The following is a 56,692-nucleotide window of genomic DNA, read 5'->3' as shown; positions in this document are numbered from 1 at the left end:
CAGGATAAATCTGGTTCATGATGAGAATAGGATTCGCACAAATCAAAAATAGTGAGCGGCTCCATATATAAGGATTCTCCTTGCATAAGGCTTGCCAAATAAAAAGCATTTCCCATCTGGGATTCAATCCTTTGATTTTCTTTCCAAATTTTTTCTAATTTCTTTTTGAGTTCTGGATCTTTTGTATTTTCCAAAAGAACTTCAACTTGCAACTGTAAGCTGGAAATGGGAGTTTTCATCTCATGTGTGACTGTAGAAAAAAAATCAGAGATGAGTTTGGAACGTTTATGGTCTCTATAAGATAAAACGGCTAAGGTCACTCCGCCTAGGGCCAACATAGAAAGAAAAAAGGATCCTTCCAGTTGTAACATTCGATTGACACGATTTAGTTCTACCTGACGAGCCGCACTGATAGAAATCTCTGCGATGGTTTTTGCTTGGCGAAACCCCAAAATCCACCACCACACTCCCAAAGAGAATGTAAGGGATAGCCAGGCCAGGGAAAAAAACATTCGAAATTGCGCTGATCCTCTCAATTTTGCCTCTCAATTCAAGTTAGGACCCAGCGGAAAGGCGACGAGCAAAAAAAGATGTTGTCACATTGGATGAACCCGAGAATTTATTTTTTAGGAGAACAACTTTGAACTTCGACGAAATCTCGAAACATCTTGGAAACGACGCGGAATCCTTACTGGGATTCAAATCGCCAAAAATCGCTAAAGAACTAATCCACGTACCTGGCTCTGACTGGGTTGATAGAATTTTTGCTCCCACTGACAGGTCTGTACCTGTTCTTCGTAGCATCCAAACCTTACTCGGAAGCGGCCGTCTTGGTGGAACTGGATATGTTTCTATTCTGCCGGTAGACCAAGGAATTGAACACTCTGCTGGTGCAAGTTTTGCAAAAAACCCTATTTATTTTGATGGGGAAAACATCATCAAATTGGCTATCGAAGGTGGTTGTAACGGTGTTGCGACAACTCTTGGTGTTCTTGGATCGGTTGCAAGAAAGTATGCTCACAAAATTCCTTTCATTTTGAAAATCAACCACAACGAACTCCTGACCTACCCAAACAAAAGTGAACAAATCCTTTTCGCTACTGTGAAACAAGCATACGACCAAGGTTGTGTTGCGATTGGTGCTACCATTTATTTTGGTTCTGCTGATTCTGGTCGTGAAATTGTAGAAATTTCTAAAGTGTTCCAGATGGCACATGAACTTGGAATGGCAACCATCCTTTGGTGTTATGTTAGAAACAATGCTTTTAAAAAAGATAAAGACTACCATGTTTCTGCTGACTTAACTGGACAAGCAAACCACTTAGGTGTGACTATCCAAGCGGATATCATCAAACAAAAGTTACCTGAGAATAATGGAGGATACAATGTGTTAAACCAAGAGTCTTCTTATGGTAAAACAGACAAACGTATCTATACTGATCTTACTTCTGACCACCCAATTGACCTCACTCGTTACCAAGTAGCAAATTGTTATATGGGAAGAGCGGGACTCATCAACTCTGGTGGAGCTTCTGGCGAAAACGACTTACAAGATGCGATCAAAACTGCCGTGATCAACAAACGTGCTGGCGGAATGGGTCTCATTTCTGGAAGAAAGGCTTTCCAAAAACCTATGAAGGAAGGGGTTGCATTACTCAACGCCATCCAAGACGTTTATCTATCGAAAGAAATCACAGTCGCCTAAAAGACTTGGGATCTTTTCAAAATGTAAAAAAAAGAAGGGCAGGGGTACTGGTATCGCTGCCCTCTATTGTTTCTGAACATTCTTTTGAATGCGGAGACATTTATAGTTTATATCCACTTTGCGATTGGGCAAGGGATGTTGGTTTTAGTATCATTCAATTATTACCTTTAAATGATACAGGTTTTGGATACTCACCTTACAGCGCCATTTCTGCTTTTGCGATTGATCCTCTTTATATTTCCTTATACAAATTAGGTTTAAATTTTAAATCTCGTAAACGCGAGATTCGTTTTTTAAAAAATCATCCCATCCGCATCCGTAATCGAAAATTAGAAATCATTCGTACGATTTATACAAAGCAATTAAAAGAAGCCATGTTTGATGCTACTTACTTTTTAGAAAAACATCCTTGGTGTTATTCTTATGCAGCATTTCGAATGTTATATGAAGAGTTTAATGGTAAGGATTGGTGGGAATGGCCTAAAGAATTTTTAGATCCAAACTATGCGAAAGAATATATATTTACCAAACGTAGGGAAGATGCTTTGTTTTGGGTCTATTTGCAAAAGATCGCCTATGATCAGTTATCTGAAGTAAAAGTGCATTATGAAGATGTGGGTGTATATCTAAAAGGTGATATGCCCATTCTTACTTCCCGAAATTCTTGTGATGTTTGGGAACACCCGGAATTTTTTATTATGAATTTGCAAGCCGGTGCACCTCCGGATGATTTTTCTAAAACAGGTCAAACTTGGGGTTTCCCTGTCCTCAATTGGGTGGCACTGGAAAAAACAAACTATTCTTGGTGGAAGGATCGTTTGTCGTATTTGGAACATTTTTTTCATCTCTATCGTATTGACCATGTGATCGGGATGTATCGAATCTGGGCTATTCCCAGTGGAGACTCTACCGCATTACATGGTTGGTTCCATCCTCAGTTTGGAATTGCAAAAGAAGAATTTACCAAAGAGGGTTTGGATCCAAAACAGTTTGAGGCTTTGGGGTTAATTCACGAATTCATTCCGAATCACTATATCTTTTATTGGGACTTTTGGAAAGAATCCTCCTACCAAAATTTAGAAGAAGAAACAAAAGCAAAATTATTTCCCTTGTCTGAACTTCATATAACCGAAGAAGAAAAACACTGGAGGGAATCCGGGGAAAAAATTTTAGAAATCTTTGATTCCTTTTCTTCTATGATTCCCTGTGCGGAAGATTTGGGTTCTGTTCCTGCATTTATTCGAGATTCTTTGTTTGAACGTCAGATGATAGGAATTGATGTTGTTCGTTGGACGAGATCCTTTACAACGGGTGAGTTTATTCCTGAAGAACTCTACAGAGAAAATGCCATTTCGGTTTTATCAACACATGATACAAGTTTGGTGATGGAGTGGTGGAAAAAAGAAGGCGATATGGAATCGAAACTTCAGTTTTTTTTCGACAGGTTGGGAAAACCACGACCCAAAACGGACGATGAAACTTTATTGGGACTTCTCGAATTTGTATTCCAAACCAGTAGTCTTTTTTCTATCCAGCTATTCCAGGATTTAGCACTCGGTATACCGGATGTTTTAGAAAATCCCGAAGTCCACCGCATCAATGTACCGGGCACTCCTGACCATTCCAATTGGACCTATAGGTTTCCGATTCTCATCGAGGATTTTGCTGCGGATTTTAAGCGAAACTTTTCCATCCGTAAACTCATCCTCGAATCCGAAAGAAATTCTTAATTTTTTTAGAATTTTGACAGATTCGTTCAAGTCGAAAAACAAGACATCTGGTAGTATAGTGCCTACACCTGGAGGTCTCCTTTGAGATTTGCAAAAGAAATGGCGTTTTATTCCGCCTACCATCAAGAAAAACGCAATGTCTTGATTCACGTGCTTGGTGTTCCTACGATCACCTTCACTTTGTTTGTTGTTCTAAGCCGTTTTAGCCTATTTGAATACAATGGTTTTAACGTATCAGCATCCCTTGTTTTTACTTTGGCTGTGCTTGGTTACTATTATACTTTGGATGTGTTGTTTGCCTTTGTGGCGACACTTGTTTTCGGAGGACTTTATGTAACCTCGGAATGGATCACAGCGCAGTTACCGGCATCTACTGCTTGGACTATCTTCGGTCTTGGACAAGTGATCGGTTGGGGCGCTCAGTTTTACGGGCATTTTATTTTTGAAAAAAGTAGACCTGCATTATTTGATAACTTGTTCCAAGCTTTGGTTTCTGCACCGTTATTTGTCGTAGCGGATGTTTTTTTCGAACTAGGTTTTCGATTGGAATTGAAAGCGGCAGTGGAAGCAGAGCTGAAACAACGTGGTGTTTGGAAAGACTTTTCCCATAAACATGCTTAAAGTTACTTAAGCAAAGGTTAGGATTACAAAATAGTCGTTTGGTTTTTTCCAGATGACTATTTTTGATCCGATTTTTATTGGAAGCGCAGAAATTAGAATTACTTTCTTTTTGATTGTGCTTTCTTCCTCAATTTTCTAATAAATTCATTTCGATTCTAATCTTCACAAAAACAAACCTGGTTTAAGGATTGAGTTCCTAAAAATAAAGAAGGTTTTACGCCGAACATTTTTTTAAAAGTTCTAGAGAGATGTGCTTGGTCACTAAACCCGGCAGCATGGGAGGCAGTCGTTAGATTTTCTCCGCCTTGTAATAGTTTTGCGGCGATATGAAGTCTTTGCCATAATAAATACTGTCTGAGAGGAATGCCCATATTGTCCTTAAAAAGATGCATAAAACGGTCCGTAGAGATTCCAGAAATTTCAGACAGATCTGTTAACGATACTGGATTTGGCATTTTTTCTTTGATTCTTTGAATGGCTACTTCGATACGTTCATCATACTTTTTAGTAGTGCTCCCAGAACCGAGCAGGGAAAGAATTTGGTTGTATAAGGCTCTGGCTGATTTACAATCTAGAGAATCACCAAACAATGGATCTGCGATTTTTAGTATTTGTTCCCTTGTTGTGGAATCAATTGTCTTTGGCGATAAATCCATTTCAATTCGTTTGTATTCTTCTGACTTAGGATCTAGTTGGATGATGACCATTTCCGATTGGGATGCGTCTAGTTTATGGTAATAATTTGGCGGAATGATGATTCCTTGTGATTCGATGATTTGATTTGATTTAGTATATAGATGGAAGGAATTACCAAGGGAAACCAAGATGGATACTGCATAATGGGAATGGGGTTCTGTTACGATACCCGCAGTTCCTAGGAGAATTCGTTCTCCAAAATAAAAAAGACTTCCCTTTCTTTTTAAATCCATATACTAGAAAAATTCTAAGAACCATTCTGAAAAAGGCAAGGATTATCGAATGAAAAAAATGTTTTTGGGATTCGTTTTCTTTCTCCTTTCAGAAAATTATTTTCTAAGGACAAAGTTCTCCCCGTTTTTCGGACCTGATTTTCGGATAAAAAGTCTACGTTCTACGGATACCCCAAGTAACACTTGATAGATGTCTGTTAGGATGGGTCTTGAGGAATAGTATCCGTGGCCGAGACCGCCCACTCCAAAGACGGGGTCATCCACTTCGTTTACATTGATCACGTCCACGTTGGAATACTTAAAACACATACCTGCACGCGGTGCTCCGTTTACTTTTTGGGAAGCGACGAGTGCATTGTCTCCTGGTGAACAATAAAGAGTGATTCGTTCTGAGGATTTGGTTAGATCACTTAAGATCAGTTCAAATTCATTTTTATCAAAGTCTGGGGCATTCAGAATTAGTTCTGAAATAAATTTTGTTTTTCCTTGTTTGGAAAGAGATGCTAAAGAAGGCAATACCACTTGGTGGCCCATGCTATGAACGATTAAGTGAATTTTTTTCCCAAGTCCAGTGATATCGGTTAAAAACTTAACAAACGGTTCCCTGTTGATTTTGGCCTCTGTGTAATTTAAATCGTAAGTGGATTTCACCATTACTTGCGATAAGATTCCTGCATCAGCACCTGCCGGCCAGGAATAAACAATCACTTCTCCTGGGAATTTCAAATCGTATTTAATTTGTCCCGCACGGATGACCGCTTCATCGAAATTGACATTGAATCCGTGAACAAATACTAAAACTTCCTCAGATGCAGAAACTTTGATTTTGTTTAAAAATTCTTTATCATCGGTATTGATACGGCCTTTGAATTGAAAAAATTGATTTTTGTCCTGGGCGTTGTCTAAGGATATATCGCCAATGATATGTTTGGAAGGGACATTTAGTAAACAAATTCCGTAATGAGGATTGATGTCAGTGATAAATCCAAAACTGGCGCTGTCACAATTATCTTTAACAGTCATTTCCCTGCGAGTGGTTACAAAATGAACATTTAGAATTTTAGTTTCATCAAATGGATCTACAATTCGTTTGTTGATTTGTTCGCCAATTTTTGGCGTACAGAAGAAAACAAAATTCGTGCTTGTAATTAGCAATATTAGGAAAATTGAATGTTTTTTGTTTAGTGATTTTTTTTTCATTTGATTTGCTGATTTTATTTATAAGAGAAACCTTTCATGATTTTTGTTGGGTTTACGTTTTTTCCATCTTTGATGACTTCAAAGTGGAGGTGGGGACCAAAACAATAGCCGGTGCAACCGGAACGAGAAATGACTTTACCAGCGCTTACATAATCACCCTCTTTTACATAAAGTTTCGAGTTGTGGGCATATAAAGTTTGGTAGTTATCATCATGGGTCAAGATGATCGCATTTCCGTAACCACCCATCCAACCAGAATAAGTCACTTTTCCTTTTCTTGCAGCATACACAGATTCATAATTCGCCCGTAAGTCGAGAGCCATATGGAATTTATATTGAGGATAAGAGCGCGTTCCCCATCCTGATGTGATTACCTTGGAGGCGACAGGAATTCTCCAAACAGGTCCTGTTTCTGGAATCACAGCTCCCGGAAGGAATACCTTTTGTCCGGATTTGAATAAATCATAATCCTCAAGTTGGTTTTCTGCATAAATATCATCTATTTTTACTTTGTAATAATCCGCAACTTTGGCGAGGGTATCACCTTTTTTTAGTTTATAAACTAAGCCTTGTTTGTTGGGAATATTTAAAATTTGACCAGGAAGTATGGATACTTCTGGGTTAATTCCAGAACTTCCCGCGATGGATTCGGCAGAAACTTTAAACCTTCGAGCAATGTCGGAGAGTGTTTCGTTCTTTTTGACTTTGTATTGAGTGACTTTTAGTTTTTTATTTTTGTTTTCTGCTAGTGCATCCAAATCTGCAGAGCGAAGGATGGCCATTTTTTTATCTTCTGTTTCTTGAAGGTATTTTGCATCGGCAAGTTTTGCTTCTTTGTCTTTTACGTCGTTTTCTTCTACTTCAGTAGACATACTGAGGAACTCTTTTTCCATTAAACTTTCTTCGTATGTTTGTTTGTCGACAAGCACTGATAAAAAGAAAGCTAAGATAAAAGAAGAAGTTAGGAGAGGGAGAATTCTATATCTTTTGCGATTGAGATCTATGGTTCCGTGTAGGACGCTAGATTGTGATTGAAGATTATAAAAATACTTACCTGGGGAAACTTGGATTACATTCACATTCCCCCAGCGTAACACATGCTTGCCGATCGTAGACTTTTCAGGAGATCGAAGTAGCATGTGTTAAATGAGACTAACTAATCCTTGGTATCTAAGGATTTAATACCACCAAAGGATTCTTCAACAATCTTACGAACGTCTTTTTTCTGGCCGCCTGTGATTGTAATATTACCTTTAGCAACTACACCTTTTTGAAGTTCTAAGTAAGGAGCAGTGATATCACCTAACATACGTCCTGTACCTTCCAGTTTTACTTCGTTTTCGGCTTTGATGTTTCCGATGAGGGTACCTGATACAATGACTTCTTTTGCGCTAATGTTAGTTTTTACTTTACCGGTCTCTCCGATAACAAGTGCATCTTCAGTTTTGATATCACCTTCGAATTTTCCATCGATTCTAAGTGAACCTGCGATATAAAACTTACCTTCAAATATCGACCCTGGTCCGATAACGCTATTGATGGAATCCTTACCTATTGCCATTCCTGCTCCTTTTCCCCTTCTGTGAGAATCAAAATTTTCGGTCTTCTTGACAAGCCTTTTTAGTAGTCAATTTCCTCATCTCCGCTAAAGACCGACTTTTTTCGTTTTGGTGGCTTGGCAGATGGGGTAAGTTTCTCAACTTTTTCGGTTTTTTTCTTTTCCGTGCGTGCTACTGGCGTGGAAGAAACACTAGGTTTCGTTTCCACTACGTTCCAGGAGGAGCCGTGGTCGTTACAAATTTCTTTTGGTGCGGTTTGCGGGATAAAATACTCTTCAAATAGGTCGTGGCATTGATTTCCAGGGAGTTTTCCTGACATACGGCAAACTGTTTTTTTCGTAACCTTGACATCCGCAAGCCAAGGAAAATCGATCACCGGTTCTCGATCGAGAGCTCTTGCCATAAACCTTCCCCAAACCGGAGCTGCTAGTTTCCCGCCAGTCATTCCTCGACCGAGAGAAATTGTCCCCACATCATACCCAAACCATACGGAGGTCACAAGTTCCGGGGTATAACCCACAAACCAGGCATCCCGAAAGTTATTTGTGGTTCCTGTTTTTCCGTAAGCTTTGCGGTTTAGACCATAAGACAAAACTCCGCGACCCGTTCCTTCTTCTACCACATCACGCATCATGGATGTGATGAGAAAAGCTGCTTCTTTAGAAATGATTTGTTTGCGATCCACATCTTCGTAGTCTTTACGAAAATCCTTAATGACCGTCCCTGCGTTGTCTTCTACATACAAAACAGAGATTGGATTTACCGTTTTCCCACCGGAAGCAAGAGCCGCATAAGCTCTTGTGAGTTCATAAGGTGTGAGTTCAAAGGAACCAAGGGAGACACTAAAGTTATAAGGGATATCTCGGCCATTGAGTTGCAATAGTCCTCGTAAACTTTCCATTAGGTGAGAGAGGCCTACTTGTTCTAATACACGAACTGCTACTGAGTTTTTGGATTGTTCTAATGCTTTTCTGAGTAAAATAAAACCAGAATATTCACTACTATAGTTTTCGGGTGCCCATTCATCTCCATCTTCCATAAGATATTGGAGAGGGGAATCGGCAAAAAGAGTTGCCGGTGTTACGTTTTTTTCTGGGTCAGGGTTTTGTCCTGAGTAGTCCATTGCTGCTGCATATAAAATGGGTTTAAAAGCAGAACCTGGTTGGCGAAAAGCTTGGAAAGGGCGTATTTGTTGGTTGTCTGAGCGAAATCCCGATCCGCCAACTAACGCGGTAATGTATCCAGTTTCTGGACGAATGGCAATGAGAGATCCTTCCACAGGAAGAAGATGATCTTTGGTGGTTTGTGAGGTGTAGTTTTTATCAATTAAATCACCTAGAAAATCATCTCCCGTTAATAAATTTAATGCGAAGAATTCGTCTCGGAGGTCCTCCTGATAAGCCGAAGAAAAGGTACGTTCTGTTCTTGAAATACGAAATTTAAATTCGGGCAAGTCATATAAATCAGCAATTAAAGAATACCCGCTCCCATATAAATCGTCAAAGGCATCAATGTTTCGAAAGGCCCTTTGGTTGGATTCTATGGTTTGTCTTTGGAGAGCTGGCAGAAGTGCTTTTTCTGCTTCTTCTTGGTGGCGAATGTTGATCGTTGAATAAATTTTAAGGCCACCATTATACAAACGCCCCGACCCAATCGAACGAATTAGGTTTTTTCTAATGTATTCGGTTACATAGGGAAAACGATTTAATCTATCGGAAAAAGCGGAATCGTTAGGAGAGCGGTTTAGATTGGTATAATATTCTTCTAGGCTTGCATATTCTTTTTCCGCATCGGCAACAGACATTCGCCCATTTTCAACTAACTTACGAAATACGATTCGCACTTTGTTCATACTGGAAACGGGATTCACAATCGGACTAAACTGCGTTGGCCTTGTGGTAAGACTTGCAAGAATTGCTGCTTCACCCCAAGTTACATCTTGTACTTCTTTACGAAAATAAAAACGGGACGCAGCTCCAACCCCAATCGTTCCATGTCCGAGAGGAATTTCATTTAAATAAACTTCTAGGATTTTATCTTTGGGATAAACTAGTTCCAGTAAAATGGCAAGCCAAGCTTCTCTAGCTTTTCTTGCGATGGATCTTTCAATGGATAAAAACTTGAGACGGGCTACCTGTTGGGTAATTGTGGAGGCACCTTCTTTCACACGCCCTGCCATAATGTTCACTACAAAAGCGCGAGCAATCCCTTTTAAGTCAATTCCATTGTGTGAATAAAAAGAGTTATCTTCTGTGGATAAAAAACATTGGATCACCTTGTGTCTGTTATCTGGCGATAAGGGGGATTGTTCTGCTTTTAACTGTTCTAATTTAACAGGAATCCTAGAAAATTTATAATATTCTGCAATAGGTTCGTATTCTCCTTTGTCATTCATTCCATACAAAGTAGACGGGATGTCATAAACAGCAGCTTCTTTCAGTTTAAAAAAATCTTTTACAGAACCTGTGAGTAAAAAAACATTCAATACTCCAAAAGCAAAGATAGCAATGCTTGTGTTTCTTAATTTTTTGTCTCCGGTCCAGATCTTTTCTGTGAGAGTTCTAAACCAAATGATAAAATACTTTTCAAAGAGCCCAACGGGTTCTTGTTTCATACGTTTCCCTTATCTTTTAAATCCACATCAAACGAGTGGAGAAAATTCCTTCATATGGTCGATTCCGTGGTAGCGGAGACCGGTATCCAAATTATAACCACCGAGAGATTCCAGAATTTTCGATCTGCTTTCCGGAGAAAAACTATATTCGTAGGCTCTCGTTAAAATTTCTTTGCATGCCTGGCTTGCTTGGTTCAATAGATCAATAAAGGAGTCATTGAACTTCCGTTTAGGATCGGCGGGATAAAACCATTCCCTCTTTTCCTCATTCATGATCTTGGGATTGATAGCATCAATTGTGGGAAGCATGAGTACGCTAGCATTGTATTTATGAAAGGTAAGTGTATCCACTACACTCACAAGCCCGCGCATAAAAGCACTTCTCGAATCCAAAGTGGAGGTAAATCGGTAAAAACCAAGATAAGATTCATTTAAGATGTCGCCGGGAATGATTTTTTTTTCGGAACCAAGGTAAGACGATGCAAATTCTGTAGGAAAGGTTTCTTTGAGAGACTGTAACCAAAAATTCCAAAGGACAGGGTCCATTTTGTTTTTAATTCCTACGGTTCTGTGGCGGATATCAATGTATTGTGGGAAGTCGTATTCTCTTGCACTCATTCCCCAACGATGGTTGAGAAGAAGGGTATCTAACCCAAACTCTACTTTCATGTGGTTTACCTGTGCTTGGTAAGAAATCTTCTTATCGTTGTTATAGTAATCCCCAGAGATATAAAAAATATAAGGATGGGTTTGGATGTCTACTACGCAGTGGCAAATATAACCCAAAGTAAACGCAAGAAAACGATCTCGGTAAAGACCCATCTCCGTGTCATAAACTTGGTCTAGAAAACTTAAGACCAGTTCAGCAACCCTGTGGTGGTGCGCAAGGTCACCAAAGAAAGCGGCTTTTTTGGTCAGTTTCGGCTGTAACACATGATAGAAGTAGAATATATCAGGAGCTACTGCTCCCAGGTTGGCATAAGAGGCAACATCGGGACGCGAGAGTAAGGCAGCCATTCTACGTTGGGTTGCGTTTCCATGTTCCAAATGTTTTTTCACTTGGGACAGTGCTTCAATATGTGTAATCTTTCCTGCCATTTTCTACTTTTTTGACTTTATGGAATGGAACCTATTGAAAAGGTTTATCTTAAATCCTATGACATCAATCGAAAAACTAAAGTTTTTGAAAGAAGACCAAGTTCGGTCTTTAGCAAAAGAATTCGGCACGCCACTCTTTGTCTATTCCGAGAAAGAAATTGAACAAAAATGTGACGAAGCTTTGGCATTTCCCAATGCTTTTGGCTTACAAGTCCGTTATGCCATGAAGGCAAATCCCAATTCCAATATCCTTCAAATTATGAAAAAGAAAGGTATCCTCATTGATGCTTCTTCGGAACATGAAGTCGTTCGAGCCCTCCACTTTGGATTCAAACCTGAATCCATAATGCTCACCTCCCAAGAGTTTCCGAAAGCTTTTGAAGAACTGATTGGAAAAGGAGTGAAGTTCAACGCTTGTTCCCTTCGCCAACTCGAAGCCTTCGGAAAGGCCTTTCCTGGAAAATCGGTATCCATTCGTTTCAATCCGGGCCTAGGTTCGGGTCATACCAAAAAAACGGATGTAGGAGGAGTTACATCATCCTTCGGAATTTGGCATGAAAAACTCTCAGAAGTCAAAGCCATTGTAGAAAAATACAAAATTGTTGTGGAAAAAGTCCACACTCATATTGGTTCGGGAAGTGATCCGGAAGTTTGGAAGGCTGTGGCCAAGTATACTTTGGAATATGCGGAAGCCTTCCCAACGGTGACCGTCGTGAGTCTTGGTGGTGGATACAAAGTGGGAAGGATGGAAGATGAAAAATCAACCGACTTGCAAAAGATTGGTGCTCCTGTTAAACCACAATTTGAAGAATTTGCAGTAAAACACGGAAGAAAACTCATTTTAGAAATTGAACCGGGCACTTACCTCGTAGCACTTTGCGGGTCACTTCTCACAACCGTCGACGATCTAGTGGATACAGGTCCGAAAGGGTTTCGTTTTCTGAAATTAGATGCGGGAATGGATTCGAACACCAGACCATCGTTATATGGTGCAAGACACCCTCTTGTCACTGTTAAAAAAGATGGGGGAGTTCCTAAATCGAACGAAGAATATGTGGTAGTTGGTCACTGTTGTGAGTCGGGAGATGTTTTTACGCAAAAAGAAGGCGGAGAACCCATCACAAGACTTATGGGAGAAGCTGAAGTGGGTGACTACGTTGTGATGGAAGCTGTAGGTGCATATTGTGCTGGAATGTCGACAAAGAACTACAATAGTTTTCCTGAAACGGCAGAGGTTTTACTGCGCACAAACGGAGAAACTAAGCTGATTCGAAAAAAAGAACCAGTAATGGAAATCTTTCGCAATGAAATCCTTGTTGTAGAATGATCGAATGAACAATTTGTACGTTGTCCTACTTGCCGGTGGGACAGGCACACGAATGGGGATGGATATCCCCAAACAGTTTTTAAAAATAAGGGGTGAGTCACTTCTTCGGCATTCGGTCAAACGATTTCGAAAGTTTGGACTTATCAAATCAATTACAGTAGTTTCTCATCCTGATTGGATTTTGGAAACGGAAAAAGAGTTGGATGATTTATTGGAAGGGAATGATCGGATTGTACCTGGCGGAGAGAGTCGTCATCTGTCTACGTTATGTGGAATTAGCTCCATTCCCTATGATACAAAAGATATTTTTTTCATCCATGACGTTGCAAGACCTAACTTCAAACAAAACGAACTTTATCAATTAGTGGAACAAACCAAAATTTTTGGTGCCGCAAGTCTTGTTGCTAAATCAACTGAAAGTTTGGTTCGGGTTCGAATCCATACAAATTACACAGACGAACCTTTAAAAAGAGACGAAGTGTATTCAGTAAAAACTCCTCAGTCCATTGCAGGGTTTATGATTCAGGAATTGTTAGCGGAAGGATTGGATTCTGATATAAAAAAACACCCCACTGATCTTTGTACATGGATGGACAAAAAAAGAGTTGGGATTGTGGAAACCGATTACCACAATGTCAAAGTCACAAGTCCAGGGGATGTTACACTTGCGGAATCTTTGTTTTGGGAAGATTTACCTTCCGTGGAATAGTTTAAAACGTTGTTTCCAAATCCAAATGCGAAATAAGTTTTTGTTTTCGATTGAATCGATCTGAATACCAAATCCGCTGGGTTTTCCATATTTACCTTGTGGGTTTGACCAGCGAACCACACCTCCCACGGAAATTTCACCAGACCGGGTTTGGATTTTTACATGACAAACTTCGTTTTGATTTAATACGGAATCAGTTTCGATATACAAACCTTCCATTGAAACATTAAGTAATGTACCTTGGCAAACTTTGTTGTCTTTTCCAAAGAAGTTCACTGGATTAGAAACTGGGTACCTAGGCGCAAATACTCTGACTAAAAAAGCTTCATAAATTTGTTTTTCTTCCTTTTGGTGGATGGGAAAGAAAAGTTGTACGCCTGCGATTTCGCCACCGTCGTTTTCTTTGTCGATTCGTACAATCTTTGCTTGGACAGAGATAGAAATGGGTTCTCTATTTTCTTTTTCTAATTTTAAGAGGAGATTGATCGGGTCACCTACACTAAGAAAGTGATGTTTTGGGATGGGGATTAGAATTCCATTCCGAGAGATATTGATGGTTTGTCCATCGCCTTCGCGTTCACCGTCTGAATTGGTCCAATGGAAGGGAACAGGATGTGTTTCTCTGTACTTGGTTCTCCAACCGCGTCGCATTCCGCTTAAATATGGTGCTGCGATCTCTCGACGTAAAAAATAAAATATTGTTCCTAACAATATGGTAGTAGTGACCATATTCCAAATAATGTCGGCTGTGTGAATGCGGATACCGGCAAGAAAGATTTTTTTTCCAAGTGTTACGGAAAAAACCATCCAGACATTGTAAGTTAGGATGAGAAAAGCAAAACAAAGGAAAAGATAATAACCAAATTTTTTTTTGGCAAAGAGTCCATAGGCGATGATCGCACTAAGACCAGAGAGTACATATTGTAACGGCTGGATTCGGGAAAGAATCATATTGAAATGGTCAAAATCCAAATCATATAAGGATGCCGTAATATAAACATTGAGAAAAGGAACCGCAAGAAAACCAAGGGTTACGAGTAAAACGGGAATGGGATAATTGAAGAACCGCAAAGTCACCCGCAAATGGAACTCAACTTTAGGGATTTAGTCAACTTATTTTTAAAAGGAAAGTCAAGAAGGAATCGGGATTCCTCCTAGGCTTTGTCTTCTTGGGGCGGAGAATCCTGTGTATTCTCCGCAATAGGGATGACTGAATCTACGGAAGTAAGCTCCCCTTGTAGGGATGGCATTCCATTGATGATTGTATGTAATTCTTGTTGTCTTTCTGTGATCATATCTTCGACAGATGTTAGGCGATTAATGATGCTATGTAGAATGACAGATAAAAATCCGGGACTTTCTTTTCCCATTGCGAAAAAAATATCTTTGGTGATGATTCCTACTTTTGTGTCTTCTGCGGTAGCTACAACGGTAGCAGCCCTTGGGGAAGGATACACAAGAGCCATCTCCCCGAAAAATTCACCCGGTTTGATATTGCGAACGTAATGGTCTTCTCCACTTGCTTTTCGTTTGAAAACTTTGAGTTCCCCTGCAAATACAAAAAACATTCTTCCGTTACAGTCCTCACCTTCAGAAAAAACTTTGGTGCCTTCAGAGAAATGATCAATCGTTACTTCGGTGATGTACTTTCGTAAATGGTCTACGTTCATTTCTCTTCTTCCTTTTTGATTTCTTCTAAAAGTTTATCCAATTCGGTAAGCCTGGCTTCCGCCCTATGGAGTTTTTCTACAGTACTTTTGGTGAGTTGAAACAAAAAATGTGTATTGATGCGGGCTAATTTTTCGAATTGGTCTTCTCTTAAAATTCCGACTCGTGCATTGGTAGATACTACACTTATGGTCATGGCCCTAGGCCTTCTTGTGAGAAGGGAGAGTTCTCCAAAAAATTCTCCAGGCCCAAGCCCTTTAATGATCTCTTGGCTTCCATCTGGCAGTCGTTTGGTGACAGCAAACATCCCACTCATCACACAATACATGCTTCCATCATGAGGATCTCCTTCGCGAAAGATCACATCCCCTCGCAAATACACTTGCGTAGAGATATTTTGCATAAATTCCAGAATGTTCATGGGACTTGTCCTACCAGTATCTGACATGAGAATAAAATTTCGAAACAAAGGCAAGTGAATCGTAAAATCGTACTAGACAGATTTACCTAGTACAAAAACCTGCTTATACAACCACAATGCGGGCGTGGCGAAATTGGCAGACGCACCAGATTTAGGTTCTGGCGCCGTGAGGCGTGGGGGTTCAAGTCCCTCCGCCCGCAGAAGGAATTACCAAAGCCAACAGAATCCCCCTCTTTTAGGCTCAGTAAATCCCTTAGTTCGGGAACGAACCTGGCATTCCCCAAAAAACTAATCTCATCAAGATACAACTGACTCCACTTAGGAGACACATAGCCATAACTTCTGAAGGATTGCTTGAGTATGTTGTTCCGTGATTCAGCTCCGTTGGAACTCACACCTTCCTTAGTCACCCACCTTTCACGACTTAGGTTGTATCTCGGATCATTACTCTTTCGAGAATGATTGACCATTTTGTGGTTAGGTCTATCCCATATAAATTTGTATCCCTCGTCTGTGTAAAGCGTCACGTTTTTTGGAAGCTTATCATCTAAGTCCTTCTCTAGATAATGTTGGTTGTTAAGTGGAATACTTTTGTAAAAGGTCATACCTCCATTGATGCCAACCGTGTGAACCAATGTTCCACATTGACCAGCTCCTAGACTATTACTCAAATAGATAGAAGCGGTTCCAGTCTTGAAGCGTCTAGACCTGTGTTTATTGGCTCTAATTGATGATGAATATAGAACAACTGAGTCAGCTACAGCAATTGGTTTTTTCTCTGAATCATCAGAATTTTTAAGTTCTTCATATAACTTTGTTTTAAGTGATTCATTTAACTGTGAGAACATAACCTGAATTCTCTTTTTCAAGAAGTAAGCTGTCTTGTATGGTAAGTTTAACTTTCTAGAAATTTCTTTTGAGGTCATAATCTTTGGATACTGATTCACCATGTCCCAAATTATAAAACTAATGTAAGCTAGGTTTGATTTGTAATTTTGGAATGGAGTTTTGGAAGTAATAGAAATCATCTTATGGCATGAAGAACATCTAGCGATTGAGTCTAGTTTTTTTAACTTGAGGAAAACTAAGTTTGGATTCTCACAATTACAAGACTTAGGGTAAAGAGTCTTGAGAATATGAAGGGTTTTTAGTTTGAAGAATAGATTAAGTTCAGGATTAGAGAGGAGGTTATTAGAGGAGGGTAGTGATAGGGTATTTGTCGGCTTGGGGGATATTCGGCCCGCCCGCAAAAAACACTTTCCTGAAATCAATCGAAACATTCAAATCACGACAAAGCCTAAGGGACTTGAACAGTTCCCTGAGACTGTTATGGTTGCGACCCATAGGGAGCAATCATAACATAGAGCATGCCCGGATGGCATGCGACGAAGGGAGCCGTGCCTCGAAGCGTAGCAAACACAAGGAAGTGTTTGCAGCGGAGAGGTCAAGTCCTGGAGCAGAATCTATATAGGATGTAACCATATTCGATGTGATTGAAGTTCCTTTTTTAGTGCTCATGATTCTTATCAACAATCCTCGTTAGTTGACTTGTCAAGAGTTGTCGCACTATCTAAATCTTAGACAAAGGGGCCAGAATGTCATCTTTATCTAAAAGCCAAATTCTTTCTCTACTAACAACAAACATAGATTCTCTAAAAAAGTTTGGAGTATTGTATATTGGTTTGTTCGGATCGTTCGCAAGAAACGAATTTAATTCAGAAAGTGACATTGACATTCTAGTGGAATTTATACCCGATCAAAAAAACTTTCGTAATTATATGGATTTAAAAATTTATCTAGAGGATACTTTTCATAGAAGGATCGACTTAGTGATTAAAGAATCGATCAAAATGAGAATCAAAGACCAAATTTTAAGCGAAACGATTTATGCCGCGTGACACAATTGTTATTCTTGACGATATTATTTCTTCAGTCGATGAAATTTATCTTTTTTAAGAAGATGTTCTTGGACTTCAACAATACAAAACGGATATTCTTCGCAAGCGGGCGGTCGAAAGGATTCTGGAAATTGGTGGTGATGATATTATTTGGAATTCAGTTCATGTTCCTTTGAAACCCTTTAAAGCAAGAATTTTGGAAATCAGGAATCAGTTGTAAAAGCCTAACCACCGAAAAAGTATGATTGCGATTATAAACCAAAAAGCAGATCCTGCGGAACGACAAAAAGCTGCCGATGATTTCCTAGCAAACAAACTGAAAGAAAACAAAGCAGAAATTGATGCCCTTGATTCTATGTGGCAGCATAAAAATCCAAGTTATTATGAACAAATAGCAAAGTCCGATGCTTACCAAGGCGCGATTGAACCGTCCCGAATCACAGCGACAAATATAGACAATTCTATCAATTCCCCTAGTACAGCTGAGGTTCTAAGAAGCAAATGGTGTGTTGCATTTGCAAATTGGGGGATGTTAAAAAGAATAATGGGAGATTCAATTCCAGATTTTGATAAATTCATCAAAGAAGTTTCGGATATTGATCTTATAAACAAGGAAGATATGACACTGAGTACAACTAACGTCATATATAAATATTCAGATGGAAAAATGGTGAGGTTACCAGAAAGTGGAACCTTGCCGCAAGGTGATAGGCAAGCTGGTTATAAAATCATTGGTGATTTTCTTAAAGAAAATCGACCCGAAGCCATTACTCTACGAGTAAAAGATGATGGGACTGGAAAAGGCCATACAATATCTTTACAGAGGGATCCAGATGGAAAGACCTACACAGTAATTGATCCTGCATCGAATGCGAATGGTACGAAATTCGATCCAAACAATGTGGGGGCTTCATTCATAGTTCGCGATTCGATCGATAACAAATATGCAGAAAATGCACCCTATACATTCGACTATATAAAGAAATAATGAAGAATATTAATAAAATAAAGACTGGATTATTTATAATTGTTGGTTTCGTTGTTTTTTCATGTAATATCACTACTGATTTCCCAAAAATTGATCCTAATGAAACTCTGAATGAATTGCGGATTCGAAAGTATGCTTATTCAAATTATATTAATGATCATAATGAAACTGTTCATGAGATTACCGTGAGGGAGACTACAATTTTTAGGAAAGGAGATATTGATTTAATAGGCAAATTAACAATAACATTAGAACTAAAATTTTTTAAAGCCAAGATTGAAGACTTTTTACTTCAAAATTTTGAATCATGTCATGGCTCTAAAATTTCAAGGATTAGAGTATCAAATTCAAAACTTAACAATCTGCAAATATGTCGCATAGCAAGGTATCTTAATTCAAAGAAAATTTCCGTTGAATTTTATAATTCGAAATTTGATGAACTCGATTTGGAATGCTTTGCGAAGCTTCCGAATCTCGATTCTTTTGCCTATGAAGGAATTGATCCAATATCTGAAGGCCAATTTTGTAACTTCACTGAAAAAGCTCAAAAGTTAACATATCTTCGATTAAGCGATACTTTGCTGAGTCCGAAAAGTTTAAAATGTATGCTTGGACTTCCTTCCTTAAAAGGTGTTATGCTTCTTCGTTGGAAAAATGTTTCTTAAGAAGAAATGGATAAATGGGTGAAGGAATATGAAAAAAAATATAATCGCAAATTGGAGGCACAAATCATTGATCCCGTGGGATATGAAAGGTAAATTCCTTTAGAGCCAGCGATAAGGTAAAAATTAATTCGACTATTCTTTGCAGTTTCGTTCCAATAAAGAGATGAAGCCATTCATCTCAATTACCCTAATACAAATTCTTTTTATTTTCTCTTGTTCAACGACGAAAACTGCAGAAAGTCCTCTTGTTTCGCCTGGGGAGGAAACAATCCAGATAGTTTCAGAACCAAAATGGTCGGCAGACCAGGGAACGGATGTATTTCTAGATGCTAAAAAAAGATGTAAACGTATAGGTATGCGACTTCCTAGCATCGAAGAGCTTAAATCAGCCTATAAATCGAAGGTTACAAAATCATGGAGTAAGAATGACGCATGCATACTACTGGTCTTCAACACCCGCTGGTCAAGACAAGTAGTATTATCTTTATATTTACGACGGTCGCAGTTATCCGAGTGGGCCCGTTAATGTTAAACCGAGGGATGTATATGGTATTCGGTGTATTAAATGATAAAGTAAATCGTTTCTAAACTTTTAGATTAAAGTATACGAAGAACAGTAAAATTAGAAATTAAAGCATGTTAACTGAGATATAGAATCTCAACTTACTTTTTCAGGAACCTAGAAATTCTTCTTCATAGAGAAAAAGAATTTCTGTCTATTCATAAAAGAGGAAGCTGGTATCACTCAAGCTTCCTAGAAACCTTCTGTTTATTGTTCTACACAAACAACACGATTAGATACGTTACATACATTTGTAGTTGCATCAACCAGTGTCGTTGTACTGGCTCCGACAACGCCAACCTGACCATTGACCCCAGCACCGATCGTCGACCAGTTGGTGTAATTGTCTCCATTGGCAAAGTTTCCACCAGTAATTGTGATCCCAGTCCAGAAAGTCGTTCCATTCGTACCTAGAGGAAAATTCATTTGCATCGTCACATTTGAATCCCGGAAGATTCAGTTGGCATTTGTCGTAGAACCTGTCGTATTGGAAGGTTCTGTGCTATTTGAATAAAAAGTATTAGCCTTGAGCACCCAGTCTGTGTAAGTCGGTGTACCGGTTGCGCTGCCAGTGATTTCTCTCGACCAGGGAACAGAAATCATAGCTTTATAGGTTTTTCCTTTTACCCGGTTAATATCACCATTGCAAATTGCATCTGATCCTTTGATCCCACCAATCCCAAGTGCGCCACCGTATTTTTCTGATAGATATATATGACATCTAGTGGTGCAAGGAGTTGCCGCAGTTGCCTGAAGCAGAAGAAGAGTTAAAATGGTATCGTCATTTCCATCATTTGACTTCTAGCAAGCACCTAACAAAGTGCTAAAAATACCAAGAAATACTAAGAGGGAGAATTAGTTTGCTAATTTTCATAAAAGTCAGAATGGGGAAATTTTCGGAACCTGGCAAACAAAATAACTGATTCATTGGCAGTATAACGGTAAACAGTGGGGAAGTTCTTTCATTTCATGAAATAATGAACCTCTTGGGGTACCGAAAAATTTTCTAGGTACAATTGGCACTCTCTTCTATATAAATATCTAACACGAACTTTCCAGAAAAATTTCCCAGAACCTAGGCTTTGAAGATCGATAATGCAGGCTGTATTATTGCAGTCGGAAGTTTTCACAATAGTTTCGAAATTTTGGCTTTTTGAAATTTCGATTATATAGTTTTGAAATTTACCCACTTCGATATCCTTGTTTTCTCTGTTTCCGAAATCTATTGTTGGTTTTTCTGGATTGGAACAATGGGAATTTGGGTCGGGGATTTCAGATATTCGTGCACTGCTTTCGTTATTCATTCCTATGAATTGAAATTGGAATGTATAATTATTGTCTGCTACAGTTATTTCTTTGAGGTCTAGTTGGATGATTGTATCAGTGGCCAAACTGAGAAGTCCAATTATAGAAATGAGGTCTGATCTTCCCGTTGGGTAGGATGTATTGATTAATGCAAGCGTAGGAAATAAAAGAATCGGTAACTTACGAAGGTTTGGAATTTTAAAAAATGGCTTTGTTTTTTTGAAAAAATAAACTGTAAAAAAAGAGAATGGTAACAAAAGTAAATCAGATCTGTCGGCTAAATTCATTTTTTCATTTGAGTTAATGAATTTGTAAAAGGAATCGTTAATTGATTGCGATAGGTTAATGAATAAAAACAATAAAATAGTGAAAAATAAAGAAACCGAAAATACTCTGTAAAGGTTCTCTTTTTTTCGAAATAAGGATATAATGCCCGTTAGAATTAGGGGTGTTAATAGAAGTCCAATGACATCTGAAATTTTCCCTGTAACCAATCCGGGAAACAAAATTTTTAAAACGGAATCATTTAGGATCCAAAGGATACCTAGAAAAACGAATAAAAGAATATTCGATTGTACTGTGATATTAAAAATTTCCATAGAGTGGTTTTTCGAATTCAAAAAAACGAGCCACTTTAAAGGTGCAATTTTGTGATCGGTTCACAGCGATATGCGCCACCATTTCAGATGTGGCTTGTGTTGTGTTGATCGGGTAAGAAGGACACGGAATCGCAAGGATACTGCGTAGACAGGCACTTTCTGCTCTTTTTTCATAATATATGGTTTCGTTATGGGCATCAGGGCTTGGATCCTCATCATTCCCTAATTCTGTAAAGAGTCCAGAGCGAAAAGGATCAAACAGGCAACTGATAGCTTTGATTGAAGTGTAGGTTTCTTTTTTGGATATGGTGAGACTTGTATTGGGATTGTTGATAGGGAGTCTGCATCCTAAAAATGTAATGTATAAAAGGAGGAATAGTTTTTTTGAATCTTGGAATCGCATCAAGATGGTTCTTTTTTTCTATCGAGTTGCCATTGGCACCAAACGTCTACATTTAATTTTATTCGGAGATTGCATTCTATTTTCAAGCACATAACGATGGTGCGTAGGACAAAGAGATAATAAGATCCGATCCTCTATTAAATCATTCCAAAATACTCTTTTGTTTTTTCAACCAAAGCCCAAAGATATATCTTTGCCTTTCTACTCAAATCTGCAAAGGAATTTCCAAAAGAAGTCCCTGCTGGGGGAATAAGTGTTTGGCTTGTCACTCCGCCGTTATTTAGATTTTGGTTTGTTGGAGCACCACCGCGCACACTGTGAAATGTGTAGACTCGATTTGTAGTCGTAGGTTCCGAGATGATGATATCTTGTAGGCCATCCGCATTGGTGTCTTGGAACTGTAGTCCTTGCGAGAAATTGGTACCGGTAGCAAAGCCAGAAAAAAGGCTATCGGCAGACCCACCAGCACTTAAATCCATATTGCGATATCCTGAAATTTGATCGTTTAACACTAAGTAAACGTCACCAATCCCGGAACTGGCACCGGTTGCTCCGATCAGTAAGTCAGGCAATCCATCTCCATTGGTATCGCCAGAAGCCAGGGTTCCTCCAAATTTACAACTATTGCCATAACAACTCGTTGTTAGTGGGCCTTTCAATGTGGCAACAGGAGTATTATATGGGTTGATGGGATCGCAGGTGGAATGATATACAAATATGATTCCTTGATCGGTATTAAAAGTTGGAGCACCAACTGCAAGATCAATACACTTATCAGAATTAAAATAATCCAAAACAATACTTGTTCCAAACTGACAAGCATTTACACCTGGACAACTGGCTATATCTAACGGAGCAGGGAGATTCTGCTGTGGAATATTAGATAAGTTTCCAAAATTGGAAAGAAATACATAGATTTGTCCTAACTTTGATGAATAAAATGGGGCTCCAACTACTAAATCTTGGTAGCCATTTCCATTGACATCGCCCACGACCGAATGGCTTCCAAAATTATCCGAGACTGAGGAAATATAAGTGAAGTTCGCTGTAGTTAAATTTTGTGAAGTGATTCTAGATTGGCCACTACTTAAAAAAAGATAAACCCTTCCTGGGTATAGTCCATAAGCTTGAGAACCCACTAAAATATCTGCATATCCATCTCCATTGTAGTCACCAGAGCTTATCTTGGATCCAAAATATGTATTATTGGTTTGACCATCTGTTAAGGTTGTGTTCGGTGTTTGTGAGAGAAGTTTGGTTGTTGGATCAATTTGGTACACATAAGCATATCCTTGAGATCCAGCGCCAGGGCTAGCCGATACAATCAAATCGGGATAACCATCTCCATTTGTATCATGATTGGTTCCCATTCGGACCTGGATGGTTTTTGGTCTTTCGAAAGGCAAATGAACTGAGATGGTATGAAGACTTCCATACGTCCAGAAAGTATTTGTGACCGCTCTTGCCGGAAGGGCATAACGCCAGGTGCCATCGATGACGGGCACTTGGGTATGTAGAATATCATCGGTCCAAACATTGACGTATGGATGACCAGAAGCAACCGTTCCGACAACAAAACCAGTTTCCACAATGGAGTGATTTGCCAGGTTCGAAATGGTTACGGTTGATTCGGGAAGGAGTGTTAAAAATAGGTAAGGCGACCATTTTTCTAAAATTTTTTTATCCGGACAAAGTGAATTTTGTAACTTCATCAAACATTCAATGGAAGGATGGGTGAGGGGATTGGCCCAACAATTAAATAGAAAAAGTGAGAGCCCTAAGGCTAAATGTTTTAAGTTCAAAAGTGGATTGGATGATCTAATTTCCATGATTTGTCACAACTAACATTGGATTGATGTTTTGGCTTAAGGAGTGGGAATGCAATAAATTACTGTTTTCTTTAATGAAAAATACTTGGAAAAGATTACATTGATTTTAAAAAAAAACTTTCTTTTACTTTTTTTTAAAAGTAGAGTTTACCTATGAGTTTTTTTGAAAATTTGAAAGCCGTAGCAGCTCAGGCAGTAGAGCTAGTCCAAAACAATCCCCAAGTCATATCTGGAATCCAAAAGATCATAGAAGAGAATGGCGGTGTCTCCGGAGTTGTCCAAAAGTTCAAAGACAAAGGATTTGCGGAGGCGGCTGCTTCCTGGGTTGGAACGGGAGAGAACGTAAATTTAGAAGCTTCCGATGTTTTAAAGGTTTTAGGGAGTGAGTCCGTACAAGAATTGGCCAAAAAAGTGGGATTAGACTCGGAAAAAACGGCAGGACTTATTGGAAGTTTATTGCCTGTTGTTATTGATAAACTTTCACCAGATGGTAAAGAACCTGGAGGTGACATCACTTCTCAGCTTTCTTCATTAGCTTCTCTTTTTATAAAATAAAGTTGTTTTTGAGTAAAACCACCTTTTTTTGTTAGGTGGTTTTCTTTCTTCTAAGAATCACATTTTTTCTTGCCAAATTTTCTCCCCAAAGCCAATCTTTCTTTCATGAAGAAACTGTTTCTAATTATTTTTACCTGTCTTGTTTTGTTTCAATGTAAAAAGTCACCGACAATTGAAGTGGGTAAAAATGCATTTATTTCTGCTACTGTCCTCAATGCGAGAAAAACACCTAATTTAGATGGGGAAAAAGTGGGAAAACTAAAACTAGGTGATGAAGTAAAAGTTTTAGAACGTTCAGAGAATGATATGGAGATTGATGGACTTACTGCTTACTGGTACAAAGTGCAATCTAAGGAAATCACTGGTTGGGTCTTCGGCGGATATCTTTCTAATACAAAGGTAGAATCTCGAGATGCCATGATTGCCGCAGTTCAGGGAAATTTTGTATTTTGTAAACTCCCCGAAAGAATGGAATGTACAGATACAATTGAGTTCGATGGGGAAAACTTTGTTTATAGAAAATTCAATTCTTATTCTGGTATCAATGAAAAGTTGGAAGGTGTGTTTGAAGTATATTCAGACCATTTGGTTTTTGATACAAAATTTAGGTTGGTTCGTCCATCGGTTTTTATCCAATTTCCACAAACGGAAGAAGAACGAACGGCCTACAATAATGCTTATTTTGAATACTCTGATTCGGATATGCATTTGGTTTCTTTAAGCACATATCCAGTGGTTGGAAAAGAAAATATTTACTTTGCCGTTTGTGGCGACAAATTATTATTAATGCAAGAAAAGAAGGAAAAAGAAGAAATTTGTAAAAGTGAATATGCATTTACTAAATCTTCTTATTCTGCTCCTTAAAGGATTCATTTCGTAACATCGTATTCGTTCGGTGTGTATGAGGGTTTTTCCAATTCAAAATTCTTTTTTTCGATTCAGTTGGCAGTTGTTTTAATAACTCCTGCCATTTCTCTTCTTCCAAAACAGAATAAAATCCTGGTAAAAATTGAATTTTGGTTTCGAGAGGAAGGTATCTTTTATACTCGGAGGCAGAAACTCCATACGCGATCCTAAAAATAGGCCTATTTTTATGTTTCTCTTCTGGTAAAAAATGAAAGGCGTCTCCAGCCTTGTTGTAACAAATAAAATAATCAAAACCTTGGTGAGCGATGATTAGCGATTCTTTTGGAATTTGCAATAAGGGAAGTAAAATCGAATAAAGTTTATAGTCTTGGTTATTAAAATTTTTCTCTCGGTTCATTGTAAACCACTGGTAAAAAAATAATAACAAACATAAGATTCCAATGATCAATATCGATTTGATTTTTGAAAGAGCAGGGAGTAGCAAAAGGATTGCAGGTATAAAAATCAAAAGGAATAAACGAAAGGGAAAACTAAAAGCCCTATAACTAAAGACTGGCAGTGATAGAAGGAAAAATAAGATAATCAGCTTATCATAAAATGCTTTTGATTCATTTTTTAGCTTTGGTCTTGTGATCCAATAAATTATTGGTGAGAAAAAGAAAATAATTTGTTCGAAAAGGAATTCAGGAAAGATCTGTGAGTATTTATAAAACGGAGAAAGGAACTGAAATTCTAAATCTTCCAATAAAACTGTTTTTAAGTCTTTCCAGTGTAAAATATTGGGAAATATAAAACCAAGTCCAATCAAACTAAGAGGTAAACCAAAAAGGATTAGGATACGATAGAGTTTGGAAAGGGGAATCTGTTTCCAAACGAAAGGTAACAAAAGGAAAAAAGAAATACCTGCAGTGATTTTATGACTGAGAAAAACCAAAACAAAACATAGAACCAATCGAAAATAATTGATGCGTCTGTCTTTGTTATCTTGATTTTCTAAAATCCAAAGTTCTGTTAAAAATAAGATAAAAAAAACGATCCCACCTAGGTTTTTAATAAAGTTAAAACTAAAATGAGGGATAAAGGAAGAAGAGACAAGGATCAATCCCAAAAGAATGGATAGGAAAAAATTCTCAGTTAATGATACGGCTAACCTGTAACCTGCTAAAAACAAAAATCCTACGAGTAATGATACAAAAACTTTGTTTGTTATGACGATGTTTGTTCCCAGTTTTGAAAATAAAACCAGTCCATATAAAATAGGAGAGGAATCTGGGCTAAAGAACCTTCCTTTCGTAAGGTAGGAATTGACTTGGGCTGCATAATAATATCCATCGGCTCCAAAGGCAAAAGGAGAACTCAATTGCACTAACAGTTGTAAAGATACAATCAAAAGAAAAATAAATAAAACAAAACTAGGTTTTTTATAATTTGTAATCATCGGAGGAATAAAGTATGGGTTTGCCATCTGTCTCAGAATCTACAAAAACTTGGACATTGGAAATTCCATTTTTTTGAGTTTGTTTAAAATATAATTTTTTACGTTTGATTGGTTTTTCCGATCGGACGTGGAAACTTAGTTCCGACTCTTTGAGTTCCCAAGAAAAATGCAGAGGAAAAGAAAAAGTGTTTTTGATACGTAAATCTTTTGTTGGATAAACAATGGATGCATCTGTTCCGAGAGGTGTAAACCTTGTTTCCTCATTGTATAAATCACGAGAGTGGGGGAAACGTTCTAAAATTTCTAAACCAAGTTCTAAGGATAAATAATAAATAATCCCTGACAATTGGCAAAGGCCACCTGCAATTTCAGAACTAACTTGTCCTCCTCGGATCACCCGACCTTCTTTGTATCCTTTTTTGGTTGTCGGTTCTCCAATTTCATACCAAAAAGAAAAGATTTTTCCTGGATACAAAACGCGGTGATTCATGCGTTCAATGGCAATCTGAAGGTTATGGAGTTTTCCTTCTTTGAACGGAGATGGAAATATGGGAAGTGTGAGTTTAGATCCTTCGGACCAGATTCTGCAATTACCGTTGGATGATTTTAATCCAAATCGAATAGGTCCTCCCTTCATGAGAATCCCAAACCATCTCTGGACCACTTTGATTTTACGTTTGATAAGTGAAATCAAAGTTAGGTGTTATTTGGGGAATCCAAAAAAACTTCTGTGAAACTTCTATCTGGATTCATAATATAGGAGCCTCTGTAGGAATGCGGAGGTTGGTTTCCCCAATCATTGGGAGAAAGGAGAGAAAAATAAGAACCATTTTCTTTTTCATATAAATGAATGGTTTGTCCTGGTTTTTTTTCGAATTGGCAGCGTGCTTTGTGAAGTTCAATGTCCTTTTCTGCACGTTTTAAGATGAGCTCTGCTTCTTCTTTTAGGCGACGGATTTGGCCTGCAATGATTTCCAGTTTTCCATGTAAGTGAAGTTGGACAGATTCCTCTGCCAGTTCAATTTCTTTTGCGCGATCCACAAGACTGATTTTGGGAGCAAGCCTACTGGTTCCATAGGTCAAACTATGATGGGGAGTTTCCTCTGTTTCCATTCTAAGGATTAGACAATTCCGAACTTATGAATTTGCAATTCATTTCTGAATCGAAGTTTGGGTTAAGGTAGAAAAAGGCTCTCCTAAAATCTTTAGGAAAGCCGAAGGCCAAGGTTTTTGACGATCTCTATTTTTATGATAACGGTTGGTAACTCACTACCATTGCCTTGGATTTAATTTCTTTTGGCATAGAAGTTTTAGAGATAATTTTGGAAAGAGATCCCTTATCTTTGGATTTCCCCATTTGCACTACAAAGTATCCATTTTTTACAACGATAAAAGACTTAGCTGGCAGCTTACCATTGTTATCTGTTTTTAGTTGAGATAAAAAAGTTTCCGCAGATTGTCTGCTGGTAAATGCAGCAAGTTGGATTGTAAATTGTTTTCCTTCTGTTTTATTGGCTGATATGACTTGCGAAGGTAGTTTTTGCGATTTGGAAGCCTTCGAAGTGGGAGCCAGGTTTTTGAATCGTTCTTCTTGTTTTGTGCTAACTACTTGTTTTTCTCTGCGTTTTGTCAAATCTACAATTTGTTGTTTTTTCTCTTCTTCCTCATCTTTAGCAGTAGATGTTTCTACAAAGTAAGGGTGGTTTCCTACATCGGCCATTGGAATTTCTTGAGAAGCAAATGTTTGTTCTTTTGTTTTGGTTCCTTGGACTAGAGAAGAAGCAACGTTTGTGCCAGCAGTCAAATCTGCTCCGCTTGTTTGCGTTGGTGAAGGGATCGTAGTATCTGTAACTTCAGACTTACCTTGCGTTTCTTCGCTCTTTTTTTGAAGAGACTGCGCTTCTTCTTGTTTCCCTCGCCCAACAGAAACCCCAAGGAAAAAAATAGAAAAGAAAAGTGCAAAAAGAAAGAGGGACAATACTCCAATTCTTTGTTTATCTAAGTTGATTACGTAAAATACTCTTTCTTTCATTTTTTTATCCTTTTTTTGATTTCTGAATCAATGATGACAATTTGTTCTTTTAAGTTCTCCCTTTGATTATCGTTCGTTACGACAAAATCGGAGAGAGACTTTTTTTTCTCTAAATCCATTTGAGAGAGGTTTCTTTTTTGGAAATCTTCATAGTCCATGCCACCACGGCTTTGGACTCTTTCCCAGGCCACTTCGGGACTCACTGCCACAGTTACTGTGAAATCACAAATGGTATGAGCGTCGGTTTCGAATAGTAGCGGAACTTCCCAAGCAACAATGCTTCCATCCTTTCTTGAATTTAAGAATTCTAGAAAGTTTTTTCGAACTAAAGGATGGAGGAGTTCATTGAGCGCTTTGAGTTTTGTTTTGTCGGAGAAGGCAAGTTCTGCAATTTTGGCGCGGATGGGAGCTCCGTTTGAATCTAGGATGGAGTTACCAAAGATTTCTACGAGTTCTCCAATGACGGGACTTGTTGGTTCTGTGAAAGAACGTGCGATGGCATCAGAACTAATGGTTTCTGCCCCTAACTCACCAAACATAGCAAGGACAGTGGACTTTCCTGATCCAATGGACCCGGTAATTCCTATTAATGTTTTGTTGTTATGTTTTGGCGTCACGGGTTTATAACACAAAAAACCCGTGAAAGTACAAGTATTTTTTTATCTTAATTTAGAAAAAAAATACTAAAGTTTTTGATATATTATTTTGGTCGATCTAGGTTCAGTATCCAGTCTTGTACCAGTTTGGCGGACAATTTTGGGTCTTCAATCATAGGAGCATGTCCCATATTTTCTAAAAGAATCGTTTCCAATTTAGATTTCATTTTTTGTTTCAAAACATCCATCACTGTGTAATGAATTACCCTGTCTTCTTTCCCCCAAATGACTAGAGTGGGAGCTTGGATCTGTGAAAGTAGTTTTTCTAAAAAATAACCTTCCTTTCTGATTTGTTTTAGAATGGAAGCATTCCATTCTCTGTTCGCAAAAGATTTGTTAGCAAAGTATGTTTTTAGAAAACCAGGAAGATAGGGTGGTTTGACAAAAGTAAAGGTAAGAAGTCTATCAAAGTCTTCGGGACTTGTGACAAGGAGGGGGCTTGGTTTTCCCGAGAACTCGATGGTTTGCATTTCACTCGGAGTAGGACTTTTAATACCAGCATTGTCGAAAAGAATCAGTGATTTTACTTTTTTCGGGTATTTGGCCGCAAAAATTCCAACAATCCCGCCACCCATTGAATTGCCGATGATATGAAATTCTTTCAAACCGAGTGTTTCTGTGAATTGGAAGAGCCTGTCCGCTTGTGCTTCTTGGGTGTAGTTGATTCCTTCCGGTTTGTCGGATTCTCCAAAACCGGGAAGGTCTGGCGTTATGATATGAAAACCTTTTGTAAGGTGGCGAGAAAACCTGGTCCAATGGTCCTTATCTCCACCAAATCCATGTACAGCGAGGATGGTTTCCGAAGTCCCCGGCCTTTCTGTATACTTCCATTGTAATCCTTCTACCAAAACGGATTTGGTTTCCAAATCGGATTTGTAACGTTCTAAACTAATTCCTGTTTTGTGGAGGGTTGCGGCACAATGAATTTGTAAGAATAAAAAAAGGATTAAGGTGGTATTTTGTTTCCAATGGGTTTTCATAGTGTCCTCACAAAAAATAGAAAGGTTCGTTGACAGAGGGATCAGAAAAAATACTTTGGTCGTAACCGAAGGCCCTGTAGCTCAGTCGGTAGAGCAGAGGACTGAAAATCCTCGTGTCGGCAGTTCGATTCTGTCCGGGGCCACGGTTGCCTAGTTTCCGACCTTTCTCTCTTCTCCCATCGTCCAAAGACCTAAAAATTCGTTTTCTTCTACTTTTTTACATAGTTCCGGCTTATAGAGTTTTTTTACCGGTGGTTTGGGATAAATATGGATCTCATCATTGTCTGGGATAAAGGTGAGCATTCTTAAAATTGTATCTTGGCCTTCAATTTCATACATCGTGTAAGACATCCCTTTTGAAGGAATGATCTGAGAAGTTTCCAAATACTTGCGTGTGTTTTCTGACATAGTATAGACCTTGTTTTCGATTCCTCTTCTGGCAACCAAAAACTTGAGAGTTAGTGCCTTCGTTTTTTTAAGAATAACTTGGAGAATAAAATGAGTTTTTCACGAATTTTTGGTGAAACGCCAACAGACACATTGATCCTAAAGTGTTTGTCCCAATGTTTAGAAAGCCCAAAAAGAGAACCTGGTGCAATGGCCATTCCCATTTTTTTGGTCTCACTTAATAGTTTGTCACCATCTAACGGTGATTTAATCCATAACACAAATCCTCCATCTGGTTTTTGAATTTCGAGGGTTTCGGCACTATGGAAGGATAAAAGTTTTGTATACTCATCTGTGAGTTTCTTATATTCCGAACGCAAAAATTTAAGATGTCTTTCATAAGTTTGTAGTTTTAAAAATTGTAAGACCGCCATCTGGGTGGGATTGTTTTCTGAGATTTTATATGCTCTTGTTTGTTTACTCAATTCTCGAATTCCCGTTTTGGATGCCACCCAACCCATCCGAATTCCAGGGGCAATGGTTTTGGAAAACGAGGAACAAAGATAAGACTTAGGACCTTGGGTTTCTTGAGGAAAATAACTCACCAAAGGTTTTGGCCTAGTTCCTGAAAAATATAAATCTCCATAAATATCATCTTCTACCAAATGAATTCCATACAAATAAGAAATTTTTGCTAAGTTTTGTTTTGCTAAATCACTAAGAAGAATTCCATTCGGATTATTAAAGTTAGCTGAAAATAAAAAAACTTTTGGTTTGTGTCGTTTAATCAGTTTTTCATATTCATCAGTGGAGATCCCTTCCTCTTTTCTATAGGGAATTTCTACGACTTTGAGCCTAAGTACTTCTAAAATTTGAAATAATCCAACATAAATCGGAGAAGGAACAATCACAGTATCGCCTGGTTCTGTTGTACTCAGTAAGGAAAAGGTAATGGCTTCCGTGCATCCGCTTGTGATTTGGATTTGTTCTGTGTTGACTCTATATCCTTGGAGGGAACTGCGTTTGCTGATCCATTCTCTAAGCCCTAAGTTTCCTTGTAAGTCGCCATAGGAAAAAATTTCTTTGTACCTAAGTGCTTTTTTAAAAGAAGTGGTAAGGGCTCCTAGTGGGAGATAAAAATCCGAAGGAATGGCTGCACCAAAAGAAATTAGTTTTGGATCCATCACCGTATTCATAATTTGTTGGATCCGGTCATCAGCTTCTACTGCTGGATAAAATTCATTTTGTGGTCCAGAGATGACTGAGCGAATGTTGGGATGCACAAAGTATCCTGACTGAGGGACAACAAAGATATATCCTTCTTCTTCTAAAATTCGATAGGCCTCTTTGGCAGTGGTGAGGCTACATGACTTTAAACTTTGGATTTCTCTAAGGGAAGGAATCCTTTCTCCTTCGGAATAATACCCTGATTTTATTTCAGTTTTAAGATGGGTGGCTAATTGTTTGTATTTTGTCATGAAACTGTATACTAATAGATTGAAATAACTGTATATGGACAGTAGTATCTATTTTTGATATTCTAATCTTATGAAAACGGAAATGCCAAGTATTTTTTCTGCCAAACGAACTTCTTTTGTTCGCACTTCGGTCATTCGTGAAATTCTAAAACTGACTGTTGAAAATTCGGATATTCTTTCTTTTGCGGGAGGACTTCCTAATCCTAACTTACTTCCAAAAGACATTCTTAATACTGTGATGGAATCAGTGGTAAAAGAAAATATTGCAACTGCATTTCAGTATGGTGACTCCGCAGGTTATCTTCCACTTCGAACAGAAATTTCAAATAAACTAACTGATGTTCCTTTGTCTTCTCCCAAATCCATAATGATCACGCACGGCTCCCAACAAGGACTTGATATTTTAGGAAAGATGTTTATGGATTCTTGTACCAATGTTTTATTGGAAGACCCAGTGTATTTAGGAGCTTTGCAGGCATTTTCTCCATACAATCCTAATTTTTTTAGTGTACCCATTGAACCAGATGGACCAAACCTTTATTGGTTTGAAGAAATTATATCACAAAACAAAATTCATGTTTTTTATGCAAATCCATCCTACCAAAATCCCTCCACATACACTTGGTCTTTGGAAAAAAGAAAACAAATCGCAAAGATCCTAGATGAAAAAGAAATCATTCTCATTGAAGATGAAGCGTATCGATATTTGGATTTTAAGGGGACTATTTATCCTTCCGTCAGTTCCTTTCGAAAACGGAGTGACCTTACGTTTGTTCTTGGGAGTTTTTCGAAAATTTTATCACCAGGGTTTCGTTTGGGTTGGACAGTAGTGCCAGAAGTGTACCAACCTCTTTTTACTGCGATCAAACAGGGAAACGATTTGAATTCCAATCAATTTTCGCAAGTTGTTGTTTCTAAACTTTTGAATGTATTGGATTGGAAAGGTCACCTTCATTCGATTCAAAAATTTTATTCTCAAAAAAAAGAAATCCTGGTTTCTCTTTTGAACGAATACCTTCCGGAAGCTCAGTTTTCTAACCCCGAAGGTGGAATGTTCCTTTGGGTGGATTACCCGAAAGTATCTTCCAAAGAATTTATGGATCGATGTTTGGCTTCTGGTGTGGCAATGGTCCCTGGGTCTGAGTTTTCTCCTGCGAGGCGTTCTTCCTGTTATTTTCGAATGAATTTTAGTTTTTTGGACAAAGATGATTTGGAGATCGGTGTAAAACGAATCACTAAAGTTTATCGAGACATAAATACGTGACGTATGTTTAGTATTTTTTTCTTGACACCACTAATCGTTTGTTTACTTATTGGGTATGAAGCCTGCTGTCACAAAAGCTTTGTATCCTAAATTTTCTGTTTTAAGTTTGGAAGAAAAACTGGAGGTTCTCAAAGAAGATCCTACGTTTCGTCTTCTCGTGGACCAAATCTATCAAAACTATAAGGAAAACAGGTCGACAGTCATTCTTTGATTTGCCTAGACTAAGGATTCCCACTTCTATGGAAACAAAGTAGGTAATCATGAATTTAGAACTAAATCCTCAAGAAACAAAACACCTTTTGAATGCTCTTGCCGTATTCGAATGGGTTAGTAATTCCCCCCATGAAGAAACAGACCCATCTGTGGACGAATTCATTCAATCCATTTTAAAAAAACTTTCTGTGGAAAAGGAAAGTCCCATCGTTTCTGAAAACGGACTTTATACCATCTCGGAAGAATACTTTCAGGAAGTATTTGAGTCTTATCTTGAACCATATAACGATGATATTTTTTGGACAGATCTTTCTACGGAACTTGCTCAAAGAGATTTGGAATTAAAAGTATCTGCAAAGGATTTGGAAGCACTGAGTCCCGAAGATTATGAAACGAAGGTCGCAAAAGAAGCAGAAAAATATGATACGGAATTTGAAAAGAATGGAGTAGACAATTTATTCTTAAAAAAATAATGAAAGTATGGGAAACGTTTTTATGAAGTTTTTTCCCATTCAATAAGAACCATCGTTTGGTCATCCTCTTGTTCTTCTTTCCCTTGGAAGAGGAAAAGTTGGATGACAAGTTCGGCAAGCACTCTTTCCGATTCTTTCCCAGAATAATCAACAAGTATCTTTTGGATTCGTTCCATTCCAAACTCTTCTCTTGTTTCATTTTTTTGTTCCAACATCCCATCGGTAAAAAGTAAAATCCTATCTCCCATAGCCATTTGGAATTGTTTTTGTGTATAGGGTTGGTCTTTTTTGAGACCGATGATATTTCCGGTTCGATCTAAAATGATTTGTTCTCCCAAAGATTGAAAAATTTGGTTGGGATGACCCGCTGACGAGTAATAGATGGTTTTTGTTTTGGTATCAATATCTAATAAAAATCCAGAAAAAACAATTTTAAGTCCAGAAAATTTGTTCTGAATCTTTTGGTTGAGATGGTTCATTAAATCATCTGTTTTGGTAATAAAACGTTTGATGGCTTCATATTCGGATTTAATGGCCATCGTATATAAAGCCGCTTGGATCCCGTGTCCTGTGGCATCGGCCACAAAAAAACGAACGGTCCCATTATCCAATTCAAAGATATCATAAAAATCTCCGCCCACTTCTCCTTGTGGTTGGAAATAAAGATGGATTTTCAAATGTTCAAATTTGATTCCATCTTCTGGAAGGATCTTTTGTTGGATTTTTTTGGCAAGGAGGAGGTCTTTTTTGATGCGATTCAAAGAAGAGTTTAATTGAAATGTTCTCTCTGAAACAATTTGTTCCAAATTTTCAGTCACAGCAAGAAGTGATTCATTGCTAATCTTCAAACTTTCCGCGAGTTCTTCCGCTCGGATAAAAGCATTGGCAATCCGGCTAGAGAGAATCAGCGATTGGATAAAAATAAAACAAAGTAGGGCATAAGGTGTCAGACCTATCCCTCGGTTGTTCACACTGTGGCGCAAAATATCAAAGGCAACGGAAAATGCTAAAATAAGAAGTCCTAAAAAAAATAATTTGGAATTAGGTCTTTTGTTAAACACTGCCTTTAAGTTGATATGAATGACATAACCAATGGTAAAAAATGCCAATACTTGGAATCCATACAATAAAATCGTAAATACGGATATCGGTAAAAATAGTGTAAAAGAAAAAGCGATACTGGCAATGAGTACAGAACGTACATATTTTGGATTGGATTCTTTGGGAAACAGGGAGTAGATAAAAAGTAAAAAGGTAGGAACTGCAAAATAAAAAGAAGCAAACTCAATCCGAAAGGCTGTGGGCCAATGAAGACTCGGAAAAAGTTCTAAGATATACCTTTCGCCCGTAAAGGCAAGTCTGATACCCAGCAAAAAACAAAAGACAGCAAAGTAAAAAATCGAAGTTTCTTTTCTTTTGTAAAAGTACAATCCAAAATGATAAAGACCAATAAGAACAAGTGCCCCGAGTAAAAAAAGTTCACGAGCATTGGCAAGCATCTTCTCCCGATCCAAAGCATTTTTATTTCCTATGCTTGGAATGGCCCAAAATCCACCAAAATTATTATCATAGTTGGCGATATGAAATACAAGTTCTATGACTTCATTGTCAGGAATTAGGGTATAATATTTGGATTTGATTCTTGGAGTATCATCGAATTGATTGATCCCCGGTTTCCCTTGTCCTCCAATCAAAATTCCATTGGCAAAAAATCGATAGGAGGAGGCAACATCAGGGATATAAATTCGTAATTCTTGTCCTACGGTTTGTTTGCTAATATGAATGAACGCCCGTAAGGTGACATGTCCAGTTCTTGGTAACTCTTCCCCACCGAATTCCTCATCTTGCCAGGAACTAGGGATGGCCAAATACCCTGTGAGTGGTTTTTCTCCGTGAAAAGGTGGGTAATGGAAATCACCATAATACAATTCCCATTCCCCTTGTAAGTCTACAATGGTATCTTCTTTGAAAGTAAGGTCACTAATGTCTAGAACCCCTTGGCGGAACCGGTGTGGTTCTTCCTGTTCTGGGTTCAGACAGGCGATCTGGAAAATCAGGAGAGAAAAAACTCCCGTTAGTAGAATTTGTTTTCGCATAAACGGATTTTAGTTTTTTCTTTGTACAGGATAGAACTAATTTCGTCCAGAATATCCTATCACATCCATAAAAGCAGAAACAGAAAATACCGCCTTTCCTGGACCAGGTTCCCCGTATCCTGGAGGAGTGGGGAGAGCGTAGTGTTCGAAGGTTTCTTTCCAAGCCCTTAACAATTCACAAAAATACACAAGGGGAGGGCCTGCTTGTTGGCCAAGCGTGGTATAAGGTTCAGGACACCATGCTGTAAACCTCGGAACAATTCCTTTTGACATGAAGAAATCTAAACCTTGTTTTGTGGAAGTGATGGCTTCGGCCACGGTTTTAAATCCCCAAGGTTCGGAAAGTTCGACTCCACCCACAAAGTTAGGAATTACATTTTCAGGACCAAATACTTCAGCAGAATCCACAACCCTTCTGATCCAATTTTCATAACCAATCCAACTCGACTTTCCAGGGCAAATCTTTTCAAAGAGAGCTTTGTCCCATACTTCATAATTGGGGTGATAGATTTGAATCCCTGCATCCTTAAATTTTTGGCAGTCTTCCTTTTCAAAGGCTTGGGCTACCAGTTTTCCCATCCAACGTTTGGGAAACCTTGCTTCAATGGCTTCAGGGTATTGGAGGTAAAAATCCACTTCTGATTTTTTTTTGAGGTTGGTAAGAACCGAACCACCAGTGATGGTGTAAACCTTTGCAATTTGGTCTTCTGCATCCACCCAAGAAAGCACTTCTAAGATATCTTCAACATCCTTCACTCCCGTATAAGGACGTCCTGCCCCTTTTTGTTGGCGGTAGTTGTGATTGATATCACAATAGGCACACTCTTCGTCTTTTCCAAAGTATTGGCAGTTTCGAAATACTGTTAAATATAAGAGGTAACCCCATTCAATGACAGGTGCCACTTCTCCTGGTAATTTTCCCGATTTAGTTTTGTGTCTGTACCAAGAAGGGATGGGGGGATACTCTGCATTGCCAATCTCTGTTTCTTCTAAAAACAAAGTAGGGATTCCGTCCTTTGATTTCATTTTATAGGGAGAGTTCGGGTTGTTTCTTGTGGAGATCACTGTTTTTAAAAGACCAAAATGTCCTCCTGAGATTTTGATCTCTTCGGGAGCTTTGGTGTCTGCACCGTCTTTTAGGTCAGCTAGGGGAATATGATCAAAGGAAAAAATAAAGTAATCTTTTGATTTATAAGGATCTTTCACTTGAAAGGATTCGGGTAAAAAGTGAATGCCCTGTCTTAGGATGTCTTGTTTGACAATGGCTTCCATCGGAAGGTCTTTATACGACCTTTCCATTTCTTCCAGGAGTTTGATGGAGGAGGCGGGTCTTTGGTTCAGTGTAGAGATTTCAGCCATAATGGGAGTTTTTTTCTTCCTCTATCTTAGACAAAGCGATTTTCCAAAGGAAATCCTTTCTTTTCCCTTGAAAATGCTTAGATTCAGGGAAAAATCCTGAATATTCGTTTACAAATCTAATCACTAATTTATTTTTTTTCCGAACTAATGAATTTTTTTTCATTCTAGAAAAAAATACAAAAAAGCTGGGAATTTATAAACCCTCAGTTTGTTGATTAGAGTAACGAAAGTTGAATTTCACTAAGGGACAGGACGATATGAAAGCATCGAAACTAACCATAATGGGCCTTGCGCTTCTTTTCACTGGTCTTACAGTTTGTAAGAAACCAGACGCAGAAGTGTCTGAGGCACCTAAAAAAGCTGCAGATTTATCTGCGGTAGTCGTATTTGCGGTGGGAGATTCCAAAATCCAACACGCAGACCAAACAGAAGAAAAAGCACAGCTTGGTGCCCTTCTGAAATCCGGGGATAACGTAGTCACAGGCGACAATGGAAAAGTAGACATCCAATTTGCGGATGGATCGAGCATTCGTATCTCTCCTAAGTCCGCGATTGACTTTGCGAAGCTTTCCCAAGACAATTCGGGAACTACAGACACTCAAATTGCTCTAGTTTCTGGAAAGGTATTTGCAAAAGTGAACAAAGCTAAGAAAGAAGACAACTTTACTGTCGTAACACCAACTGCGATTGCGGGTGTGCGAGGAACGTCTTTTATCGTAGAAGCTGCCGAGGGAAAACCTGCGAAAGTAAAAGTAGTTGAAGGTGCGGTTGCATTTGCTCCACGTGTTCCTGCATTAGAAAAACTTTCTTCAGAAGAAATCTCTGGAAATGCAGACTTGAAAAAACTCCAAGAATCAATTGCAAAAGCAGAAGTAATCTTAGAGAAAGACCAAGCATCCACACAATCAGCAAAATCTGCTGACCTTGCAAAGTCTGCTGATATCCAAACTTTGGATTTAAACAAAGCATTCAAAACTGCTGAGAAAGAAAAACTCGTAGTAGAAAGTGCTAAACTGACTAAAAACGAAGAACAAGAAATCAAAACCATCGTAACAGTGGACAAACAAACTGCACAAGAGATTGCAAAACTTAGCGAAACAGCTCAAACTGAAAAGTTAGATGAGTTGAAAAAACAAGAAATTGATGCTAAGAGACAAGCAATTGAAAGTGAAGTGGCAAAACGCCAAGAAGAAGAGAAGAAAAAATTCGAAGAGTCTTTGGCTAACCAACCAAAAGAGTTTAAGTCTAAAAAAGACATTGTAAACTACTACGAAAGAATTGAAAAAATCGTTCTAGTAGACGGTAAAACAGTGATTGGAGCGATCATCAACCAAGAAAACGGACAGTTGATTGTTCACACTGAAAATGGTGTTAAGAGAATTGATATGGACAATGTAGAAGAAGTCATTTACGACCTTCAACAAAAATCCAAATTCTAAATAAACCAACCCTTAAGTAGAAAAGAAGCCTGGAGGAAATTTCCTTCGGGCTTTTTTTATGTACTAAGAACTTTCTAGGTATTTAAGTTATATTCTTTTGAATCAATGGTTACCCCTAAATAAAAACACCAGTCTTCTTTCGTTTTGATTTGTGATTTTGTGGGTAGTAAGTGTATCAATCCTCTTTGGATTTGTACTCATTCCAGAGGATTCGAATGGTGCTTATGAGTTGACTTGCTTCAATGAGAAGTAGGTTGGATTCGTATTTCACAAGTAAGGTGCTATTTCCAAACCTGTCCATTTCTCCCCACTCCACTTGTAAATCGGGTGAGTGGGCCAGTGCTTTTTGGATGAGAACCTTTACTTCAAAATCAGAGAGTGGTTCTCCAATTTCACTTAAATCTTTTAAGATGGAGAGAAAGAACGTTTTGGTTAGTTCCTTCCTAAATGCCTCCATTTTTTCCTCATCCATACCTAATCTTTCGGATGAATTGGGTGTTTACTCAGAAAAATATTCCTCAGCATGATAAGAAGATCGAACGAGTGGGCCAGAAGCTACAGTTTTGAATCCCGTTCGATAAGCAAATTCCTTCCATAATTCAAACGTTTCTGGTTTGATAAATTCCTGAACTGGGTAGTGGGTGGGACCTGGTTGTAGGTATTGGCCGATGGTGAGCATCCTAACCCCGTGGTCGTAGAGATCTCTTAAACAAAGTTTTACGTCTTCTTCGGTTTCTCCAAGGCCTAGAATCAGACCACTTTTAGTAAGGAAACCATGTTTTGCAATATGAGATAGGACTTCTAAAGAACGTTTGTAGTTCTTCTGGGGCGTGATGGTTGGAAAGAGTCGTTCGACCGTTTCAATATTATGGTTGATGATATTTGGTTTTGCGGCATAGAGAATTTGTAAAGATTCCTCTTTGGCTTTAAAATCTGGAATTAAGACTTCAATGGAACAACTGGGACGATAGGATTTTATTTTGGTTATGGTTTCTGCAAAATGGCCAGCACCACCGTCTTTTAAATCATCACGGTTGACCGCCGTGAGAACCACATGGCGTAATTCAAGTTCTGCAACCGACTTTGCTACTCGTTCGGGTTCTTCTAAATCCAGGGGATTTGGTTTTCCAAAGGCCACATCACAGTATTGGCATCGTCTTGTACAAATATCTCCGGACAACATATAGGTAGCCGTTCTACGGTTCCAACAGTGGTTGAGGTTTGGGCAGCTTGCGGATTCGCAGACAGTATGTAACTTTTTGGATTCTACCTCTTCTCGCACTTTGGCAAGAGCATCTCCTTCCGTGGGAAAACTCACTCGCACTTTCATCCAATGAGGAAGGTCCACCTTGGGACTGATATTCTTGGAGCGAGGTTTCTTTTTTAACGGATTCATACCTTCTTTAGACTTTTTGAAATGAGGCCACTTTGTAAAATGGAAAATCATGAGGATCAACGCATTTCTAGCTAAATTAGGTCTCGGTTCCCGTAGGAAAGTGGAAGAATTGGTCCTTGGTGGCCGAATCAAAGTGAACGGAAAAACCATCACGGATCTTTCCTTTCGAGTTTCTGAGGGTGACGCAGTGAGTTTTGATGGGAAACCGGTGCAAATGGAAGAGGAGTCCTTGAATCGACCCAAAATCATTGCTTTTAACAAACCTGCAGGATTCTTAACTTCTCATGAAGATAAGTTTCATGAGAATACGATTTTTTCGCTTTTACCTGAGGGTTTTCAAAAATACAATTATGCAGGTCGTTTGGATTTAGATTCTCGTGGACTTATACTTTTATCCATTGATGGAGATTTCATCCAAAAAGTCACACACCCAAGAAACAAAATAGATAAAGAATACATTATCAGTTTAAAACAACCTGTCGCTTGGAAGGCCATAGCCGATGAGTTTATGTTAGGTGTAAGGGAAGGAGGGGATACCCTTCGAGCCCTATCCGTAAAACCAGCAAATGTTGTCCCTGAAAAGACGAATCCTGGATTTACAAGTTACCTCAGTATTATTTTAAAAGAAGGCAAAAAAAGACAAATTCGTCGAATGTGCAAAGCAAAGGACTTGGTGGTTCTTGACCTCTACCGAATTCGGATTGGGAAATTGGATTTGCGAAACTTAGTGATTGAAGAAGGCAAATACAAAGTTGTGACGGAAGAACAGGTTCTTGGACAGCCAGTTTCTTAAATTAGTTGAAGAATCCAATCCAGTCTTAAAATAGTGAGGTTAGAGGATTTGTGTTTTTGAAATCAAAACCGTTTTTATTATATCCAGTCGTTCTTTTTTTATTTATCTTTCTTGTAGATAAAATTTTTCTTTTACCCATCTTTCATGATGAATTTCTACAAGCCGGAAACTCTGTTTTTTATTTCCAAAGAAAGGTTTTGGCTAAGCGACTGTTAGCTGATAAGGAAGTCGGTGACAAAAAATTAGCCCTTGTTTTTGGAGATTCACGTTCTTATCCCTTTTCGGAACTAGGTATTCCCGAACCTTACCGCAAAGATTGGACACTATATAATTTCAGTAGTCCACAAGGCATTCCGATGAATTCTTATATTCAATTGAAAAAACTTTTGGATTCGGGGGTCAAACCAGAATTTGTCATTCTTTCATTAAGCCCCGAGGCATTCGATGATAATAAAGGATTCATTCTTTCTCCATTTTTACGGATGGGTTGTGATAAGGATTGTATAGATTTCGTATGGAAAGATATTCCAATCAAAGAAAAATGGAACTTTTTTTTAGATAAAGTCTTTGTAATTCGTAGTCTGGAGTTAAATCTTTCACTTTTCAGTTCCAGGCTCAAACGTGGAAAACTAAAGGAATACAAATCTGCTTACAACGAAGAGTTCCAACTGATCAATTATTCAAAAGGTGAATATTTGATGTATGGCGTACAATCAAATCCCATTGAAAAAATCAAAAAAGATACAGTTCGTATCGGCAGTTTGTATATGAGTTCTTATTCACTTGGTGTGTCTCAAAAACCTTATGTGGAAGCTTTTTTAGAGTTAGCTCGTAAGAACCAAATCAAAACACTTGTTTTATGGCCGAAAGTTTACGGCGATTATTATAAATACTATGAGAAATTTCATATAAAGGAAGTTTGGTGGGTGCCAATGGAAACTTTGGTGAATTCTTATGGTGCTAAAACTTTGAACTGGAATAGGGAAGGAACTTGTGATTTGTTTAATGATGCTTCCCATCAGTCTGCTTTTTGTTTTATTGACCAAATGAAAGATATTTGGGTAAATCACGCTGAAAAGTAGACTAAAGAACATTCCTTATAAAATTAAAGCCCCCTTAAGAACGATTCGTCCGAAAAGGTCCTTTCGTTTTGCGATTTGGAGTTTGATTAGTAGTACAGTTTCCATCTGGTCGATCCTGGCCATTACAAACTGGTCTGGTCATTCTCTTCTCATCGGTTCCTTCGGAGCTACTGCTGTGCTTTTGTTTGCTGTACCTGAGGCTCCACTTTCTCAGCCAAGAAATTTAATTGGAGGGCATTTGATTTCTGCAACCATTGCAGTGATCCTTGTTGCAGTTTTTGGAACCAATTTTTTCACCATTGGAATTTCAGTGGGACTTTCTATTTTTGTTATGTATTTAACTCACACCTTACACCCGCCAGGTGGTGCCACGGCTCTTATCGGTGTGATGGGAGGGGCAGGAATTGATTTTATTTTTGTCCCTGTACTCGTTGGAGCGATCATTCTACTAATGAATGCTCTGTTTGTAAATAATTTTGTGCACCACCGAAAATATCCGGTGGTGTGGTTTTAAGTTTTTACCAATTTAGTTTTTTGGAGTCTTCGACGAACTTGGCAAGTCCACTGTCAGTGAGTGGGTGTTTGAAAAGCATTTCAAATACGGAGTAAGGAAGAGTGACACAATCGGCTCCGCGAAGGGCAACTTCTTTGAAGTGGATGGGGTGGCGAACCGATGCCGCAAGAATTTGTGTTTCGATTCCGTAGTTGTCATAAATATCACGGATCTCAGAAATGAGTTCCAATCCATCATAACCAACATCATCCAAACGACCCACAAAAGGGGAGATAAAACTGGCACCAGCTTTTGCCGCTAGTAAAGCTTGGTTGGCAGTAAAACATAGTGTTACATTTGTTTGAATTCCTTTTTCAGCAAATGCATTCACTGCTTTGATCCCTTCTGGAATGAGAGGTACTTTTACAACTACGTTTTCTGCAATTTTAGAAAGTTCTAAACCTTCTTTGATCATCGTCGGAGCATCAGTTGCAAGAACCTCTGCACTTACAGGTCCTTTTACAAAACTACAAATTTCTTTGATGACTTCCGTAAATTTACGGCCCGATTTTGCAATGATGGATGGGTTTGTGGTGATCCCGTCTAGGAGACCAAGTTCATGGACTTTTTTAATTTCGTCTATGTTGGCTGTGTCTAAAAATAAATTCATTTTGCCTCGTATGGATGGCTTGGGTTGCCAAGCCTTACGAGACAGGGTAACTACGGGATTAAATCCCGCAAGGTTTTTGTTTCTTGTACGCTGAAGAAATCGACATAATCCTTAGCAATGACCTCTTTTAAGTTAGCAGAAAAATAATCGATCCTACGGGTGTAGGGAGCCTTTTTGTATCCTTCTCTCCAGACTACGGCAAATCCACCACGAGGAGGGTTTTCTCTTCTTTCTACAAGTTCCCAAATCGCCGCTCCCGAAACCTTGTCATCACCAATGGATTCTTTTCTGGGTTTGCCGTATTTTTTTTCCATCTTCTCTTTGATCTTTTCTGATGGGACCAAATTGAAAGTCACACCAACGGAGAAAAGGATTCCGTTTTCGCGAAATTCTGTTTGTCCATCGATAGAAGGATCGGACTCAGCTGCTCCTTCTCGTTTAGGGCGAACTTCTTTTAGTAATTCAGGAGTTTTATAAAAACGATAGAGATAGAAGATTCCATTTCGTTTGATGAGAAGGCTTTCCTCTTTTTTTTCATTTAAGAGTTCGATCTTTTCCTTTGAATCTGGATTGGTTGCCATTGACAAAAATTTTTCGCGGATGGATTCAAAAGTCATCCCCCAAGAAGCTTCTGCAAATCCATCCAAACTATTAGGAATTTCTGTTTGTGCTGTGAGAAGTCCAGGGATTAGGAAAAGAAGGAAAAACACATATTTCTTCATAAGATTCCTATCGGTCAAAATTTCAAAAAAGAGAACCGGTTTCTTACTTAAAATCATCTCGGAATGGATCCTCTCCCAAACCAAAATCATCTTCTTCATCGGTAAAGGGTCCTTTTTCGTCCTCATCCCAACCATTATTTGGAGCGGAGTCTGTAGAGGATGGAGCTCCCCAATCTTCTTCTGCTTCAAAAGAATAGGTGGATTTACTTTCTTCGAAACTCACTCCGAAAATTGGTTCTCTGTTCCATAAGAAAACAAGAACCGGGATTTGCAAAAAAACAAGGAGTAGGTAAAATAAAAAGAAAAGGTCTCGGTCGAGGCCATAATGGACGGCTCCAGAAGCCAAATTACCTAAAGCAAGTCCCGAAAGGGCGGGTTTGGCAAGTGCTAGATACCGTTCTCCTCTGTAGGCATCCTTTAAGAACGGAAACGAAAAGAATAGCGCCAAAAAGAAAATTGGCATGTGGAAGATATGTTCGAAGGGCCCAGGACCTTTTTCTCCGAGGACTGACCCGAGTAGGGACCAAAGCCAAACGAAAAGGGCACTCGCTAAAAAAGTCCCAGCTCCATAAACTAAATTTCCTCCCGATTCCAAAACATCCAAACAAATGCGGAATACATCCCCTCGAATGTCTGTTAGTTCTTCCCTGCGGTAATTAGTTTTTTTAGAAAAGAATAAAATCTTCACATAATAAACTATAACCGCAGTCACCAAACAAAAGAAGGTGAGAAATAGGAGGAAAAGAAAAAATTCCATTAGTGACGGAAATGCCTCATTCCAGTGAACACCATAATGAGACCATGTTCGTCTGCTGCTTGGATGACTTCTTCATCACGGATGGATCCACCTGGTTGGATAATGGCTTTTGCACCCACTTTGGCTATGGCATCAATTCCATCCCGGAAAGGAAAAAAAGCATCACTACCTACATAAGATCCTACAACTGAGAGTCCAACTTTTTGAGCTTTCATGGCACCGAGTTCCACTGAATCTACACGAGACATTTGACCGGCTCCAATTCCAAGAGTTGAGTTTTGGTCCGTGTAAACGATTGCATTGGATTTAATAAACTTCACACAGTTCCAAGCAAACATCAACCCTTCTAAATCATCAGCTGTTGGTTGTTTTTTCGAGACCACTTTTAGTTTGTCTTTTGTGATCAAATCGTAGTCACGATTTTGGATGAGTAGTCCATGATGAAGAGAACGTAAATCAAGTTCATCCAAGGCCTCGTCAAAATTTGTTATCGGGATCAAACGAATGTTAGGTTTTTTGGAGAAGATCTCCAAGGCTTCCTCAGAAAAACTTTCTGCGATCACACCTTCCACAAAATTCTTTGTGATTTCTTCTGCTGCATCTTTTTCCACACGTCCATGAATTCCAATGATTCCACCGAAAGCCGAAATAGGATCTGTTTTTCTTGCTAGTGCAAAGGATTCGAGAACGTTTTCGCCAAAAGCAATCCCACAAGGATTTAAGTGTTTTACAATAGATACTGCATTTTTTGGAAGTAAACTTGCAACATGAAAGGCAGCATCAAAATCCAACATATTATTAAAAGAGAGTTCTTTTCCTTGAAGGGCCTCAAACTGTGATTTAATAAAAAGAGGTTCATAAAACGCTGCATCTTGGTGTGGGTTTTCACCATACCTTAGTTTTTGTTTTTTGTTAAAGGCAAAAGTAATTTTATCAGGATATTTGATATCTAACTTTTTATTAAAGAAGGTAGATATTGCTGAATCATAAGAAGCTGTTTCGGAAAATACTTTGGCAGCATATTTAAATGCGGTTTCCCTTGATACTTTTCCTTTGTTTGATGTAAATTCGGCTTGGAACGAATCATAATCTTTTGGATCAGTGAGAACCACTACGTTTTTGTGATTTTTTGCCGCCGAACGGAGCATAGATGGTCCACCGATATCGATGTTTTCTATGGCATCTTCTAACGTTACATCGGGTTTCATCACTGTTTTGACAAACGGATAAAGGTTCACAATCACAAGAGTGATGGGAACAATTCCATTACTTTCCATCTGTTTGACATGGTCTGGGTTTGTTGTATCACCGAGGAGTCCGCCATGAATTTTTGGATGGAGGGTTTTGACTCGGCCATGCAGGATCTCAGGAAAACCAGTGAACTCGTCCACCTTTTTCACTGGAACTCCTGCTTTGGAGAGGGCATCATAGGTTCCGCCAGTGGAAAGTATTTCCACTCCGTTTTTGGCTAGGAAGGAACAGATCTCTGTAATTCCGGCTTTATCGGATACGGATACGAGTGCTCGTTTGATTTCGATCATTTTAGGATTTCTACCTTTCGTTCTTTGATTTTTAATTTATCTTCACAAAACAGTTGTATAGCGAGTGGAAGGATTTTATGTTCTTCCGCAAGGATTGCAAGGGATAGTTCTTTTTCATTCCAATCTGGGGCAATGGCAATCGCTTTTTGCAAAATGATGGGACCCGTATCCACACCTTCTTCCACAAAATGAACCGTACAACCTGCAACTTTTACACCATAGTCCAGGGCTTGTTTTTGGGAGTCGAGTCCAGGGAAGGCGGGAAGAAGACTCGGGTGGACATTGATGATCCGGTTTCGGAATCTGCGTACAAATTCTGGTTTTAGGATTCTCATGTATCCGCAAGCCACAATCAGGTCTGGGTCGAAAGTTTCTACTTCCCCAAGGAGATCTTTGTGGTAGTCAGCCTTTTGGGGATAAGTTGTGTAGGGAACGACCTTTGTGGGGATGCCAAAGGATTTGGCGATCCCAAGGGCCTTTGCCTCTGGGTTGTCCGTCACAAGGGCCACCAGATCGAGCTTTAGCTTTTTTTTACGGATGTACTCGACAGAAGCGCTAAAATTGGAACCTCTTCCCGAGGCCAAAAAAACGACACGTTTTATTTTTCCCATGTGATATTCTAAGAATATTCGCTTGGGTCATTAAGCAAGTATCCTTTTTGGTCGATGGGAATACTCAGGAGAAAAAAATGTCGCTTGCGAGAAAAACCGGTGCCTCTGCTTACAATGAATACAAAGCCAATGAGATATCTACCGTTAGCCAGATCAAACTGATCGTGATGCTCTTTGACGGAGCCATCCGATTCCTCGGTGTAGCCAAAGACAATATGACTCCCCGAAAGTATGACGTTGTGAACAACAATATCATCAAAACCCAAGACATCATTACAGAACTTTTACTTTCACTCAATATGGAAGAGGGGAAAGAGGTTGCAAACAATCTATTGTCTTTATACGTTTATTTGAAGAAAAGGTTGTTAGAAGCCAATATGCGTAAGGATAAAGCCATCATTGAAGAATGTATCAAAATCCTAATTGAATTAAAAATGTCCTGGGAAGAGTTAGAAAAAAAAGATACTCCAAATCCAGGTGTTTCTTCTGGCGCACGGCCGACTGGAATTTCAATCACTGGTTAATGGATTCAGACCGATTTATGACTTCTTCCAAACAAAATACAAAACAACTTCTACAAAAAAAAATTCAGTATTTAGAATCTCTTATATCCAACTTAAAACGGGAAGAGGAATTACTTTCTTATCGAGATGCAGATTCCGCGGTAAAACTAGAGTTTAAAAATGAATCTTTAGTTAAGAAACTAGAGGAAGTTGACCGTGAACTTTGGGAAAGGCAAGAGATGGAAGTGTATACGGAAGAAGAAATTGCCATTTCAGAAACGGTTTTCGAAAGACTGGATGAAGCAAGAAACTTGCAACAAAAGGTTCAAGAATTACTTGTTTTTGAAATGAATGAGAGCAAAAAAGAATTTTGGGAATTCAGTATCAAACGTAGATTGAAAACACATTTGATGCAGTCATCCGGCCTCTCATGGACAAAAAACTACTGTTAAATGATTCTCTTCATTTTTTAGGTTTAAGTCCTGGGTTTACCGAATCGGAACTCAAAGAATCCTATCATAAACTGGCTAAAAAATATCATCCTGATTCTGGAGAATTTACCAGTGATGTTATGTTTTTAGAATTAAATAAACATTATGAATCCTTAAAAGATTTCCTTCTCATTCATCCAGAAGAGGAATCATTCCCCTCCGGTAATCAAGAAAATAATGATCCAAATGAAAAAGGTAATCCGCTAAAACCTTCCAAAGATCCGGTATTTCATGAATACAAGCAGGCCAAAGAAAAAGAAACAGAAGCCATTTTACGTTATTATGAAAAACGGAACTTACATCCCATTGAACTTTCTGAAAATGCAAACAAGGAACTAGTTCAGTTACGCAAAGACTTAGAGCCAGTTCTTTCCGTCTATACAGAGATTTTAAAGAAACATCCTACTAGCCTTTGGGCCAAAGATGCCAAAGATTCTTTAGAACGACTTCGTGTTTGGTGGGCTTAAATAAAAAAAGCCGGAGTAGGTCCCCGGCTTTTTTCTCTAAATAATTCTTTTTAGTTATGGAAGATCTTTTTTATCAATGTTCCAAGAAAAAGAATCCATTTCGATATTTTGGTATTATGGTGTTGGAGCTGCTGCTTCTCCACCGACAAGACCAAGCGAAATTTCTGGAATCCAACTGATAAGGATAAGTCCAATCAGGAATAGTCCCACAATAGGGGCTACGGATTGAATTACCTTTCCTAACGGTTGTTTGAAGATACCAGATGCCACAAATAAGTTGACTCCTACTGGCGGAGTTAAGTAACCAATTTCCAAGTTCACAATCATAATGATACCGAAGTGAACTGGGTTGATTCCATAGTTGATGGCCATTGGTGCAAGTAGCGGCGCAAGTACTAGAATCGCACTCATAATATCCATGAACATTCCCACTATGAGTAACAAAATGTTTACACCAATGAGGAATGTCACAGGGCTTGAAATGAGTTCGGACATTGTCGCCACAAGATTTTGCGGTATTTCGTTCTCGATCATGAACTTGTTCAAACTGACTGCAAGGATTAGGATTAGGAATAGAATTCCTAACATCTCTGCACTTTCAGCCATGATTTTTGGAATCTTAGGAAAACTAAGTTCTTTGTGGATGAACACTTCGACAAGGATGGCATAAAAAACCGCAATGGCTGCTGACTCTGTTGCTGTGAAAAATCCGGAGTAAATTCCTCCGAGGATCACTACAGGCATAAGAAGAGCAAGCACTCCTTCTTTCCAAGCAACACGAATTTCGGCCCAGTCCCATTTTCCTCGACCAACGTTTCCTGCGCGTAACACAGAATAAATCATAAGGAGAGACATGAGTAAAATTCCAGGACCAATCCCTGCAATGAAAAGATCGGTTACAGATACACCTACCATAATCGCATAAACAATCATCGGAATACTAGGAGGAATGATGATCCCAAGAGTTCCACCAGAGGCAAGAAGACCCATAGAGAATTGAGTCGGATATCCTGCTTTGGTAAGAGAAGGATACATCAGACCACCGATGGCAATGAGTGTTACTGGAGAGGAACCAGAAATAGCAGCAAAGATCCCACATGAGAAAACCCCTGCGATCGCAAGTCCTGCAGGAATGGGTGCTGTCATTGCCTGTGCAATTCGAATGAGTCGTCTAGCAATACTTCCGTGGGTCATTAGGTTTCCTGCAATGATAAACAAAGGAATCGCAAGAAGGATTTCTTTGTCTCCCGCAAAGAATAAATCCCCAATGATACTATTCAGTTCTTGGAAAGACTCAAGAGGCGGATCTGGTAAAAAGTAATAACAATAAACCGTGATGGCACCCATAAGTACAATCAAAGGTTGTCTGAGTAAAATTAAAGCAAGTAAGAGTAGGAGTATTCCCCAAGAACCCATTATTGATTCCCCCGTGAATTAGATTCGGAAAGTTCTTTTTCCGCAAGTTCCAAAGCCTCTGTGGCTTCATTGATATCGGAAGGAATGAGGGCAGGAAAAATTCCATAACACAAATGTCTGAAACCCATAGAGGTAAAAATATAAGGGAAAATCAATTGAACTTTCCACAAATGAATTTCTGTTACAGGATTCACTTCATCTAAACTAATACTTTCTAGAACATAAATGACAGATAGATAGGCAAGGAACAAAAAGAAAAAAGAGATTACCCACTGTTCAATTACCTTAATATAAGGTAAAAATTGTTTTGGTAATACTTTATCTGCGATTTCTGGGCGAAGATGGGAACCTTTTGCACTTGCGAGTGCAGATCCAAAAAGACCACCCCATAACATAAAATAGAGGGAAAGTTTTTGTGCCCAAATGATACCACCAAGGCCAAGCCACTCTAAAAATCCAGAGGTTCCACCGTGAATGGATTCGGCAATGTAAACACTCCAGTCACCAACGAAACCGGCAACACTGGTATTTGGATAAGCTTCTGTGATTTCCATTACCCAACTGAAAACTTTGTCGATGACTTCCCTTTTGGAAACGTCAGCAATCATGAGAAGAGTGAGCAGAAGGAAACAAATTCCTCCCGCCCATTTCTCGCCGAAACTCAAAGTATTTAGAATTCGTTCGACGAATTTCATTTATCTATATCCTTCCTTAACTTATCCACCACAAGCTGCTTTGGCTTTTAGGATTTTGTCGTAGATCTGTTTGGACTGACCACCGATTTTTCCTACCACCTGGCCTGCAACCGCATTTGCTGCAGCTTTAAATCCTGCTAAGTCAGCATTTGAAGGTTCATACACAACGACATCTGCTTTTTTAAGAGTGGAAATCATGTTCTTTTCAATGGAACGAACAGCTTGTCTTGCACCTGGAGCAAGTTTATTACCTTCACCCATAAGAGTTTTCTTTTGTTCGTCGTTAAGTGTGTCCCAAAACTTTTTGGAATAAAGGATGGCTGCTGGTTGGTAGATGTGGCGAGTCAAAGTGAAATACTTAATCGCTGTTTGCCATTCTGCTGCCAAAGTGAAAAGAGGAGTGTTATCAAATCCTTCTACCACACCAGTTTGAAGGGATGGAAGAACTTCTGGGATAGCAATCGGAATTCCACTCACACCCAATTGTTTCCAATAAGCTATATGAACTGGAGATTCTTGGATTCTGATTTTAACACCTTTTAGGTCATCAGGAGTTTTGACAGGAGCCGATTTTGTTCCAATCGAACGGTATCCATTTTCTGCCCAAGTTACAAAGATGAGGCCTTTTGCTTCAAAAAGTTTACGGAAATCTTCTTGTAAGTGGTCATCAAGAACACAGTCTGCTTGCGCATAAGAGCTAAATAGATAAGGAATCTCTAGAACGTTTAGTTCTTTTACCGTGTTGGCAAGAGCACCTGCAGTAAGACCAGCACCTTGTAGTTTTCCACGGATGACTTGTTGGAGGATTTCGTTTTCTCCACCCATTTGTCCACCAGGATAAATTTTAAACTTAATTTGGCCTTGTGACTCTGATTCAATTTTCTTCTTGATTTTTGCTAGTTCGTTTGCCCACGGAGATCCTTCCGGTGCAACGGTTGCTAGTTTAACTGTTGTTTGTGCAAATAAACCCCCACTGATCGTGAGGGTCAAACTTACACAAACTAAATACTTTAATTGTTTTAAAAACATCTAGTTCTCCTAGTAAACTTGATTATAGTTCGTCGAGTAATTTCTTAGCTTTACGTTGTTCTACGATTTGATCTGCTTCGATTTCAGGAAGGGAAGAGGCTTTTCCTTTGATTACAAATTCTAATTGTTTTCTGAATTTGTCTTCATTTCCTTTTAGGCGACTCTCTGCATACAATACTCGTACTGCAAAGTAGTTCGGGTGTTTTGCAATTGCTTCTTCGAACAATTTGTCCGCAAGTTTTTTATCACCGGTTGGTGAAAGAGCGTTACTTGCTGCATCGTATCTGAGAGTTGCTGAATAAAAATATTCTTTACCCATTGCTTTTTCGATTTCTTTAGCACGGTTGATCATTGCTGAGAATTTAGAACGGTTAGAAAGAAGAGTAGTAAATCCTACCATTCTGGACCACTTAGCAAGGGAGGCATATCTCCAATAAAGAGCATCGATATCTTGTGGTCCAAGAACATCCAAAGCTTTTTCGATCTCAAGTTTATCTTTGACAACTTTGTCACGAAATTTTGGGTTCATCGCAAGGGCAGCTTCACACCAAGTCACTGCAGCATCGTAGTATTGGATGGATTCTTCTTTTACTTTTTCATCTGTATCAGAATCACCTGTAAGTTTTAGCCAAAGATGTCCGTCACTTAAAAGGTAGTTTCCCCGGCAAAGTAAGACTTTTACATCAGAGTATTGAGGGTTCTCAAGAGCAAATTTTTCTAAACCAACAAGGGCTTGTCTCAGGTCTTGTTCGTTTTGACGGTTCTTCCAAAGTTTTTCAAGGTCAGCTGGAAGTTTGGCCGGGCTTGTTGCTCGCTCTACGTTCGAGTCAGAGATTTTGACAGATCTTGATTTTCCGCAAGCAACGACTGAAACGAGCACGAGTGCCGCCACCGCGAATTTTGACCAATGTTTCGTTTGGTACATTTTGTATCATCCTCCAAAAGATATTTGGGATTTCGTCATCCCTTTCTATTTGTATTCTCATGTTTGGACTTTGGGGCAAATTTTTAGAAAAATTCTAAAAAAAGCGCAAAGAATTCCCATGATTCCGGAAAAAAATACACGCATTTGACTTAAATGCAAGAAAGTTTTATTTTAAGGGACAATAAGAGCATTTGAGGAAGGCGATACTTTAAAGGAACTAGTGCTATTTTGTAGGTTGACAGCAAGACCTAGGGTCCTCATGGCGATGTAGGTTCCTGGTGTGAGAGTCGCAAAAATCCGACAACTGACTCCCGTTGCATTGTCTTTTTGCGATGGATCAATCTCAAAAGTATATTCAACAGGTTGGACTATCGTAGAGGATGCCAAAACACAGTCCGTTCCCAAATTCAGGTCTGTCGGGTTTTGGACTTCCTTTTCTGAAATCCCAGAGTAGAGACGGTATCCCTGGAAGATAAATTCCGGGTTTTGGGCTCTGACTTTGATCGTAAAATTGGAATTTCCATTATTGGTAATGGATATGAGTGTAGGCGGTGCTTGTACAGACGCTGTTGTGGAATAGTTTGTGCAACTAAAGGCGAAAAGAAGCTGTACAATCAAGAAGTAGTAGCGTGGGAAAAAGGAAACAGTGTTCATTTTTCTCCTCTTTCTTCCCGGTGTTTCCTCCGCCACCAAAAGAAGGCAAGGACTAGAATGGCTAGGGCCACGAGAGTGAGGATGATGGTTTGGCCGTTTCGAACCCATCCCATCAGTTGGTCAAAATTATGGGCCCCAAAATAACCTAAATAGACCCAAATAGGAACGGAGATGAGGGCGGCAAATCCATCGGTCAGGAAAAAACGAATGAAACTAATTTGTTTGGAAGTCCCTGCGGTAAAGAAAATAGGCATCCGGAGTCCTGGCATAAAACGTCCGAAAAAGACCACCCAACGGCCATATTTTTTGAATTGGTCACGAACTTTGTCAAATCGTTCCGGATGCAGGACAGTTCTTAGGATGGGAAGAGTGAGGGCTTTTTCTCCGTAGTAACTTCCTAACCAAAAAACAAAACTATCTCCAATGAGAACACCAGCCATTCCCACCAAAAACATAATGTGAACATTGGCATAACCTAGGCCAGAGATGACTCCACCTGCGGTGAGGGATATATCTTCAGGAACCGGAAGACCGAATCCACAAAGGATCAGAATTCCAAAAACGGCAAAATAACCGTATTGCATAAAAATGGAAACTAGAGTTTGTAGAAAGTCCATGAGGGATTTATACTGATTTTATGGTTTCGTCGAAAAAGGAAAGAGATTTATGAAGAAAGGGAGAAACTGGCTCCTAGAGGAAGAAGAAAAAATCCTTGCTCCTTATGCTGTTAGTAGCAGAAATCCAGGTGAAAGAGAGTATTCGGAACCGGAACATCCCTACAGACTTCCCTTTCAGAGGGACCGTGATCGCATCATCCACTCTCATGCTTTCAAACGTTTGGAATACAAAACGCAAGTTTTTGTTTATTCAGAAGGGGATCATTTTCGTAACCGACTCACACATACATTGGAAGTTGCAGGAATTTCTAAAACCATTTCCAAGGTTCTTGGTCTGAGTGAAGACTTGAGTGAAACCATTGCTCTTGCACATGATTTGGGTCATTCTCCCTTTGGTCATGCCGGCCAAGAGGCACTTTCTGATTTGATGCGAGGCAAAGGTGGATTTGAACACAACAAACAATCCCTTCGTGTAGTTCAGAAATTAGAACGCCGTTATCCTGATTTTCCCGGCCTCAACCTTTGTGGGGAAACTTTACTGGGAATCATGAAACATGGTGGGGATTACGAAAAATCGGAGTTACTTAATGTTAGGCGAGGTTTGGGTCCTTCTTTAGAAGCAATGGTGGTTGATAGTTCTGATGAAATTACTTATAGTGCTCATGATTTAGAAGATGGATTGGAAAGTGGACTTCTTGATCTCTCTGATGTAAAGGAATTAAAAGTTTGGAAACGAATTAAGGATTCTCTTCCTAAAACGAACCATTCCGATATAGATTCTATTTCTCGTTCTGCAGGAAGGGTATTACTCAACTTAATGGTTTCCGATTTAATAGATAACATCGATTTCCTTTTACAAAAATATTCCATAAGATCAAGAGAAGATGTTTCTTTAGCGTTTCAAAAACAATGGAAACTTGTCCAGTTTTCCGAAGAATTTCAAATAGAATTTAAGGAATTAAAAGACTATTTGTTTGCTAAGCTCTATCGTCATCCTGAAGTATCTCGTATGAGTGAAAGAGGGAAAGAAACAATTCATTTACTGTTTAAACATTTTGAATCTCATCCAGAATCCATTCCAGAATCTTATAGGAATCGAGAAGAAGAGGAAGGAAGGGCGCGAGTCATTTGTGATTACATCGCTGGGATGACGGACCGGTATGCTATTGAGAAGTTAAAACGTGAAGGGATTCTTTGGTTTCCATATTAATGGACTGGAATCTTTGAATGAATTTTTTTTAATCTTGGGAGAGATTTGAATGTATCAACTATATGCTCATCCCCGTTCCACATTGTGTCAGGGAAGTTTTAGAAGATTCAAAAAGATTTTTATCTTAGATGGGACTTTTTTCGAGAAAGAAAAATTTGGGTTTAAGTGATTTCCTTCCCTGCTTTTAAAAATTGATTTTGTAAGGACTCGGATAGGTTTTTCCAGTTTTTGGCCCATTCATTAGAGCCATTGGGTCCAACTGAATTGGTTACGGCTAAATAAGCGGTGACCGTAATGGAAAATTTTGTTGCAACTTTGGCGATTCCAAACAGTTCCAAATTTTCAACTTCTAAATTTTTCCATGATTCTTCTGGAGGCTGTTTTAGTTCTGTTAACGTGATTGTAGTTGGTGCATTACATTTTGCCGTTTTGAAAAACTTGTCCGGAACAAGTTCATGAAACTCTGGGGATTCGGGAATTTGTTTTGCCATTTTTAAGGCATGGGCCAATTCTTTCGTATATACTCTGTTTGGTGAAATAATGGATCCCACTTGGATTTTGCTCCAATCATATACCCCGCAAGATCCAAAAAAAACAATATGACGTATCTCTTTGTTTTTAGAAAGGTATTCCGATAGTTGGACTGCCGCTTCTAAATTTCCAATTCCCATTACTTCTAAATAGGGAAACTTATCCGAAGCCCTGAGGAGATTTATTTCTCCTTCAAACGCTCCGGTAACAAGTGTTTTGTTTTTGTTAAAGGGTAACAAGACCTTCTGTTTCTGGATAACCATACATCAAATTCAAATTTTGTAAGGCCTGGCCTGCTGCCCCTTTCACTAAATTGTCGAGTGCTGAGACAATGACCAGTGTGTTTCCTTTGATACGATATCCTAAGTCCAAAAAGTTTGTATTTTGTACCTTTCTAATTTCTACTTCTTCGGGAGTTTTGTATAATCTGATAAAGGGTTCTTTTTCGACGGCCACTTGGAATTTTTCTTTGACTTGTGCTTCACTAATTCCTTTTGGAAAGGAAATATAGATGGTAGCAAGGATTCCTCTGTAGATGGGAAGTAAATGTGGTGTAAAATGAATTTCTTTTTCTTCCGTTCCTACAAATCCATATTCTTCCATTTCTGGTTCATGTTGGTGGGTTAAAATTTTATATGCTCTGAAATTTTCATACACATTGGTATATGCATATTTGATTTCTTCTGTCCTTCCACCTGCACCACTCACACCAGATTTTGCATCTACAATCACAGGCCCCTGGATTTCTTTTCTTAAATTTCCAAGAAGGGCAATCGGAAAAATGGCAGAAGTTGCATAACAACCGGGATTCGAAACAAAGTTTGCATTCTTTATTTTTTCTCTGAAAAGTTCCGGTAACCCGAAGACAACTTGGTCCATCAAAGAAAAATTTGTATGAGTAAACTGATAAGCTTTTTCAAATTTACTTTGGTTGTGGAGTCGGAAGGTTCCAGAGAGGTCGATTACCTTTCTTCCTTCTTTTAAAAACTCAGGAGCTTTTTCTAAAGAAACTTCATTGGGAG

General features: G+C 38.8%; 59 protein-coding genes, 2 tRNA genes and 1 pseudogene (2 of these 62 cut by a window edge). 23 read left to right on the top strand and 39 right to left on the bottom strand.

The annotated features are described in order from the left end of the window. Positions 1-512: the 5' portion of a sensor histidine kinase gene (locus tag ND811_RS07455; RefSeq protein ID WP_322113446.1), read on the bottom strand. It extends 352 nt beyond the left edge of the window; 512 of the gene's 864 nt are visible here — the first part of the coding sequence; its start codon is at positions 510-512; its stop codon lies beyond the left edge, outside the window. Between the two features lie 128 nt (positions 513-640). Between ND811_RS07455 and ND811_RS07450 the strand changes: the two genes are divergently transcribed. From ND811_RS07450 to ND811_RS07440, 3 genes are all read left to right on the top strand, one after another. Further along, complete coding sequence (locus ND811_RS07450; protein ID WP_265351446.1) at positions 641-1,705, top strand: class I fructose-bisphosphate aldolase; 1,065 nt, start codon at positions 641-643, stop codon at positions 1,703-1,705. 5 nt (positions 1,706-1,710) lie between these two features. Continuing rightward, entirely contained in the window at positions 1,711-3,435 is a 1,725-nt protein-coding gene (locus tag ND811_RS07445) for a 4-alpha-glucanotransferase (protein ID WP_265351445.1), read from the top strand. Between the two features lie 81 nt (positions 3,436-3,516). After that, positions 3,517-4,056: an Mpo1 family 2-hydroxy fatty acid dioxygenase gene (locus ND811_RS07440; protein ID WP_265351444.1), complete on the top strand. Its 540-nt coding sequence runs from the start codon at positions 3,517-3,519 to the stop codon at positions 4,054-4,056. Between the two features lie 155 nt (positions 4,057-4,211). On the opposite strand, the gene ND811_RS07435 is transcribed toward ND811_RS07440, so the two are convergent. The 6 genes from ND811_RS07435 to ND811_RS07410 form a co-directional block, all read right to left on the bottom strand. Next, entirely contained in the window at positions 4,212-4,985 is a 774-nt protein-coding gene (locus ND811_RS07435; RefSeq protein ID WP_265351443.1) for a helix-turn-helix transcriptional regulator, read from the bottom strand. A 96-nt stretch (positions 4,986-5,081) separates the two neighbouring features. Continuing rightward, positions 5,082-6,185, bottom strand: coding sequence for an alpha/beta hydrolase (locus ND811_RS07430; RefSeq protein ID WP_265351442.1), 1,104 nt, complete (start codon positions 6,183-6,185; stop codon positions 5,082-5,084). A 14-nt stretch (positions 6,186-6,199) separates the two neighbouring features. Further along, a complete protein-coding gene (locus ND811_RS07425) occupies positions 6,200-7,324 on the bottom strand; it encodes a M23 family metallopeptidase (RefSeq protein WP_265351441.1) in 1,125 nt (374 codons plus the stop codon). 17 nt (positions 7,325-7,341) lie between these two features. After that, on the bottom strand, positions 7,342-7,746 hold the full coding sequence (locus ND811_RS07420; RefSeq protein WP_015682465.1) for a bactofilin family protein: 405 nt from the start codon (positions 7,744-7,746) through the stop codon (positions 7,342-7,344). 59 nt (positions 7,747-7,805) lie between these two features. Continuing rightward, entirely contained in the window at positions 7,806-10,358 is a 2,553-nt protein-coding gene (locus ND811_RS07415; RefSeq protein WP_265351440.1) for a penicillin-binding protein 1A, read from the bottom strand. A 27-nt stretch (positions 10,359-10,385) separates the two neighbouring features. Beyond that, a complete protein-coding gene (locus ND811_RS07410) occupies positions 10,386-11,456 on the bottom strand; it encodes a zinc dependent phospholipase C family protein (protein ID WP_265351439.1) in 1,071 nt (356 codons plus the stop codon). A 58-nt stretch (positions 11,457-11,514) separates the two neighbouring features. Between ND811_RS07410 and ND811_RS07405 the strand changes: the two genes are divergently transcribed. Continuing rightward, entirely contained in the window at positions 11,515-12,783 is a 1,269-nt protein-coding gene (locus ND811_RS07405; RefSeq protein WP_265351438.1) for a diaminopimelate decarboxylase, read from the top strand. A 4-nt stretch (positions 12,784-12,787) separates the two neighbouring features. After that, entirely contained in the window at positions 12,788-13,492 is a 705-nt protein-coding gene (locus ND811_RS07400; RefSeq protein WP_265351437.1) for an IspD/TarI family cytidylyltransferase, read from the top strand. Here the strand turns inward: ND811_RS07400 and ND811_RS07395 are convergent. From ND811_RS07395 to ND811_RS07385, 3 genes are all read right to left on the bottom strand, one after another. Next, a complete protein-coding gene (locus ND811_RS07395) occupies positions 13,475-14,569 on the bottom strand; it encodes a PilZ domain-containing protein (protein WP_265351436.1) in 1,095 nt (364 codons plus the stop codon). The genes ND811_RS07400 and ND811_RS07395 overlap by 18 nt on opposite strands. Before the next feature lie 77 nt (positions 14,570-14,646). Then, the gene (locus ND811_RS07390) at positions 14,647-15,162 is read right to left on the bottom strand and encodes a Crp/Fnr family transcriptional regulator (RefSeq protein WP_265351435.1); all 516 of its coding nucleotides are present in this window, start codon (positions 15,160-15,162) and stop codon (positions 14,647-14,649) included. Further along, entirely contained in the window at positions 15,159-15,581 is a 423-nt protein-coding gene (locus ND811_RS07385) for a cyclic nucleotide-binding domain-containing protein (RefSeq protein WP_135570006.1), read from the bottom strand. The genes ND811_RS07390 and ND811_RS07385 overlap by 4 nt, the downstream gene beginning before the upstream one ends. A gap of 118 nt (positions 15,582-15,699) precedes the next feature. Here ND811_RS07385 and ND811_RS07380 point away from each other — a divergent pair. From ND811_RS07380 to ND811_RS07365, 4 genes are all read left to right on the top strand, one after another. Beyond that, a tRNA-Leu gene (locus ND811_RS07380) sits at positions 15,700-15,781 on the top strand. A 1,395-nt stretch (positions 15,782-17,176) separates the two neighbouring features. Further along, positions 17,177-17,479 carry a nucleotidyltransferase family protein gene (locus ND811_RS07375; RefSeq protein WP_265351434.1) on the top strand — a complete coding sequence of 101 codons (303 nt, stop codon included), beginning with the start codon at positions 17,177-17,179 and terminating at the stop codon, positions 17,477-17,479. Positions 17,480-17,720: 241 nt separating this feature from the next. Then, positions 17,721-18,467, top strand: coding sequence for a hypothetical protein (locus ND811_RS07370; protein ID WP_265351433.1), 747 nt, complete (start codon positions 17,721-17,723; stop codon positions 18,465-18,467). Next, positions 18,467-19,132 (top strand): hypothetical protein, encoded by a 666-nt coding sequence (locus tag ND811_RS07365; protein WP_265351432.1) that lies wholly within the window; start codon positions 18,467-18,469, stop codon positions 19,130-19,132. The genes ND811_RS07370 and ND811_RS07365 overlap by 1 nt, the downstream gene beginning before the upstream one ends. A gap of 769 nt (positions 19,133-19,901) precedes the next feature. On the opposite strand, the pseudogene len reads toward ND811_RS07365, so the two are convergent. From len to ND811_RS07340, 4 genes and pseudogenes are all read right to left on the bottom strand, one after another. Next, positions 19,902-20,525 (bottom strand): annotated as a pseudogene (gene len / locus ND811_RS19610) (Len family endostatin-like outer membrane lipoprotein). A gap of 131 nt (positions 20,526-20,656) precedes the next feature. Beyond that, positions 20,657-21,598: a hypothetical protein gene (locus tag ND811_RS07350; RefSeq protein WP_265351430.1), complete on the bottom strand. Its 942-nt coding sequence runs from the start codon at positions 21,596-21,598 to the stop codon at positions 20,657-20,659. Then, a complete protein-coding gene (locus ND811_RS07345) occupies positions 21,585-22,001 on the bottom strand; it encodes a hypothetical protein (protein WP_265351429.1) in 417 nt (138 codons plus the stop codon). Before ND811_RS07345 ends, ND811_RS07350 begins: the two co-directional genes overlap by 14 nt. Positions 22,002-22,138: 137 nt before the next feature. Beyond that, positions 22,139-23,830 (bottom strand): FG-GAP-like repeat-containing protein, encoded by a 1,692-nt coding sequence (locus tag ND811_RS07340; RefSeq protein WP_265351428.1) that lies wholly within the window; start codon positions 23,828-23,830, stop codon positions 22,139-22,141. A 153-nt stretch (positions 23,831-23,983) separates the two neighbouring features. Between ND811_RS07340 and ND811_RS07335 the strand changes: the two genes are divergently transcribed. Next, positions 23,984-24,385, top strand: a complete 402-nt coding sequence (locus tag ND811_RS07335) for a YidB family protein (protein ID WP_265351427.1) — start codon at positions 23,984-23,986, stop codon at positions 24,383-24,385. Between the two features lie 105 nt (positions 24,386-24,490). Then, on the top strand, positions 24,491-25,249 hold the full coding sequence (locus tag ND811_RS07330) for an SH3 domain-containing protein (RefSeq protein WP_265351426.1): 759 nt from the start codon (positions 24,491-24,493) through the stop codon (positions 25,247-25,249). On the opposite strand, the gene ND811_RS07325 is transcribed toward ND811_RS07330, so the two are convergent. The 6 genes from ND811_RS07325 to ND811_RS07300 all read right to left on the bottom strand — a co-directional run bounded on the left by ND811_RS07325 (position 25,224) and on the right by ND811_RS07300 (position 30,358). Beyond that, complete coding sequence (locus tag ND811_RS07325) at positions 25,224-26,717, bottom strand: hypothetical protein (protein ID WP_265351425.1); 1,494 nt, start codon at positions 26,715-26,717, stop codon at positions 25,224-25,226. The genes ND811_RS07330 and ND811_RS07325 overlap by 26 nt on opposite strands. After that, complete coding sequence (locus ND811_RS07320; protein ID WP_265351424.1) at positions 26,674-27,384, bottom strand: VanW family protein; 711 nt, start codon at positions 27,382-27,384, stop codon at positions 26,674-26,676. Before ND811_RS07320 ends, ND811_RS07325 begins: the two co-directional genes overlap by 44 nt. A 2-nt stretch (positions 27,385-27,386) precedes the next feature. Next, positions 27,387-27,803, bottom strand: a complete 417-nt coding sequence (locus ND811_RS07315) for a DUF2452 domain-containing protein (RefSeq protein WP_265351423.1) — start codon at positions 27,801-27,803, stop codon at positions 27,387-27,389. 133 nt (positions 27,804-27,936) lie between these two features. Then, positions 27,937-28,722 (bottom strand): SPOR domain-containing protein, encoded by a 786-nt coding sequence (locus ND811_RS07310; protein WP_265351422.1) that lies wholly within the window; start codon positions 28,720-28,722, stop codon positions 27,937-27,939. Continuing rightward, a complete protein-coding gene (gene coaE / locus ND811_RS07305) occupies positions 28,719-29,339 on the bottom strand; it encodes a dephospho-CoA kinase (RefSeq protein ID WP_265351617.1) in 621 nt (206 codons plus the stop codon). Before coaE ends, ND811_RS07310 begins: the two co-directional genes overlap by 4 nt. Positions 29,340-29,422: 83 nt before the next feature. Beyond that, the gene (locus ND811_RS07300; RefSeq protein ID WP_265351421.1) at positions 29,423-30,358 is read right to left on the bottom strand and encodes an alpha/beta fold hydrolase; all 936 of its coding nucleotides are present in this window, start codon (positions 30,356-30,358) and stop codon (positions 29,423-29,425) included. Positions 30,359-30,428: 70 nt separating this feature from the next. On the opposite strand from ND811_RS07300, the gene ND811_RS07295 reads away from it, so the two are divergent. Further along, positions 30,429-30,501, top strand: a tRNA-Phe gene (locus ND811_RS07295). A 7-nt stretch (positions 30,502-30,508) separates the two neighbouring features. On the opposite strand, the gene ND811_RS07290 is transcribed toward ND811_RS07295, so the two are convergent. Continuing rightward, positions 30,509-30,766: a hypothetical protein gene (locus tag ND811_RS07290; RefSeq protein ID WP_004788896.1), complete on the bottom strand. Its 258-nt coding sequence runs from the start codon at positions 30,764-30,766 to the stop codon at positions 30,509-30,511. A 50-nt stretch (positions 30,767-30,816) separates the two neighbouring features. Beyond that, on the bottom strand, positions 30,817-32,223 hold the full coding sequence (locus ND811_RS07285) for an aminotransferase-like domain-containing protein (protein WP_265351420.1): 1,407 nt from the start codon (positions 32,221-32,223) through the stop codon (positions 30,817-30,819). Between the two features lie 70 nt (positions 32,224-32,293). On the opposite strand from ND811_RS07285, the gene ND811_RS07280 reads away from it, so the two are divergent. From ND811_RS07280 to ND811_RS07270, 3 genes are read left to right on the top strand one after another with little or no spacing between them, the layout of a single operon-like run. Next, positions 32,294-33,487 carry an aminotransferase-like domain-containing protein gene (locus tag ND811_RS07280; RefSeq protein ID WP_265351419.1) on the top strand — a complete coding sequence of 398 codons (1,194 nt, stop codon included), beginning with the start codon at positions 32,294-32,296 and terminating at the stop codon, positions 33,485-33,487. Positions 33,488-33,542: 55 nt separating this feature from the next. Next, a complete protein-coding gene (locus ND811_RS07275; RefSeq protein WP_020777551.1) occupies positions 33,543-33,698 on the top strand; it encodes a hypothetical protein in 156 nt (51 codons plus the stop codon). A 49-nt stretch (positions 33,699-33,747) separates the two neighbouring features. Next, complete coding sequence (locus ND811_RS07270; protein ID WP_265351418.1) at positions 33,748-34,173, top strand: hypothetical protein; 426 nt, start codon at positions 33,748-33,750, stop codon at positions 34,171-34,173. Positions 34,174-34,193: 20 nt separating this feature from the next. Here the strand turns inward: ND811_RS07270 and ND811_RS07265 are convergent, their stop codons facing one another. Beyond that, on the bottom strand, positions 34,194-36,269 hold the full coding sequence (locus ND811_RS07265; protein WP_265351417.1) for a PP2C family protein-serine/threonine phosphatase: 2,076 nt from the start codon (positions 36,267-36,269) through the stop codon (positions 34,194-34,196). A gap of 36 nt (positions 36,270-36,305) precedes the next feature. Further along, positions 36,306-37,628 carry a radical SAM protein gene (locus ND811_RS07260; protein ID WP_265351416.1) on the bottom strand — a complete coding sequence of 441 codons (1,323 nt, stop codon included), beginning with the start codon at positions 37,626-37,628 and terminating at the stop codon, positions 36,306-36,308. 257 nt (positions 37,629-37,885) lie between these two features. Here ND811_RS07260 and ND811_RS07255 point away from each other — a divergent pair, with 257 nt between their 5' ends. Continuing rightward, positions 37,886-39,067 carry a lipoprotein LipL45 gene (locus tag ND811_RS07255; RefSeq protein WP_265351415.1) on the top strand — a complete coding sequence of 394 codons (1,182 nt, stop codon included), beginning with the start codon at positions 37,886-37,888 and terminating at the stop codon, positions 39,065-39,067. A 175-nt stretch (positions 39,068-39,242) separates the two neighbouring features. Here the strand turns inward: ND811_RS07255 and ND811_RS07250 are convergent, their stop codons facing one another. Both ND811_RS07250 and lipA read right to left on the bottom strand, forming a co-directional pair. Next, positions 39,243-39,539: a hypothetical protein gene (locus ND811_RS07250; RefSeq protein WP_265351414.1), complete on the bottom strand. Its 297-nt coding sequence runs from the start codon at positions 39,537-39,539 to the stop codon at positions 39,243-39,245. 27 nt (positions 39,540-39,566) lie between these two features. Continuing rightward, positions 39,567-40,463, bottom strand: a complete 897-nt coding sequence (gene lipA / locus ND811_RS07245; protein WP_265351413.1) for a lipoyl synthase — start codon at positions 40,461-40,463, stop codon at positions 39,567-39,569. Between the two features lie 49 nt (positions 40,464-40,512). Between lipA and ND811_RS07240 the strand changes: the two genes are divergently transcribed. Genes ND811_RS07240 through ND811_RS07230 form a run of 3 tightly spaced genes read left to right on the top strand, consistent with a single transcriptional unit; the run spans position 40,513 to position 42,852 of the window. Further along, a complete protein-coding gene (locus ND811_RS07240; RefSeq protein ID WP_265351412.1) occupies positions 40,513-41,256 on the top strand; it encodes a pseudouridine synthase in 744 nt (247 codons plus the stop codon). A 56-nt stretch (positions 41,257-41,312) separates the two neighbouring features. Beyond that, a complete protein-coding gene (locus tag ND811_RS07235) occupies positions 41,313-42,338 on the top strand; it encodes a DUF1574 domain-containing protein (RefSeq protein ID WP_322113445.1) in 1,026 nt (341 codons plus the stop codon). Positions 42,339-42,381: 43 nt separating this feature from the next. Further along, positions 42,382-42,852, top strand: a complete 471-nt coding sequence (locus tag ND811_RS07230; RefSeq protein ID WP_456085677.1) for an HPP family protein — start codon at positions 42,382-42,384, stop codon at positions 42,850-42,852. A 4-nt stretch (positions 42,853-42,856) separates the two neighbouring features. Here the strand turns inward: ND811_RS07230 and fsa are convergent, their stop codons facing one another. From fsa to purN, 5 genes are read right to left on the bottom strand one after another with little or no spacing between them, the layout of a single operon-like run. Continuing rightward, positions 42,857-43,501: a fructose-6-phosphate aldolase gene (gene fsa, locus ND811_RS07225; RefSeq protein ID WP_004788650.1), complete on the bottom strand. Its 645-nt coding sequence runs from the start codon at positions 43,499-43,501 to the stop codon at positions 42,857-42,859. 50 nt (positions 43,502-43,551) lie between these two features. Further along, positions 43,552-44,223 carry a hypothetical protein gene (locus tag ND811_RS07220; RefSeq protein ID WP_265351409.1) on the bottom strand — a complete coding sequence of 224 codons (672 nt, stop codon included), beginning with the start codon at positions 44,221-44,223 and terminating at the stop codon, positions 43,552-43,554. 43 nt (positions 44,224-44,266) lie between these two features. After that, entirely contained in the window at positions 44,267-44,980 is a 714-nt protein-coding gene (locus tag ND811_RS07215) for a hypothetical protein (RefSeq protein WP_265351408.1), read from the bottom strand. After that, complete coding sequence (gene purH, locus ND811_RS07210) at positions 44,980-46,521, bottom strand: bifunctional phosphoribosylaminoimidazolecarboxamide formyltransferase/IMP cyclohydrolase (protein ID WP_265351407.1); 1,542 nt, start codon at positions 46,519-46,521, stop codon at positions 44,980-44,982. Before purH ends, ND811_RS07215 begins: the two co-directional genes overlap by 1 nt. Continuing rightward, complete coding sequence (gene purN, locus ND811_RS07205) at positions 46,518-47,132, bottom strand: phosphoribosylglycinamide formyltransferase (protein WP_265351406.1); 615 nt, start codon at positions 47,130-47,132, stop codon at positions 46,518-46,520. The genes purH and purN overlap by 4 nt, the downstream gene beginning before the upstream one ends. 77 nt (positions 47,133-47,209) lie before the next feature. On the opposite strand from purN, the gene fliS reads away from it, so the two are divergent. From fliS to ND811_RS07190, 3 genes are read left to right on the top strand one after another with little or no spacing between them, the layout of a single operon-like run. Beyond that, positions 47,210-47,656 carry a flagellar export chaperone FliS gene (fliS, locus tag ND811_RS07200; RefSeq protein WP_265351405.1) on the top strand — a complete coding sequence of 149 codons (447 nt, stop codon included), beginning with the start codon at positions 47,210-47,212 and terminating at the stop codon, positions 47,654-47,656. Positions 47,657-47,673: 17 nt separating this feature from the next. After that, positions 47,674-48,087, top strand: a complete 414-nt coding sequence (locus ND811_RS07195) for a flagellar protein FlgN (RefSeq protein WP_265365521.1) — start codon at positions 47,674-47,676, stop codon at positions 48,085-48,087. Continuing rightward, positions 48,066-48,593, top strand: a complete 528-nt coding sequence (locus tag ND811_RS07190; RefSeq protein ID WP_265351403.1) for a J domain-containing protein — start codon at positions 48,066-48,068, stop codon at positions 48,591-48,593. Before ND811_RS07195 ends, ND811_RS07190 begins: the two co-directional genes overlap by 22 nt. 114 nt (positions 48,594-48,707) lie before the next feature. On the opposite strand, the gene ND811_RS07185 is transcribed toward ND811_RS07190, so the two are convergent. The 6 genes from ND811_RS07185 to ND811_RS07160 form a co-directional block, all read right to left on the bottom strand. After that, positions 48,708-50,009 (bottom strand): TRAP transporter large permease, encoded by a 1,302-nt coding sequence (locus ND811_RS07185; RefSeq protein WP_265351402.1) that lies wholly within the window; start codon positions 50,007-50,009, stop codon positions 48,708-48,710. Further along, the gene (locus ND811_RS07180) at positions 50,009-50,704 is read right to left on the bottom strand and encodes a TRAP transporter small permease (RefSeq protein ID WP_265351401.1); all 696 of its coding nucleotides are present in this window, start codon (positions 50,702-50,704) and stop codon (positions 50,009-50,011) included. The genes ND811_RS07185 and ND811_RS07180 overlap by 1 nt, the downstream gene beginning before the upstream one ends. 21 nt (positions 50,705-50,725) lie before the next feature. After that, positions 50,726-51,733: a TRAP transporter substrate-binding protein DctP gene (gene dctP, locus ND811_RS07175; protein WP_265351400.1), complete on the bottom strand. Its 1,008-nt coding sequence runs from the start codon at positions 51,731-51,733 to the stop codon at positions 50,726-50,728. Between the two features lie 22 nt (positions 51,734-51,755). Further along, on the bottom strand, positions 51,756-52,658 hold the full coding sequence (locus ND811_RS07170; RefSeq protein WP_265351399.1) for a TRAP transporter TatT component family protein: 903 nt from the start codon (positions 52,656-52,658) through the stop codon (positions 51,756-51,758). A 171-nt stretch (positions 52,659-52,829) separates the two neighbouring features. Continuing rightward, positions 52,830-53,312 carry an LIC11661 family lipoprotein gene (locus tag ND811_RS07165; RefSeq protein ID WP_265351398.1) on the bottom strand — a complete coding sequence of 161 codons (483 nt, stop codon included), beginning with the start codon at positions 53,310-53,312 and terminating at the stop codon, positions 52,830-52,832. Further along, positions 53,309-53,929, bottom strand: a complete 621-nt coding sequence (locus tag ND811_RS07160; protein ID WP_265351397.1) for a DedA family protein — start codon at positions 53,927-53,929, stop codon at positions 53,309-53,311. The genes ND811_RS07165 and ND811_RS07160 overlap by 4 nt, the downstream gene beginning before the upstream one ends. 49 nt (positions 53,930-53,978) lie before the next feature. Here ND811_RS07160 and ND811_RS07155 point away from each other — a divergent pair, with 49 nt between their 5' ends. Continuing rightward, positions 53,979-55,139 carry a deoxyguanosinetriphosphate triphosphohydrolase gene (locus ND811_RS07155; protein WP_265351396.1) on the top strand — a complete coding sequence of 387 codons (1,161 nt, stop codon included), beginning with the start codon at positions 53,979-53,981 and terminating at the stop codon, positions 55,137-55,139. Between the two features lie 161 nt (positions 55,140-55,300). On the opposite strand, the gene ND811_RS07150 is transcribed toward ND811_RS07155, so the two are convergent. Both ND811_RS07150 and argC read right to left on the bottom strand, forming a co-directional pair. Further along, entirely contained in the window at positions 55,301-55,909 is a 609-nt protein-coding gene (locus ND811_RS07150; RefSeq protein ID WP_265351395.1) for a nucleoside phosphorylase-I family protein, read from the bottom strand. Continuing rightward, positions 55,896-56,692, bottom strand: partial view of an N-acetyl-gamma-glutamyl-phosphate reductase gene (gene argC, locus ND811_RS07145; protein ID WP_265351394.1) — the 3' portion only. The gene runs 226 nt beyond the window's last position; the window shows 797 of its 1,023 coding nt (coding positions 227-1,023); its start codon lies off the right edge, out of view; the stop codon is at positions 55,896-55,898. Before argC ends, ND811_RS07150 begins: the two co-directional genes overlap by 14 nt.

The organism is Leptospira soteropolitanensis, from assembly GCF_026151655.1.
Classification (GTDB): Bacteria; Spirochaetota; Leptospiria; order Leptospirales; family Leptospiraceae; genus Leptospira_A; species Leptospira_A soteropolitanensis.
This window is presented reverse-complemented; position numbering and strand designations above follow the sequence as displayed.

What these genes read in the sequence shown, in the direction of transcription:
- ND811_RS07435 (WP_265351443.1), bottom strand. Translation starts at nt 4,985, where the DNA reads ATGGATTTAAAAAGAAAGGGAAGTCTTTTTTATTTTGGAGAACGAATT.
- ND811_RS07430 (WP_265351442.1), bottom strand. Translation starts at nt 6,185, where the DNA reads ATGAAAAAAAAATCACTAAACAAAAAACATTCAATTTTCCTAATATTG.
- ND811_RS07425 (WP_265351441.1), bottom strand. Translation starts at nt 7,324, where the DNA reads ATGCTACTTCGATCTCCTGAAAAGTCTACGATCGGCAAGCATGTGTTA.
- ND811_RS07420 (WP_015682465.1), bottom strand. Translation starts at nt 7,746, where the DNA reads ATGGCAATAGGTAAGGATTCCATCAATAGCGTTATCGGACCAGGGTCG.
- ND811_RS07415 (WP_265351440.1), bottom strand. Translation starts at nt 10,358, where the DNA reads ATGAAACAAGAACCCGTTGGGCTCTTTGAAAAGTATTTTATCATTTGG.
- ND811_RS07410 (WP_265351439.1), bottom strand. Translation starts at nt 11,456, where the DNA reads ATGGCAGGAAAGATTACACATATTGAAGCACTGTCCCAAGTGAAAAAA.
- ND811_RS07405 (WP_265351438.1), top strand. Translation starts at nt 11,515, where the DNA reads ATGACATCAATCGAAAAACTAAAGTTTTTGAAAGAAGACCAAGTTCGG.
- ND811_RS07400 (WP_265351437.1), top strand. Translation starts at nt 12,788, where the DNA reads ATGAACAATTTGTACGTTGTCCTACTTGCCGGTGGGACAGGCACACGA.
- ND811_RS07390 (WP_265351435.1), bottom strand. Translation starts at nt 15,162, where the DNA reads ATGAACGTAGACCATTTACGAAAGTACATCACCGAAGTAACGATTGAT.
- ND811_RS07385 (WP_135570006.1), bottom strand. Translation starts at nt 15,581, where the DNA reads ATGAACATTCTGGAATTTATGCAAAATATCTCTACGCAAGTGTATTTG.
- ND811_RS07375 (WP_265351434.1), top strand. Translation starts at nt 17,177, where the DNA reads ATGTCATCTTTATCTAAAAGCCAAATTCTTTCTCTACTAACAACAAAC.
- ND811_RS07370 (WP_265351433.1), top strand. Translation starts at nt 17,721, where the DNA reads ATGATTGCGATTATAAACCAAAAAGCAGATCCTGCGGAACGACAAAAA.
- ND811_RS07365 (WP_265351432.1), top strand. Translation starts at nt 18,467, where the DNA reads ATGAAGAATATTAATAAAATAAAGACTGGATTATTTATAATTGTTGGT.
- ND811_RS07350 (WP_265351430.1), bottom strand. Translation starts at nt 21,598, where the DNA reads ATGGAAATTTTTAATATCACAGTACAATCGAATATTCTTTTATTCGTT.
- ND811_RS07345 (WP_265351429.1), bottom strand. Translation starts at nt 22,001, where the DNA reads ATGCGATTCCAAGATTCAAAAAAACTATTCCTCCTTTTATACATTACA.
- ND811_RS07340 (WP_265351428.1), bottom strand. Translation starts at nt 23,830, where the DNA reads ATGGAAATTAGATCATCCAATCCACTTTTGAACTTAAAACATTTAGCC.
- ND811_RS07335 (WP_265351427.1), top strand. Translation starts at nt 23,984, where the DNA reads ATGAGTTTTTTTGAAAATTTGAAAGCCGTAGCAGCTCAGGCAGTAGAG.
- ND811_RS07330 (WP_265351426.1), top strand. Translation starts at nt 24,491, where the DNA reads ATGAAGAAACTGTTTCTAATTATTTTTACCTGTCTTGTTTTGTTTCAA.
- ND811_RS07325 (WP_265351425.1), bottom strand. Translation starts at nt 26,717, where the DNA reads ATGGCAAACCCATACTTTATTCCTCCGATGATTACAAATTATAAAAAA.
- ND811_RS07315 (WP_265351423.1), bottom strand. Translation starts at nt 27,803, where the DNA reads ATGGAAACAGAGGAAACTCCCCATCATAGTTTGACCTATGGAACCAGT.
- ND811_RS07310 (WP_265351422.1), bottom strand. Translation starts at nt 28,722, where the DNA reads ATGAAAGAAAGAGTATTTTACGTAATCAACTTAGATAAACAAAGAATT.
- ND811_RS07300 (WP_265351421.1), bottom strand. Translation starts at nt 30,358, where the DNA reads ATGAAAACCCATTGGAAACAAAATACCACCTTAATCCTTTTTTTATTC.
- ND811_RS07290 (WP_004788896.1), bottom strand. Translation starts at nt 30,766, where the DNA reads ATGTCAGAAAACACACGCAAGTATTTGGAAACTTCTCAGATCATTCCT.
- ND811_RS07285 (WP_265351420.1), bottom strand. Translation starts at nt 32,223, where the DNA reads ATGACAAAATACAAACAATTAGCCACCCATCTTAAAACTGAAATAAAA.
- ND811_RS07280 (WP_265351419.1), top strand. Translation starts at nt 32,294, where the DNA reads ATGAAAACGGAAATGCCAAGTATTTTTTCTGCCAAACGAACTTCTTTT.
- ND811_RS07275 (WP_020777551.1), top strand. Translation starts at nt 33,543, where the DNA reads ATGAAGCCTGCTGTCACAAAAGCTTTGTATCCTAAATTTTCTGTTTTA.
- ND811_RS07270 (WP_265351418.1), top strand. Translation starts at nt 33,748, where the DNA reads ATGAATTTAGAACTAAATCCTCAAGAAACAAAACACCTTTTGAATGCT.
- ND811_RS07265 (WP_265351417.1), bottom strand. Translation starts at nt 36,269, where the DNA reads ATGCGAAAACAAATTCTACTAACGGGAGTTTTTTCTCTCCTGATTTTC.
- ND811_RS07260 (WP_265351416.1), bottom strand. Translation starts at nt 37,628, where the DNA reads ATGGCTGAAATCTCTACACTGAACCAAAGACCCGCCTCCTCCATCAAA.
- ND811_RS07255 (WP_265351415.1), top strand. Translation starts at nt 37,886, where the DNA reads ATGAAAGCATCGAAACTAACCATAATGGGCCTTGCGCTTCTTTTCACT.
- ND811_RS07250 (WP_265351414.1), bottom strand. Translation starts at nt 39,539, where the DNA reads ATGGATGAGGAAAAAATGGAGGCATTTAGGAAGGAACTAACCAAAACG.
- lipA (WP_265351413.1), bottom strand. Translation starts at nt 40,463, where the DNA reads ATGAATCCGTTAAAAAAGAAACCTCGCTCCAAGAATATCAGTCCCAAG.
- ND811_RS07240 (WP_265351412.1), top strand. Translation starts at nt 40,513, where the DNA reads ATGAGGATCAACGCATTTCTAGCTAAATTAGGTCTCGGTTCCCGTAGG.
- fsa (WP_004788650.1), bottom strand. Translation starts at nt 43,501, where the DNA reads ATGAATTTATTTTTAGACACAGCCAACATAGACGAAATTAAAAAAGTC.
- ND811_RS07220 (WP_265351409.1), bottom strand. Translation starts at nt 44,223, where the DNA reads ATGAAGAAATATGTGTTTTTCCTTCTTTTCCTAATCCCTGGACTTCTC.
- ND811_RS07215 (WP_265351408.1), bottom strand. Translation starts at nt 44,980, where the DNA reads ATGGAATTTTTTCTTTTCCTCCTATTTCTCACCTTCTTTTGTTTGGTG.
- purH (WP_265351407.1), bottom strand. Translation starts at nt 46,521, where the DNA reads ATGATCGAAATCAAACGAGCACTCGTATCCGTATCCGATAAAGCCGGA.
- purN (WP_265351406.1), bottom strand. Translation starts at nt 47,132, where the DNA reads ATGGGAAAAATAAAACGTGTCGTTTTTTTGGCCTCGGGAAGAGGTTCC.
- fliS (WP_265351405.1), top strand. Translation starts at nt 47,210, where the DNA reads ATGTCGCTTGCGAGAAAAACCGGTGCCTCTGCTTACAATGAATACAAA.
- ND811_RS07195 (WP_265365521.1), top strand. Translation starts at nt 47,674, where the DNA reads ATGACTTCTTCCAAACAAAATACAAAACAACTTCTACAAAAAAAAATT.
- ND811_RS07190 (WP_265351403.1), top strand. Translation starts at nt 48,066, where the DNA reads ATGGACAAAAAACTACTGTTAAATGATTCTCTTCATTTTTTAGGTTTA.
- ND811_RS07185 (WP_265351402.1), bottom strand. Translation starts at nt 50,009, where the DNA reads ATGGGTTCTTGGGGAATACTCCTACTCTTACTTGCTTTAATTTTACTC.
- ND811_RS07180 (WP_265351401.1), bottom strand. Translation starts at nt 50,704, where the DNA reads ATGAAATTCGTCGAACGAATTCTAAATACTTTGAGTTTCGGCGAGAAA.
- dctP (WP_265351400.1), bottom strand. Translation starts at nt 51,733, where the DNA reads ATGTTTTTAAAACAATTAAAGTATTTAGTTTGTGTAAGTTTGACCCTC.
- ND811_RS07170 (WP_265351399.1), bottom strand. Translation starts at nt 52,658, where the DNA reads ATGTACCAAACGAAACATTGGTCAAAATTCGCGGTGGCGGCACTCGTG.
- ND811_RS07165 (WP_265351398.1), bottom strand. Translation starts at nt 53,312, where the DNA reads ATGAACACTGTTTCCTTTTTCCCACGCTACTACTTCTTGATTGTACAG.
- ND811_RS07160 (WP_265351397.1), bottom strand. Translation starts at nt 53,929, where the DNA reads ATGGACTTTCTACAAACTCTAGTTTCCATTTTTATGCAATACGGTTAT.
- ND811_RS07155 (WP_265351396.1), top strand. Translation starts at nt 53,979, where the DNA reads ATGAAGAAAGGGAGAAACTGGCTCCTAGAGGAAGAAGAAAAAATCCTT.